Consider the following 57671-nt stretch of genomic DNA (forward strand, 5'->3'; position numbering starts at 1 on the left):
AAATATGCCCCGAAGCGATGACGGGGAGCCGACCGTCCGCTTTCTCGACGACGAACTTCGCTAGAGCGACTCTCTCCTCCAGGGATAGATAGAACATCTCGCTGGACTGGCAGACGGCGAACAACCCGTCGCTGCCATGCGCGATATACCATTCGATCAACATCTCTAATGCATCGTAATCGATGCTTCCCGAAGCCGTAAACGGCGTTACCATCGTCGGCCAAATTCCGTTAGGCACTTCTGGTTTCATGCGTGATTCTCACCCCCTCTATATCTTCCTGAAATCTGTGATTCTATGGTAAGTGATGTAGTTCGCATTGTGATAATTGAACGCCCCGTTCAGCGCCGTACGCGAGAGGAACACCAGATCGTCCCCGTGAATTTCCCAATCCACGTATTGAAAACCAGCTTGCTTGTCGTCCTCCGGCCATCCATTATCTTGGTAGTTGAGAATGTCTCGGCATATCGTCCAATGCTCCAGGTCGGGAGAGGAAACCAATGTCAGTATGTTGCGTTGAAAGATGTTCGACGAATTGACTCTGTTTACAAGCGACCAGTAGAGTCCGCTTACAGGATCGTATTGGATCGAAAATTTCGAAAGATTTCCGTAGAAATCTATTACTTTCCCGAAGGACAATGGACGTTCCGGATGCCGATCGTCAATTTCAAGAATAACCGCGCGGCCGTGTTCCGGCTCCCCGCCCTTCGTATGATAACGCAGAATATTGACTAACTTCCCGTCGGGCGTCACGACCACGTTCCCTTCAAGCACGCTCGGCGCGGCTCCTCCGCGTATCGATCCCGGCCAACTCGGATCGTAGGGCAGGAACGGCGAACAGATCCAACTGGAAGGATCGAGCAAGTCGCCATCGACGCTCGCGGAGACGACCCCCGCATCGTGACCGCCTAACGACCAGGCGCCGTACTCGATCGCCGACCAGAGACGGCCGCGATGCTCGACGACCGGCATCGGCGCTTTATGAGGGCCGCCGGAATCCCGATCCCCACCGGGTAAAATCACGCTGGGTCCGGACCAGGTTTTCCCTTCGTCGTCGGAGCGACCGATGATCAAGTCCCCGTATTCCGTGCGTGTCGCCAACATATAGACGCTCCCGCGATGCTGGAACAACTTGCCCCAGAAGCACGGATATAAGTCGCATAAGAAGCTCCAGGTTCGGCCGCCATCCAGGGATTCGAAAATCTTACTTAGATTCTGCCCCCCCTTCTGCCAGTAAACGTCATGCGAAACTAACATGCGGCCGTTCGGCAACGTCGTGATCGACGGACTCGCGGGCGATCTCCCCGAGTAATCGTATGTGTAGTCCTCCGGATGGATATAGTTCACGACAGTGCCGGGGACGACTCCGGGCCTAGCCAATCTAACGGCGCTTTCCGAAACGACCTCTTCCGTCCCTTTCGCGCCGGCCGTCACCTTCAGTTCATAATCCTCGCCGTTGGTTAAGCCGCGAACGACGACCGACGTCTCCCCTTCGGCCGCCGGATACGCGCCAACCCGTCCCGAACTGCCGCGGCGGAACAGTTCTACGCGAAACTCCAACCCCCGCAGATCGGTTTCTTTCCCCTCGTACGCGAAGTCTACTTCCAGCATGCCGTCCCCCGGGGCCAATCGGACGATATGGATGTCATTGAGCGCGTCGTAACCAACCGCCGCACCAAGCGCGCTTTGGGTTCGGAAACTCCACGTCGGCCACGGCGGTCGGATGTCCTTATTCCGCATCTCCCATTCCCCTTCCGATGACTTCTTGTTCCTAAATAGAGAACGTCGTTCTTGTAATAGTTCAAAAAAAAAGAACCTAGTGAGTCATCTGTGCGTCCGATTCCCTAATGTTCTTAATTAGAGAACGACGTTCTTTATAATTAGTATAGCATGAGCACTTTTCCGTCACAATACTTTCCGAGAAATTCCTTTCCAACAAATTTATCCGATCGTTCTACAACTTGTTTTCAATTTCGGTTACGGCCTGTTTCAATAAAGAGGATAACTCCCGAATTTTCTCTTCGTCGAAGCGCAAGGAAGGTCCCGAGACGCTGATCGCCGCAATCAATTGCTTGCGCTTGTTTAGAATCGGCATTCCGATGCACTTGATCCCATACTCATGTTCCATTCTATCGAGCGAATACCCTCTTTCCCGGGTCTCGGCGAGTTCTTGCAATAAGAGCTCCGCGTTCGTGATTGTATTATCCGTGAATTTCTTCAATCCTCTCGAAATTACGTCCGACACCGTCTCTTCCGGCAACACCGAAAGCATCGCCTTGCCGGTGCCCGTGCAATGAAGCGGCGCCTTGACTCCAAGCATGGATCTGGTCGATAACTGGTTTTTCGGCAAGCAAGCATCCAAATAGATAACTTCTCCTTCGTAAGGAACCGCCAAATAAACGATTTCATTCACTTTATCCGCGATTTCCTGCATGTAAGGGATCATCAGCTTCCGGAAGCTAATGTTGCTGGAGATAATGTTACCGAGTTGCAAAATTTTGAACCCGAGACGGTACTTCCCGTTGTCCTCGTTCTGTTCCAAATAGCCCGCCTTGACGAATGTCGTTACGATATTCGAAACATTGCTTTTATAGAAACCGAGGTGTTGGCTGAGCTCGGTAATTCCCCATTCCGGTTTTTCCAACGAAAAACAATCCATGATCTTCAATGCCCTGAATAAGGACTTGACTTTAACATCTTCCTCCACGAACGACACCTCGCATCATTTTAATAACACTGTTCTCAATGATTGTACTACAGCTCAGCCTATCATTCCACAGCCCTCTACTGGATCTGAATTTTCAAAAAAAAATGTATTGCCCACCCTACATCCCATGAATTACAATCCACATTAGGAGAACAACGTTCTTCTATAAGGAACACCTTAGGAGGATGATGGCTCTCTATTTAACCATTAACTACGAAGGGAGAAGTTAGAATGAACGAAAGTTCTAAGACGGACGACTTGCATGGAAATTCGCAACAATCGTGGGAGAAGGCGACGATCAGCCGCCGGAAACTGTTAGCCGCGCTTGGCGTATCCGGCGTAGCTTTCATCGCATCCGGGCTGCCCGGCGGATTATTGCCGAGGGCCCAAGGCGAGACCGTGTCCGAGAACGTATACGGCAGCGGCAAGGATCAGAAGAAGGTCACGCAGTTGGAACTGCAGAGCATGAACGGCATCCAAGCAGGTACGTTGGCCGAATGGTTAAGTCAGCCTCCCGGGAATAACAATCAGATATACTATGTTACGGATGCCGGTAGGGAGGGGCATTTCTACTACGATGTTACAGACCTTACCTCTCCGGCGGATGGCGGTACGATATACATAACCGGCGAGGGCGTAAGATTTAAGAGGATCTATGAGGGGAGTCTGAACGCCCGTTGGTTCGGCGCCGCGGCCGATGGCGTTACCGACGATACGGACTCGCTTCGAAGAGCGCTCGAGGCTTCGCGCGGGAAATCGTTGTATCTTCCGCATGGCGTCTACTTGGTTACGGACACGCTCACGATTCCGCGGAATACATTCGTTCGAGGCGCTGGTAATTCTTCATGGTTTACCTTCGGCCAACGGAGGAACGAACTGCCCGACAGCATTTTAGACATGGAAAACGGAACGATCCTTAAATTTATCGGCAGCGGCTCCAGCCGCTTCTCCAGCAACCGATCCGAGTTCCAGAACTTCACCTGCGCCGTGAGGTTCGAGCGCGACGGAGACGGCATTCAACTATCCGACCTCAAGATACTGTCCCACTTCCGCATTCGCGACGATTTCGGCGCGATCACGACGCCGGATACAGACCAACACGCGATGATCGATGTAGGGCTTTGGATCGACAACGCCGACCATATTAAGCTGAATAGAGTCTCTGTCGTGGGGTATTGGCAGAAGGCCGGGTTGTATATCGACGCATCGGGCCGTCTCTCCCAGGGCGGAGAGTTCGGAGCCGTCGAATATGCGACGATCGAAGATTGCTTCTTCCAGGGTAAAATCGGCGTGGCCATCCTCGGCGGAGACGAAGGAAATCCTCCCGACGAATTCGGATTCTCCCCCCCTGCCGTCGGCTCGGATGAGATGTCGGAAGGTCAGTTCGGCATCTCCCATGTCCTCGTATCCGATTGCTTCTTCTCCGGAACCGATCACCATTCCAATGGGTTCGCTTCCGGTTGGCAGCAGCGAATCGCGCCGGATAGTACGCCTCTGATGATCGACGGCTTCATCGGCAGCGGCAGCCCCTATCGCGTGAACCATCAGCGATTCGTCAACTGTTCGTTCCAAACTCGGGAGAGCGCTTCCATTGTGTTAAACCGCGTGATTCGCCCTGCGTTCGTGAACTGCCGCGCGGAGAGCGGCCCGATTCGGGCAAGCAAATACACCTTGCTGCCCCGCCTCATCAATTGCGAATTTCCGTACAATCGAACCAACCCGGCTTATCAGGAAATAGAACACTGTCCCGGAGCTGTAATCATCCCTGAGTTCCGAAGACTTGGACATGTCCACCTTCGGACGTTCGAGTTCAAGATCGAGCTTCGAAACAACAACGGCGTGATCGAGCATCGGATGGGCAAAGCCAACGGCATCCAGAGCAGCGCCGCGTCCAAGGACGTAGAAGCCCTGTTTCGTTACGCGATCCAGTCGGGCGGTTGGAATTATCGGACATGGTCGGCCACCCCCGTTCCGGGTAACGGAGCGAGCGACGATTATTCCAAGGGCTGCTTCCTTGGAGAGAAGTCGTTCCTTGCCAAGTATAATTTGTTTACGTGCGCGGCGATCGATAACCATCCCGATTATCAAGAAGCCGAGGTTTCCGTCGTCGAATCGCGAGCGGCCGACCCGGAGTTATGGGTTAGGGCGGCGGTGTTTTCCACGCAAAACGTACCTTACCGCATGAATGGGTATTCCAGCGCATTAAAACTCGAACTGCGCAACGGCTCGGGCCCGGCCACGACGTTATCCCAGAATCTCCCCATGGAGAATAACGGTCCAGCCAGCTTAATTCTGAAAGTAAGAGGGAAATTTTACGAGCAAATCTACGGGGTGTGAGGAGGAATTGGAATGTTGAGCAGCATCGGAATTCCTGGACTTATCCTGATCTTTATCCTGGCGTTGATCTTGTTCGGACCGAGTAAACTGCCGGAATTGGGAAAGGCCTTCGGCACCACTCTTAAGGAATTTAAGAACTCCGCAAGGGAATGGACCGAAGATTCGGAAAAGACGAAGGGATCGTAATGTAAAAGGATCAAGTACATGTCGTCCGACGAATTTCCGCGTCGGACGACATTTCTGCTTTTGTAGCCATTCATACTTCTTACCCTTTCACCGACCCGATCATGACGCCTTTGACGAAATATTTTTGCACGAACGGGTAGAAACATAGAATCGGCAGCGTGGACACGATAATGACCGCGTAACGCATCGACTCCACCAAATAGATTTGCGCCGCGGCGTCCCCTCCCATGCTGGCGGAATCGCTGGCCATGCTGAGGGCGGATTGGTTGACGATTAAATCCCGCAACACCATCTGAAGCGGCATCTGCTCTTCTTTCGTTAAATAAATCATTGCGGTAAACCAGGAATTCCACTGGGATACAGCCGCGAAGAGCACCAATACGGCGATCAAGGCTTTGGAAACCGGCATTACGATACGAAAGAAGAACGAGGTATGCGAGCAGCCGTCGATGCAGGCGGCTTCGTACAATTCGTCGGGAATCGTCGACTTCATGAACGTTCGGCTAATGATAATATTCGTGACGTTGACCGCGCCCATCAGGACGATGATGGCCGGACTGCCGTACAAACCGATTTCCTTCATCAGCAGGTACGTAGGGATGAGACCGCCGTTGAAGAACATCGTGAATAGCAGGAAGGCGATAACGGCGGTTTTCCCGGGGAATGGCTTCCGTGAGAGCGCGTATCCGGCCATCAGACTGATCATTACTGATAGAGAGGTGAACAAGACGGTATAGATCAGCGTGTTGCGGTATCCCGTCCAGATCGGCGAATACTGAATGACCTCCATGTATCCATCTAAATTGAAGCTTTGAGGCCAAAGCAGAATGCGCCCGGTGGCGACCAGCTTCGGATCGCTGATCGAAGCGATGACGACGAAATACAGCGGATAAGCCACAAGGAGCAGCAGCAGAATCAAGATCGCATAGTTGAAGGCGTCATACAGCCGATCCTGATTCGACCGCTTCATCGCATGTCGCATAGGCCTCCCTCCTACCATAACGATTCCTGGCCAAGTCGTCTGCTGACCTGGTTCACCAGGAGAATCATAATAAAGTTGATGCCGGAGTTAAACAAGCCGATGGCGGCGGAGAGGCTGTACTGCGCCTCCCGGATCCCGATTTTGTACACGTACGTGTTGATGACCTCGCTTGTGCTTAGGTTAAACGCGTTCTGCATCAAGAACGTTTTCTCGAAGCCCACATTCATAATCGTTCCGGATTCAAGAATCAGGAGAATGACGATGGTAGGCAGAATTAACGGCAGATCGATGCGTATCACCCGCTGAAACTTGGTCGCTCCGTCGATAATGGCGGCCTCGTGCAGCGCAGGATCTACGCCCGACAACGCGCCGAGATAGATGATGCTGCTCCAACCGAGGGTTTGCCATACGCCGCTCCACACATACAGATGCGGAAAACTTGACGCGCTCATGAGCACGTCGATGTTGCCTTCCATCAGTCCCACGTTGGTAAGCAGGCTTCGGACGATCCCTGTGGAAGGGGAGAAGAAGATGTTAATCATGCCGACGATGATGACGATGGATATGAAATGCGGAGCATACGTGACCGTCTGGACCAACTTCTTCAGCCTCTGATTCGGCGTGCTGTTCAAGGCCAGCGCCAATAGAATCGGTAGAGGAAAGCCCGCAATCAACATGTAGAAGCTGAGAATCAGCGTATTTTTAAGAATGACGTCGAACATCGGCATAGAGAAGAATCGGTCGAAATACTTCCACCCCGCCCATGCGCTGTCGAGGATGCCGAGATGAGGCTTGAAGTCCTTGAATGCTACCAAGATGCCGTACATCGGCAAGTAGCTAAAGACAATGACCAGTACGACGGCGGGCAGAAGGAAGAGATACAGTTCGCGGCTTTGCCAGATTCGAAAGCGTAAAGGCTTCTCCTTCTCCCGCGGTTTGCCGAGGCCTGTTGTGACCACCCGTTCGCCTCCCCCTTCCGGTTACTTCGCCATGACTTCGTACGCCTTCTGTCTTAATGCGATAAACGGCTCCAACCCGAGGTTGTTCATCTGCTCGACGTAAGCATCCCAATTGGCGTCGATATCTTGTTTCCCGGTGATGAAATCCGCGAATACCGCCTTGCGGTAGTTGGTCAAATCCGTACGGTATTGGTTCAGCATTGCGATGTCGTCCGGCCCGAGCGCGCCTTCTACGTACACCATGTCGTTGGGCATAACGACGTCCTTATAAACATTTTCATAGGCCCAAGCTCTGGAATTTACGGTATCGTATGACAACTCTTTCCACACTTCTTCATAAAAGGTTTGACCCTTCAGCGCGACAAACGAGTTATGCAGTCCTAAATCCCCTGCATGCTCCGCCATCTTGTCCGGGGATTCCTCCCAGAAGTGCTGGAATGCCTTCCCCTCGTTATCGATATCCCAGACGATTCCCTTCGTTCCCCGGCTGATCGTAAGTCCTAGCTCCGTATCGGTCGCGATGGCTTCGAGCAGACGAACCGTGGCGACCGGATATTTGTTGTTCTTGGTAATGATCGCGGTATGGGCAGGGCCCGGAACATAGGCTTGACTTCGCATCAGCGGCTTCCGGCCGTTTCCGGTGTCCAGCGGCCCCATGGGCGCGCCGAGATCGGGCTGCCGGTTCGCATAAGAGTGATAGGATCCGACGATGGGAGGAATCGAACTGATCTTCGAAGCATAGGTGTTAAAGTCGTCCGTAAACACCTCGGGCGGAATCAGACCTTCCGCATACAGATCTCTTAAATATTTCAACGGTTCCTTGATCGCCGGATTCGTGGACTGATCCTTCACGACGCCGTTCTCTACGACGACATAATCGGCGCTGGTAATGTAGACCCCGAAGCTGCCGTAGATGTCGAACTGCCCGCCGACATAGCCGTCGAAGTAGAAATAATATGGGATGACGTCAGCCGGTATCGTCCCTTGGCCCGCATTCGCCTTGATGGCCTTCAGCGCGTTTTTAAACTCCTCCGCTGTTTTGGGAATCGGCAGATTCAGCTCCTTCAGCCATGAGTCCATCACGATCCATTGGTCCCGCAAGTTCCGGTCGAACGGAGCGAAGTCGATATAAGGCAAACTGTAGAGCTTCCCGTCCGTTGCCAGAGAAGCGTTGTACACCAACTTGTTCTCTTCCAGAAAACGGTTCCACGTCGGCGCATATTGTTCCAACAGCGGCTTCAGCTCGACGAAGTTGCCTCCCTCCGCAGCATTCGTCATCTGGTTGGCGTTGATCCCGACGTTCATCAGGAGATCGGGGAAGTCGCCGCTCGCGAACATAAGGTCCGCTTTATCCCGATCCTTCAACACTTCGATCTCCAAATTGATGTTTGTCTTCTTGGCTACGTACTCCCATATGGCCGTCGTATCCATCTCGGGGCGTAAGGAGCTATACATGACTGCAGCTTTAATGGTGATCGGTTCCTTGGTTATCGGGTACCCCTCCGGATGGGTCACCCCGCCGTCCGCCAGCCCCGATGTGTCCTCGTTCTGTTCCGCCGGCGGAGCGGACTCGCCGGTCGGCGGTTCGCTGGAGTCGTTCATACAGCCGGCGAGGACGCCGAAGGCCAACACGACGGACATACCTGACGAGACGGCGATACGATTTCTTTGCAGTTTCATACAACGATAACCTCCCTCATGATTTTTATTGAATGGTGCTTAATGGCCGGCGCCGGCGAAACGGAGCACTTTCGTCGTAAAGAGTCTCTTGTAAGGTTACGGGCATTCGTAAATACCGAGAGGGACGGAGGGGATATGGATAAAAGCGCTTCCATCTTATCGACCAAAAAATCATCCGAATGATCGGGGTCAGCGAATCGACTGAACCTGCCCCTCCGGTCGGCGCCGTATGCTCCGACGCAACCACCTGCAGATCGCCCGAAAAGGGTGTCACCATAGTCGGTCATACGCCGCTGCGGATGTGTTGCACAGAAAACTCCCCCTTTTTCTAATTGTTCTTAATTAGAGAACATCGTTCTCTAATTATTCGGATTTGCTCCAATCTTAGCATAGGGTTATTTTGGTGTAAATACCTTTCTCCCGCCAAATAAAAAGAGACGCGCTCGATGCGCATCTCCAAAACAAAGCAGATCGGTTAGGATACGTAGAACCAACTGTTGCATCAACCCAGTTCGATGCGAGCCGCTTCTTTCGTCGATGTCCCGAAATAGACAAGCAACTCCTCCGCCGTAAGCTCAAGATAGGGCGGATGGCTCCATTGCCCCAGACCATCCTCTTTTCCAGGTTGCCCGTACACGCCGGTCGCGAGCCAAGTCGTTCCCGGGGCAAGCGTCGTCGCGATCGTCGGGATGACCGTTCGAGGATGGATCAGATTCGTGTTCGCGTTCGGATGAACGAGATGGGCGCCGCCTCCTCCTAGAAGCCGAATCACGCCGCTCGCTCCCAAATAAGAAGAAGCCACAAGCTTGGACTCTTCGGGAACGGCATGCCAGCGATCCCCTGCTTCGACGTCCCGGTTTTCGATGCCTAACGCAAACCCGCCCTCGGCCGCAACCAAGGATCGGTTCGAGCGAATGCAGTGCACGCGAACATGCCAGGGAGCGCCCGAAACGATCCACGTACGCACTTCGACGTCGCGCCAGGGCTTCCACTTCATGTAGATAACGTTCTCTTGGATGGAATACTCTTCGGCGGTTCTTTTCACGCGATAAAGATTGTCTTCCTCGCTGAGCGCCAGCATCGAATCGAACGCCCCCTGCGCTAGACCCCATTCCGCCCGGGGCACGCTGAAACCGAAGACGTTCGAGTAAGCGAACTTTTCGTATTTCGCGGACGTATGCGTGTGCTCGTTGGTCGCCTTATGACCCGCATTGAACGCTACTACGTGATTTCTTTCGTCCTGCCGATGAACGATCTGCCGCGACTCCGCCTGAACGGCGGACGCGGCAAGCTTCGGCAGCGGCAGCTCCTCGGCTTGCCAGAACGGGTGATCCGCCTGCAAAGCCAACGGCAGGAACGTTTTTAACGCCCAATACGGAGAACCCGGAGCGTTATAATTTTCCGCCATAATAAGATTCGGATAGGCATACCCGATCGTCAAGGTGCCGTCCGCTTGAAAGATCGGCTGCCGAAACCACCATCGCAAATTCCGAAGGATAATCCCTTTCATCACGCCCATAGGGTAGGCTTCTACGTCGGCGTACGCCATGGCGCTCCAGAACGCAGCTTGCGTAAAGCGATAGGCAAGGCTTCGCCCGAACGGCAAGGCGCTCCCGTCGCCGGCGAACCAATGGATGAAGTCCTTCGCGAAGCTGGCCGCTCTCTCCTTATATAAGGCGGATCGCTCCGGATCCTCCTTCTCCATGAAGACGGCATAGATGAGGCAGCAATAATGGATGGCGAAAGGACCGTAATAGTCGCAGTGGGCGTCGCGGCCGTCGGAATACCACCCGTCGGACAAAGAAAACGCGTCGATTCTGTCCAAATTTCGGTGCATTAACGCTTGATCGTACGGGAGACCGACCGCTCGAAAGCCCAAATTGACGACCACTTGAAAAAGGAGCCAATTGCAATCATGAAGCTTTCGATGATTGATTTGTTGAAGCCACTGGTACAGCCGTTGCCGTTCCGGCTCCTGCAGCGGCTCCCAAATCTGGTCGGGAGCTAAAGCTAGCGCCAGCCCGATCGCCGCCATCTCCACCAGCTTCTGATCGTAATCGGCCGCTTCGCCCCAATATTCTCGATGCGCAGGGTCGGTGCCGTTCCGGATGCCTTCGCGAACCGTCTCCCACAGCTCGCTCTTCCCGCCTCCGGCAGCTAACGGCGCGAGCCCCCATAACACCCTGGAGAAGCCCTCCAACTCGGCCGTTGCGCCGGTGCAACCCGAGGCCGTCGCTCCGAGCCGCAGGCGGGCTTTCCCTTCGCTGTAGTAAGGCAGCAACGGCAGACACAGCTGGTTCACCGCGGCTTGCAGATCTTCTCTTGTAGCTAACGGATTACGTTGGATCGGTAATGTCAAGGAATGCATGGAGCGAGATCCCCCTTTACCAAAATAGCTCGCCGTGTCCCAACCATTGAGAGAGACCTTCCACGAAGTAGTAATCGCCGTAGATCAGAGGGACGTCAATATTTCTGCCTTCCGGGTAATGGCTCGTTCCATGTAAAATCAGCCCTTCTTCGTCTTCCTTATCGAAGGTGCCGTAATGCTCATACAAGGAACGAAGGATGCGCTCGCCCGCATGGCGGTAAAGGTCGGACTCCACGACGGCCACCTGCTTCGCAAGCAGCAGGAGTCCGCAAGCCGCGCACGCCCCGGCCGACGAATCGCGGTACTTGGGCACCTCCGCGGGAAGACGGAAATCCCAGTGGGGGACATGATCCTCCGGGAGATTGGCGAGGAAGAAATGCGCCACGCGCTTCGCCGCCTGTAAATAACGCTCATCCCCCGTATGTCGATAGCTGAGCGCCATACCGTACAACGCCCATGCGGTGCCGCGCGACCAAGCCGACTCGGCCGAGTAGCCCTGTCCTCCGTTCGCTCCGACCTTCTCGCCGGTCAAGGGATCGAAGATGACGATATGGTACACCGAGCCGTCGGGTCGGATGAAATGCTCCAACACCGTATCCGCGTGCGCGACGGCGATATGCTTGAAGCGCGGATCCCCGGTCGCCTCGGAAGCCCAATGCAATAACGGCAAATTCATCATACAATCGATGATCGCCCAGCCCGCGTTGTTTTCCCCGGGTTTCCAGGGATTCCAAGCCCGAATAAACTTTCCTTGAATATTGAAGCGCGCCGCAAGAAGGTTGGCCGCCAGCAGCGCGCGGCGCCTGGAATCTTCGTTATCGAGCAGCTTATACCGGGCAACGCTGGTTAAGGTCCACATAAAACCGATATCGTGATCCAGACGATAATACTCGGCAATGACTGGATCCAGCTTCTCCTCGCACGCCTCGGCGATGTTCCGCAGCGCCTCGTCCTTCGTATCGCGGTACACGAGCCAAAGCAGACCGGGCCAGAAGCCCGCGGTCCACCAATGAGCCGGCTCCAACGCGTATTTACCGTTCACGCTGGCGTGAGGAAATGCGGGTCCGATGCGGCCGCTCGTTCGAGACACCTTCTCTACCACGTCGTTCCAAGCGCTCTGCGCCCAATCCGTTCGTACGTTCATCGGGGACACCCTCTCCATGTTAAGTAAGACGATAGGTTTCAAAACGGACCGTAATCGGCACTTCTTCGGCCGGATGCTCCGCCTCCAAATCGATTGCATACACCGGAATGCGCTTGGAGTCTTTGTTCACAAATTCAAATGTATGAATGACCGGCCTCACCGCCCGTCGATCGAACACCGCTTCGACGCCGGACGCAGCCCCTTCGACCCGGACGCGTCCGTCCGCGGAAACCTTCGGTTCATGTAAAGTTATGAATCTACTGATCGCGGATGATGGCGGCGTAAGAAACGAATACCTGTCTTTCAACTCAAGAACATGTCGCGCAAAGGTAAACTGCCGGACCAGCGACCGCAGATTCGCCGTTCCGTACGCTTCCGTCATGTCGAGGGTATAGGTTACTTGCTCTTCGCTTTCTTCGAACCGAAGCACCTTCGCTCGATACGTTGCGCCGGCTTGTTGATCGGCACCCTCGACGATCGGAACGGAATGCCCCGCCGAGCTGTTGCATAAATACGAGTACCGCTCCGCCCCGAAATAGCCCTTCGTATATTCGCCGGAGCCGAGATCGGTCAGCAGCGTTTCCCCGTCGACATGGAGCACGAAGCTCCCGATATCGTTCTGGTTATGCGGTTCGTCGTTATGGCCGCCTTTCGCGGCGAACGCGTACCGTACGCCGTCGAACGTCCGTCTGACGACCGCCCACTGCGCGTCCGGCAGCAAGTACGCACCGTCCGGCCACTCCTCGCCCGTCCACTCGGCGCGGCTCCAGAGGAAGTCCCGAATGAAGGGGCCCCATCTCCCGATCGGATCCTTCACGATGCTCCACTTATTCTCTACGTTCGGAACGTGGATCTCGGGGTAACGACGTTTCAATGCATGAATCAAGCCCATGGAAAACAGGGACGTCGGCTCGCAATCGGAGAACGGCACCGTGTAAGGCCCGCTCAGGTAACACTTCTGATGAAACAACGCGATTTGCTTGATTTTCTCGCCTTCCAGCAAATCGATCCGTCCCGCGGTTCTTTGCTTGAGCAGCGAGGCGAAGTACGAGTAAAAGCCGAAACCGTAACTCCAGTATCCTACGCCCTCCGTGGAGGCGCCGTCGTTTCCGAAGCCGTGCAGGTAGCTCTCCATCGTCCCCAACAACCGATGAACGATCGGCGCGAGCTCCTCGGCGCTTGGGATTAGATACAAGGCGGCGGCGCCGACGGAGCCGCCGCATACGCTCGCCCAGTTGTTCCCCAAAGTTTCCCACTCATAGGTGGAGCCGAGGGTACAGTAGGTTTCTAGAATCCTCTCTCTCACTTCCGCTTCCGCTCGGGACGCGACCGCAGGACTTATTCTCTCTTTAAGAAGAAAGACGATTTCCGCAAGGGCGAACCCGGTCTCCGCGGCGAACAAATCGATGCTGTATCGATTTCGCCGCAGGTGCGACGGGTTCAGTGAATTCCCGCCCAAGTGAGCCGGCAGGCACCAAGTATACTCGTCGCATATGGCCCATATCGCGTCCTCCAGCGCATGAACATAGAGGTCGGAATCCTTGTCGAGCAGAGCCAAAAACGCAAGGACCGATAAACGCTTTCGCCTCGCGAAAAACAAACGTTCGAATTCGATTCTCGACCCCTGGGTATCGAATGACTTGAAGGAAGAGAACGCAAGCGTAACGATCGGCTCGGAGAGCAGACGTTCCCCTTCTTCCCGGATCTCCTCCACCATCTCCCGATAGAAGGGGGACGTCCGGATTTCCTCCCATTTGCCCGCGTCTCTCGCCTCGTCGAACAACATCGTGCGCCGATCCGAACGATCGCCGATCTGCAAGGCCCGTTTGATAGCAACGTAATCCATAGTCATCCCCTCTTAAGCGCCCCGGTTCCGGTAATCGATCGGGGTGACGCCGGTGTACCCTTTGAATAATTTAATGAAGTAGCTTTGATTGTCGTAGCCGAGCAGCTCGCAGATTTTCGCTACGGGCTGGGCGGTCTGGTCGAGCAATTCCTTCGCGCGCTCCATCTTCGTCCGAATGACGTATTCGATGAACGTCTCGCCCGTCTCTTTCTTAAACAACCTGCTGAAATAGCTAGGGTTTAAGTGCAGATGCTCCGCGATGTCGTCCAGACCGATCCTACGATCCAGATGTAGGGACACGTACTGGTACGCGTCTAGCACTTCCTTCCGCTGCGTCCGCACGCGGGAATTCTCGGCCGCCGTCATCGCCGCGAGGAGATGTTCGGTCAGCCAATTCCCCAACTCGCGAAGGGACCCGATCTCCGCGATGTCCTTATGCAAGCTCTCGGCGGACTTCGACGAACGGAAAGAATGTAAAGACTGATGTTTGAGGCGAATGTCGAGCAGCAGCTTTAACATCCAATCCTTTACGGTTTCAGGCGCGTATTTGGCTTTCCTAAGGAACTCTATCCATTCCCCGACCTTCGCCTTCACCTCTGCCGGATCCCGCTTCGCGATGCTTTCGCGGAATCGCTCGCTCGCTTCGTCGTAATAGGCGAATAAATCGCCCTCGGTCGGCTCGAACCGCGCGAACGACGCAATCTCTCCGCGCTCCATATAGAATCTCTGGCCGGTTTCCGTCAACAGGTTGGTTAACCCAAACTTGGTTTGCTCCGGCGCGCGGCACATCTCCCCGATCACGAACGACATCGACAGCTTAAGCGAACGGCCGAGCGACTGCCGAATCCGTTCGATCAGCTTCCGAGCTTCGTCGAAGCCGTTCACCGTCAAAGTCGGACGGAAGGAATGCAAAATCATCCATTCTTTCTCGCTATATGGGAACAGTACGGCTTCCGCGCCGGATTCGGCAATGATCTCTTCGATCACGTTCGTGACGGCGAACCGCAAAATATCGTCCGACATGAACCGTTGCTGGGCCTGAAGGGAATCGTCGATCGTTCCGATCGTCGGCAGCACCGCTCTTCCCTCGACCGGCAAGCCGAACGAAGCGAGCTCCTCGTTCCACGCCTTCGCTTGCAGCAGCGGCTGTTGGATCGCGTTCCGAATCCACTTCTCCTTCATCGCTTCGCGCGAGCGGTCCACCAGATGACGCAGCTTGTGCCGCTCGAGGTCGAGCTTGCGCTCCTCGTCGAGGCTGGCGGAAAACCGGACGAGGACTTGCTCTAAATCGTTAGGGTCCAGCGTATCCTTCACGAGGTAATCCTGTACCTGCATCTTCATCGCGCGCTGGGCATAATGGAATTCGCTGTGGCAGGACAAAATCGCGACTCGAAGGCCCGGCTTCCGTTCCTTCAGCCGTTGCACGAGTTCCAAGCCGTCCATCTTCGGCATCCCGATATCGGTAATGAGGATATCGGGCATCTCCCGATCGGCGGCCGCCAGCGCTTCGAGACCGTTTTCATATGCGCCTTCTAACGTAAGTCCGAGCCGCTCCCAATCGATTGCTTCGGATAACAGCTCCAGCACCGGATAATCGTCGTCGACCAACATGACTTTATACATACCCTCGTGCCCCTCCTAGAACGGAACGAACATCGTCACCGTCGTCCCGCTTCCCTCTTCGCTGTCGATATGCATCTCGAACGCGTCTCCGAATCTGATGCGCATTCGCTCGTTCACGTTGGTCAATCCGATGCCGGAAAACCCGGAACGATGATCCCCTTCGCCTGTCGGAAGCTCTTCGCGCTTCAGCCGGTTCCGCAGATGCGTTACCGCCGCCGGACGCATTCCCGTGCCGTCGTCCCGAACGGCGATCCGCAACGTCTTCCCCTCTACTTCGGCCGACACGAGAATCGTTCCGGACCGCTGCTGGAAGCCGTGAATGAGCGCGTTCTCGATGACGGGCTGCAGGAAGAAGCGCGGCACCTGCGCCAGCATCGCCTCCGACGAAATCGCAACCGACAGCGTCACGCTTTCCTTCTGGCGCATATTCATCAGGTTCACGTAATCGATCGCCGTGCTGACCTCTTCGTGCAGGGTAATCGTCTCTTCGTCGCGGTCGATCGTCATGCGCAGCAGCCTCGACAGCGAGGAGAGCATCTCCGCGCTTTCCTTATCGCCCTTGCGCAGCACCTTCATCCGGATCGAATTGAGCACATTGAACAAGAAGTGCGGGTTGATTTGCGCCTGCAGCATCCTCAGCTCCGCCTTCCGCTTGCGCGATTGCTCTTCGGTAATTTCCGCGATCATCTGCTTGATCCGGTCCAACATCTGATCGAACTGTCGGCCGAGACGCCCGATTTCGTCGCGCCCCTTCATCCGCGAGCGCACCTCGAGATTGCCCCGTTCTACCGTCAGCGCGAGCTTCCCTAGACTGACGAGGGGCTTCGTAAATGCGCGAATCAGCAATACCAACACGATTAGAAACACGGTGAAGGCGATCACTTGAAACGCGAATACGGTTTGGAAAATGTGATTGATTTGATGCACCGCATCCTTATATGGGGTCAGAAGCACGAGCTTCCAATCCTTAATCCCCGCGGCATGCTGAGCGACCAGGTATCGCTCTCCATCCAGCTCGACGATGGACGATTCTTCGGGTTCATCGGACAAATACGTCAGCCGTTCGCCGATCCGGCCGGCATCGAGATGCGACATGACCCGGTTCTCCCCGTCGACGAGCATCACCTCATGCCCCGTGCCGAGTCGCTCGAAGATCGATTCGATCTGATTGTCCGGCACCGTAACGACGACATAAGCGTACACCCTTTGGTTCGGGCGCCTCAGCGTTCTAGCGACCGAGATTTGTTGTCTTCCCGCGGCTTTCTCATATAAATAAGGCGAAGGTTCCGCTTCCACCCAATACGCCGCCATGCCGGTTAATCCCTCAAGGTCCGGGAACCAAGGCTCCTCGAATAAAAGCCGCGGGTCGTATTCGTGGAGCAAATAATTGATGAAAAATCTGCCGTTCGGCAGCAAGATCGTCACATACGTTCTTTCGCCGATGATGGAGATGTTGTCGATCTTGCTCGTGATCTCGTAGCGATCCGCGAATTCCCGGTACTCCGCGTTTTCCCCCGTATATTCCTTGCCGGCCGCCTGCTCCTTCAAGATCACGTTCATATCCGGATCCGCAATGATGTAGTTCGAGATATTCAGCATGTTGTCGAACAATCCGGTCAGGTACCCTTCGATCAGCTTCAGCTGCTCTTGCGCATTCTTCTCCGCTTGTTCCTGAACGGCATCCCGCGTCAACACGTTCGAGACGGACAACGTGATGAGCGTGGGGACCAGAAGGCAGGCGATCGAAGTCAAGATCAGCTTATACCGGAACGAACCGATAAACGGCCGAAGCCAATGCTTTCCCTTCTCCAATCGCCCCGCCTCCTCTTGTTCTTACGACGAAAAGAGGCGCGATACCGCCGCCTCTTTCCCCCATCATATCGCTTCCTATTTGTTATTGTCGATAATTTCTTGCACGGCGGTTTTCATATTGGCAAGCGTCGTATCCAGGTCTTGCGATCCGAGAATCAACAGCTCGTATTGCTCGTTGAGCGCCTTATATACTTCCGCTTGGTATGTGACCGGAGGAATGATTTTGCCCGACTTGGAATTCGCCAACACGTTGATGAGCGACGCCTTGTCGACGTTCTCCGGCTTCTGCGTTCCGCTGAGGATCGAATCGACGATCTTCTCGAGGTCTGCGTCCGACACCTTGCTCCAAGAAGGAATGTTGCGCCCGTACTTCGCAAGACCTTCCGTCGTATACCAACGGATGAATTGATACGCTTCTTTCTTATGCTGCGACTTCTCCGCTACGGCCATGAAGTCCGTCGTCACCGGCGTATATCCGATCGCATCGGTGTCGCTGTTTCTCGGATAAGGCGCGATCGCGACGTTGAAGTTGAGCGGGTTTTGCTCCGTGCCGCCGAGCTCGCTGTTCATCCAGCTGCCGATCAGCACCATGCTGGCCGATTGGTTGAAGAACTGCGTCCGGTAATGCAGCTTCTGCGACAGCATATCCGCATACGGCGTGGACGATCCGTCTTCCCGCTCCATCTTCAGGCGCAGCTCCAGCGTCCGCTTGAACATCGGATCGTCCAAGTTCGACGAGCCGTCCGCCTTGAGGAAATCGGTATCTTCCGCTTTGTTCGCGAGCGAGAGGCGCAAGAACTCCATCCAACCGCCGTTCTGCGGACCGTGGAAGTACGTGCCGTACCGCTTCGTCGCGCCTTCGCCCGTCGTGAGCGTCTTCGCGTACTCCGCGAACTGGTCCCACGTCCAATCCGTCGGCACTTCAAGCCCCGCCGCATCCAGATGATCTTTATTAAGCATCACATACCATGGGTTGAACTTGCCCGGCAATGCATAGTATTGCCCTTGCATCAGCGTGTCGACCTTGTACTCTTCCGACACCTTGAAGCCTTCTTCCTCGATGAAGGCGTTGATCGGCGCAACCATGCCGAGGCCTACGCGCTGCGCATAGGAAGCCGGGTCGCTGAACATGAGGACGTCCAGCTGCTCGCCGGAAGCGGCCGCCAAGTCGAGCTTCTGCGTCGCTTCGTTCGTATCGCCCTTCTCGCTGAGGGTGACGAGTTCCACCTTGATGTTCGGATACGCTTCTTCGAAAGCGGCGAGCGTCGCTTCCCAGTTGTACTGCGCTTCCGTACCGTGCGTGTGGAATTTGATCGTCACGGGTTCGGCTGCAGGCGTTTCCGTCGCGGGCTGTTCGCCGGCAGGCGCCGAGCTCCCGCCCGTTTCCGGCGCCGGCGTCGTGCCGCCGCCGCTGGAGCAGCCTACTAATAAGCTAAGAATAAGACCGGTCGCGAACATGCTTTTTCCAAAGTTCCTTTTCATGTATGACCCTCCGTGTAACCGTTTTATTTTCCTTTTCGTGATGATTGTATCAAGGGAAGGCGATGGAACCATGCTCTTAAATTGACTATTCTTACAACTATTTTTACTTTTTTATTATCCTTTCACTCCGCCCATCGCGATTCCTTCGATTACTCTCTTTTGTCCGATCACGAACATCATCAGCAGCGGCAAGATCGCGGAGACGGCCGCCGCCATGATCAGGGAATAAAACTCGCCGTTGATCGACGTAAACTTCTGCATCGCCAATTGAATCGTGAACAGCGAATCCGTTCGAAGGAAAATCAACGGATATTTATAGTCGTTCCACGTCCAGATGAAGCGAAGAATCGCATACGTGGCGATCGCCGGTTTCACCAGCGGGAATGCGATCTGCGCAAAGATGCGAAGGTGTCCGGCGCCGTCGATCTTGGCCGATTCGATGAATTCGTTGTGCACGCCCATGAAAAACTGTCTTAGCATGAACGTGCCCAGCACGCTGAAGCTTCCTAATAATATTAATCCCCAATGGCTGTCGAACAACCCGATCATCCGGTATAGGATAAACTGCGGCACGAGAATGCCTTCCTGCGGCACCATGAACGTGGCTAGGACGATGAAGAACAACCATTTCCCCGCCGGGAATTGCACCTTCGAAAAGCCGTACGCCGCCATCGCGGATACGGTGCAAGAGACGACGGTCGTCACCACGGTTACAAAGATGCTGTTGAGGTAATACTTCCAGAACGGGTGGTCTCCGAACCACACTTCCTTATAGTTCGAGAAGCCGATCCACTCCTGCGGAATCCATCGGATCGGGTAGGTGAACACCTCCCCTTCCAGCTTGAAGGAGGCGGATAACATCCAAGCGAACGGAAGCACGAACACTATGCCGACGAACGCCAAGGCGACGGTGACAAGCAGCTTTTTTACATCTAACGTTAGGCTCATCAGTAGTTCACCCACTTTTTCTGTCCGACCCATTGTACGAACGTGATGACGAGCACGCATAGGAACAGGAAGATGGCTTGCGAAGAGGCGTACCCGATCTTCAAATTGACGAACGCGGTTTCGTACAAGTAATAAACGATGACATTCGTAGACCCCGCCGGTCCGCCCGCCGTCAGTACCGCAATGATGTCGAACACCTTGAATGTGTAGATGATTCCGGTTATGAGCAGGAAGAAGGTCGTGGGCGACAGCATCGGCAGCGTAATCCGGAAGAAGCGTACGAAGCCGTTCGCGCCGTCGATATCGGCCGCCTCGTACAAATCACGAGGAATCGATTGCAGCCCGGCCATATAGACGATCATGTTATAGCCGATCGAGATCCACACCGAAATCATCATCACGGAGACGAGCGCGAATTGCGGGTCGGCGATCCATTTGGGCGGATTGTCGATGCCGACGGACATCAGAAACTGGTTCACCGGCCCCATCGACGGATGGAACAGCACGCGCCATACCGTCGCTACCGCAACGACGCTCGAGATGTAAGGCAAGAAGTAAATGACTTTAAAGAAACCTTTCATATATACGAACTTATTGATCAGGACCGCCAGGATCAGCGAGATGGCCAAGTATACCGGAACGGTGAGAAGGAAAATGGCATTATTCCGCAATCCTTTAAGAAACTTGGTATCGTGAAACAGCTTATCGAAATTTTCCATTCCGATCCACTTGATGCCTTCGATGCCCGTGATCATGCTCCACTCCGTGAAGCTAAGGTAAAGCGCCGCCAGGATCGGCAGCAGCACCATAACGGTGACCCCGAGAAGCATCGGGCTTACGAATAGGAAACCGGCGAGCGACTCCATCCGCTGCATGCGGCCGCCGCGCCGCTTCTTCTTCCGCGATACGCTTGCCTGCACCTCCGAAACGGAATGCATATTACCACCTCGTCTATGTTCTATGTCTGTGTCTACATTGTAAAAAAAAATACCGCTACGACCGTAACGGTATTTTGATCAATATGCAATTATTTTGACTTCTTAGGTCATCCATCCCCCGCCGTCGATGCGGTATTCGCTCCGCTTCACCCCCGTGCCTTCGTCATAAGCGCCCCCCCTTCCGATTCAGCAAAATGAAAGCGCATGCAATCAACTTTATGGTAAGGATATCCACCTCCTACTTCATCCAATTTTTTTACTTGTCATGCTGTTATTTTGACTACTTACCTCTTTATAGCTTGCATTCCCGGGCCAGAACCCGACTTTCATGTTACAGTATAGAAAAGAGTACTATCGATGAGCGCATATGGAAAAGGAGCAAACTCGGTCATGTCTACGGCTCAAGAGCGGCGGCAGCGGATTCTAGCCTTCACGGCGCGGCAAGCGTACGATCGTTCGCTGCTGGATAGCGGTTTGTGGTTTCACGACGATATTCGAAACAACTTCTATTTCGCCTCCTATCTATTTGCGGCTTCCGTCGACGAAACGACGGAGATCGGCTTCGACAAGCGGGAAGCGATGCTTAGAGCCGAAACGGTGTTGATGAACACGCTATCGCTGCAGGACAAAGATTCGAACAGTGCGACGTACGGGCACTGGCCGCTCGGTTTGCACCCCAACCCGAAGGAAGCGAAACCCAATGCGCTCCCGGCGGAGCTGATGGGGATTCTTGCGGTTTGGTTTTACCGGAAATACTCCGCTTGGATGTCGGAAGACTTGAAGGCGGCTTTCGAGGATGCGAGTCTACACCTGTACCGCAGCGGATATTACCGGCTTCCGTTACGCCGGTATCATCATCACGAAGCCAAATATACGGCTGCCAAGCTTGTATATGGGACTCATTTTCAGGACGAGGCTCTGCTGCAGGAAGGGAAGGAAAGTCTGCACCTCACGCTGAAGCGCTTGTCCGAGCGAGGGATGCCCGAATACGGCGCTTTGCCGTGGTTTTGGCACTGGGTTCAAGGGTTCACATGCGCGCTGGAGTGCGCGACGGATGAAACTTTGATTGAACCGCTGCGACGGATCCTCGATGGATTATGGGACATAAGAGCTTCGTATTATGTGCCGGGCGCATGGGTCGGAGCGCATTCCCGCGGGTTGGCGCACGACCTTCCGAAGGACGGTAACGTCGGCTTCGATTATGTTCAGTTCGGCGACTTTCCTCTCCCAGCATCGTTACCCCGCGTCGAATATGCGGGATTGCTGTATTATGAGGCTCCGCAGGAAGCATTCCGGAAGGCCGTCCAAAGGGCGGAGCCGAAAGAAATACGGCACGCCGTGTATCCGATCGGGTCGGGGGCGGAGCCGCTCCACAATTACGCGTATATTGCGGAGCGTTATGCCGTCGGCGGCATGTGGGAACGCGTCAAGGAGTTTGATAACGAGCAGCATCGATGGGAAGCGACGCTGCCTCTAACCGGCAGCCGGTCTGTCAATCGTTTGTATTTCTTTCAACCGGGCGAGGGATATAAATCGGGCGATCCGCGTCACCAAAACGACAGCGGAGGCATGCTGTTTCACCGAAGCGCCGTCATCGCTTATTATGCCGACGAAGCCGCAATCGAAGAACGCAATGTCCTTCATGGCGTGCTTCCGAAAGGACAATGGATTCAAAGGCCTACTGCATTGTATGGGTATACGCAAGGAGTGTATTTTGCGGTGTTCCTGTCTTCGGGGTACAAACTAACGGAAGCGTCCGACCGTTTCGAGGTAACGCTTGGGGGGTTGCCTGCCGGCGTTGTCGTCGAGGCTCTCGACGACAGGGAAGCGAATCGAATGGGGATCTCCGATTTGGAAACGTTCGGCTCGGTCTTGGAGCAAAGAGCGCCGCTTTGGAATTCCTTGTCGGACGGACTCTGCGGTGTCGAATACCGTTCGCTCTCCGGCGACCTCCTGTCGTTGAAGACGGACGGACGAACATGGAGCCTGCCTGCGATTAACGGAAGGCCTGTAGATTTTCATGCATACCATCCGGAAGCAAAATCATGAGGAAGGGGGCGCCGAGGCGCCCCTTTCCGCTCCAAGCGATTCCGATGCAGGCATGCGTATCGAAAATCACGTCTTCGCCTTGCGGAAGCCAGCCGGATTTTACCGAATCAAGACGACGGCGGAACCCTAGTGATGATGTCGATATTGGATTGAATCTCCGTTCGCAAGAATGCTTTCGCTTCTTCGGATCCTGTCAGTTGAAGCAAAATCGGCTCCTCTTCATTGCTTGCGATAACCGAAAACGTTAGAAACGGACAGCATTTCCGCTCCATGCCGATCCAATCTTGGATAAGCCGCAGCGTTTCCGAGTCGCCGGGGAATCGATATTGGAATCCGTTCGCAAGCTCCGTCAAACCAAGCCTTCTCTTTTCGATTTCCGTCCAGATGTGTTTGTACTCCGCCCGCTGTTCATTCGTAAATGCGGAATGGCAGCAAGCAACCGGAATTTCTTTGCTCATGTCCGTTTGCCCCTTTCATTTTGCGCAGGAGTTACGGCTACTCCAAAAACAGCGAGCCGCCCCCTCTCATTTCATTTACATCGCCTTCCATGTCAAGTTATACTCGCAGTATAAAACTTAAAGTTAACTTTAAGTCAAGGAGCGTTTTTATGCCTGGAATGAGCATTGGTCAATTGGCGTCAAGGGCAGGTTTGAATGCATCGACATTGCGTTTCTACGAGTCCGTCGGTCTATTGCCTCCTCCGGAGCGGATCAACGGTCAACGGCGGTTTGACGAGGGGGCGCTGGACCGCATCCATTTCATTAAAGTCGCGCAGCAAACCGGATTCAGCATTCAAGAAATCGCTGTTTTGTTAGAAGGTTTCGAAGCCGGCAGCTCGCTTTCGGATCGTTGGGAGCGAATGGCGAGGCAAAAACGTTCCGAACTAGAGGAGCGAAAGAAGCAGATCAATTCCATGATCCGAATTCTGGATAACGGGATCGCCTGCAAATGCCTGACGTGGTCGGAATGCTTGGAGAAAATCGAAAATACAGGTTCGCGTTAGGGGATAGTTATGCTGACGGCCATATTGATTTTTGTGCTTGCCGGTTTTGCCGAAATCGGCGGAGGGTATTTGGTTTGGCTTTGGCTGCGGGAAGCGAAGCCCCTTTGGTTTGGGATTTTGGGGAGCGTCATTCTGATTCTGTACGGCATCCTTCCCACGCTTCAAAGCTTCCCGTCTTTCGGACGAGTCTACGCCGCATACGGCGGCGTGTTCGTGGTTCTCGCTGTGCTGTGGGGCTGGATCGTCGACAAGAAAACACCCGATTTGTACGACTGGCTGGGAGCCGTCGTTTGCATTGCGGGCGTGTCCATTATGCTGTGGGCGCCGAGAAGCGAGTAACCTCGCAGCTGTTTGAAACTAACTTTCCCAGTACTCATGGGTGTGGGGGAATCCTCGTGCAAGAGTCCGCTGTCGAGTTTATCGAAACCCGGTATTTTACCCCCGACGATTTCACAAGAGAATTCGAAATTTGGCCGATCGGCGTCGGCCGCAACATCGCCAAGCCGAATTATTCGACCAAACCGCGCGCATTGGAGCATTGCAGCATCCATTTCGTCATCGAAGGTAAGGTGGAGGTAAATTACGGGGCGAACCGCATCGTGTTGTCCCATGGGGACGCTTTCTGCATGTTTCCGGGGGCGGTTTACCAGTACCGGTATGTGCCGAGCGAAAAGCCGTTGTCCATGTACTGGATATCGTTTACCGGGTCGCTCTCCGAGGCGATGCTGACCCGAATCGGCTTTCGGGAGTCGGCCTCCTATTTGAAGCAGGTTCTGACCACAGAACTTCTTCTTACGATCAAAAACCTATTCCATCCCGCCTCCGACGGGCCTAAGGGCCAACTTCGGCTCCAATCGTCCTTATACGGCATTTTCAGCCACATGATGCCCGACGATGAACGGTCGACGAACAAACAAGTTCCGCAGCTGATCGCAGGCAGCCTCAAGTTTATGGACGCCCACTATTCCGAGGGAATCAACGTCAAGGACGTGGCCGCGAACGCAACGTTGCACCGGACCTACTTTTCGAAAATATTTACCGAGCACGTCGGGATGTCCCCGAAAAAATACCTCGAAAATTTGAAAATGGAAAAATCGCTTGAATTGCTGCAAAACACATCGTATACGATCAGCGTCATTTCCCACTCCTTGGGTTATACGGATCCTTACACGTTCACGCATGCGTTCACACGCCATTTCGGCGTTTCCCCGGGCAAATGGCGCAAGACCATGCCGTCGACACCTGACAAAATGACAAAAGGACGCGACGGATGAACATTGTTTCCTCGAAGGCGGCAAGTATAATGAGAGCAAGTTCCCCGGGCGAACGGAAACTCATTCTATAGACGAGGCGAGGACACGCCGCTTGAACGAACAATTGCGAACCGATGTGTTGGTGTTGGGCGGAGGTACCGCCGGCGTAATGGCCGCCATTGCGGCCGCGGAAGAAGGAGTCGACGTCGTCTTGGTCGAGCGGGACAGCGCGCTGGGCGGCGTCGGCGTTCGGGCGGGCATCCAGAACTATTACTATGGTTTGACGGGCGGCATCCAGAATCGTCTGGACAAGTCGACGCGTTCTTTCCAGAAACTATGGGAAAGCAAGGCGTCTGGGCTGCTTCCTGACGCGAAATCCGCGGCCATAAGCCGGCTGATCGAACGGCTCGGCATCCGAGTCGTCTATGAAGCGACGGTTGCCGAGATGATCATGGAGGACCGCACGGTCAAGGGTGCGGTCGTGGAGAGCGAACGGGACGCGATTCGCATCGAAGCGCGCGTGACCGTCGATGCGACCGGCGACGGCGACGCCGCCTATTTGGCGGGGGCGCCCTACACGTTGGGGCGGGAGTGGGACGGGTGCCAGCACGCGTATTCGTTGATTCCCCGCTTCGTGGACGAGAACAACGTAGTGCGGAACATCAACTACGATGTCGGCTGGCTGGACGTAACGGACCCCGTCGACGTATCGAGAGCATACCGGGTCGGGCGCCGCGTCGTCTGGAGGGCGGGCGCAACGCCGGAGAACGCGCACTATTTCGTCGCCGGCCCCCAACTGGGCGTGCGGGAAGGCCGCAGAATCATCGGCGAGTTTGTGCTTCATCAGGACGATTTGCTGCTGGATAGACGCTTTGACGACGCGGTGATGCGTTGTTTCGCCCACCACGAAAATCACGCTTACGACTACGCCAACGAAAGCGATCTTGCGCAAATCTGGATCGGAGTGCTCGGCAAATGGAAGTTTTTGTTCGGCGGGGACGTTCCGTACCGCTGCCTGCTCCCGCTCGGGATCGAAGGACTGCTGGTCGGATGCCGCGCGTTGTCTCAGGACCATGATTGCGGAAATTTGTTTCGCATGCAGCGGGATATGCAGAAGCTGGGCGAGGTAAGCGGCGTCGCCGCGGCGATGTGCGTCCGGTCGAACGCGCTTCCCCGGCAGCTCGACGTGAAGGCGTTGCAACGCGCGCTGGTGACAAGGGGAGTGCTGCGCGAGTCGGATCTAACGAGGGAGAGCTCGCCTTGGCTTACCTTTACCGGAGAGACGCCGGAGGATCGGCAGCGGGTCATCCGAAACGGCGTCTCGCCGGAGGATGTCCATGACATCATTTCATATCTGGGCACCGAAGAGGAATCCACTGCGCTGTGGTGGTTATGGCATTTCGGCGAAGCCTCCGTAGTCCCGCTGCTGGAAGCGATGCGGGACGCGAAAGGCGGCCGGCTTCGCGGGATCGCGTTTGCGCTAGGTTTATTGAAGCGCGAGGAAAGCATTCCGTGTTTGGCTTCGTCGTTTCGGAACCGGGAATCCGACAAACCGAACGACCTCGACCGAACGATGGAACGTTGGCAATCGGCTCTGGTATTGCTGCGCCGCATGGGAAGCGATTGCGTGATCGACGATGTGTTGGAACGAATACGGAGCGAACGCAAAAGCACGACGCTCCTCTTGTACCTGCACTACCTGATTGCCATATCCGACCGACTCGCGGACGCACGGAAGGCGGACGTGCGTTCCGCCGCGCAAGCCGTTCTTGCCGGTGCCGATTTGGGCGACGACTACGCGCTGCACGGATCGGGTCTATCGATTCCGGCCGCCGCCGATACCCGATCGATTAAATGGAGCCTCGACGCGACAGCCGCCTATTTGTTGGCAATGGCCGACGGCGACGGCTGCCGTCTGTTGGAGCGATACGCCCGGGATGAGCGCGGGTACGTCCGCACGGCGGCCAGCACCCTGCTGGAACGGTTGAAGGGCGCAAAAGGGAGAGGGTAACCGTGGGTAAACGACCTTTGGACGTTCGTACGAATGCTTTGGCGGACGATTACGACGCCGTGGTGTTCGGCGGCGGCATCAGCGGTACGGCGGCGGCGTATGTCTTAGCCAGAGAAGGTTTGCGCGTCCTCCTGTGCGAAACGACGGGAACGCTGGGGAGGGAAATCGTGCGCGGCCGCAACCAATTCGCCGGATTGCCCCGATATTCGGAAGTTTCCTCCGCAGTTCGGGAATTTTTCCGGTGCCTTATGCTTCACAGAGGCTGGTTTGACGGCGAGATGGATCCGGCTGCGGCGGCGGTCGCATTCGACAGCATGATGGAACAGGTCGGCGCTGACGTCCTGTTTCAGGTGTGGCCATCGGAGGTTTGCGCGGAAGGCGGGCGCATCGCAGGGGCCGTCCTCGCGACGAAAACCGGATATCGGGCGATCCGGACGACGAAGGTCGTCGATGCGACCAGCCACGGCAAACTCGCCCAAAGCTGGTTCGAAGGGAGCGCGAATCCGGACGCGAGGACGGTGCTGCACGTCCTCTTCAACGGAGCGGACGGAGATTGCGAAACGGAACAAAGCTGGACCACGGTCGGACTCGGCGAGATCAGGGCATCCTGCAGGCCGACCTACTGGCCCGGGGAGCGACGATTGTCCCTATGCGCGGACAAATTCGTAACCCGATCGGAGTGGATGCTTCATTTGCCGTCCATCGTCCCGGAGCTCAAGCGTTCGTTTCCTTCGCTGAGCGGCAGTGCGTTCACATACGTCGCCGACGATGTAGGGCAAACCCCCCGTCTGCGTTTCCGGACCGGTTCCATCGACACCCGAGCGGCGGGACATGTGGAAGATTCGGAAGGCCTTCCTTACGAAATTCGACGCAATATGCTTGGCGATCCCCTGAGGCTGCAGGGATTTGCGATGGCGGGCAGCTGGCTGGAAGGCATGCCGTTCGATCCCGCCCAGGAGGAAAGATCGCTGATGAACGCATTCCGGCTGGGAGAGCTTGCAGGACGATCCTTGCTGGCCGATTGACCGTTGACCGTGTCCTCGCGAACCATACGCCATGGAAAGAAGGCCGTCCCTCAGTCGTCTAGGACGACTGAGGGGCGGCCCCTCTCCTGCGCTTCGTTTCCGGATTCGAGGGAAAATCAGCTCCCCTCGGCCGCCGGAATCGGCGCGACTTGGAAATTGTCGATCGCGCTTTCGCTGTTAAAGCTTCGGACCCCTGCCTTCCCGTGCGTGAAAGCCGTCTCGCTGTGGTCGGTGTAGTCGATCAGCGGCGTGTCCATATCCCCGACGTACACCTGGATTCGATTTCCTTGCGCGACTACCTTCAGATGCTGCCATGTCCCGACCGTTCCCGACAGCGGCTTTCCGGCCAAGTGTTGGAAGCCGTAATTGAATTTGCCCAATTGCACGCCGTCTGCGGTCAAGTAGGCCATATATCCCTGCAAGAAATCGTCTCGGTTCTGTCCGTATTCCGTTCCGTCGGCCGGGTTGTTGACGCGGAAGAGAATCCCCGCGTTACCTCCTCCTCGCGTATTTCGCCCCAACCGAATATCCGTCTCCACGATATAATCCGACCATCTGTCGTCGCCGATCACCGCTTTCGGATACCCATTCGGCTGGGATAGAAACTCGCCTTGTTTCGGGACGTCCGGGTCGTTATGGAAACGGAAGCTGTAAAAGTCGAATTCGCCTTTAACGATCTCCGCTTTGACGGTGTGCCGGCCTGCGGGAAGGACGACGCCCTCTTTCGTCATCGTCATCCACTCATGGAAATTGCCCGTGTTCGGAATGTCGATGATGCCCGTTAGATCGATCGTATCGTCGAGCCAGAACCGAACCTGGCTGCCGTTCATGGCCGTAGCGAATCTCAAATCGAGTTTGTAGGTGGTCTCCGTGACGCTTACGTCGTACTTCAACCATTCGCCGGTTTGGTTCCACCCCGTCGTGAAGCCTTCCGGGAGCAGCCGAATATCGACATCGTCGGTCCGGTACAGACCGCGGATATTACCCGGCGTATTGTCGTGATATCCGACCCCCTCCCCGCCGTTCATATAATCTACGGCGAGAACGGTTCCGGGAAGTCGGATCGGATCATCCGATGTCCGGAAGGAGAGACCGGCAAAATCGTATTCGCCTTGCACGATTTCGACTGTAAGGGTATGATCGCCTTCCGGCAGCGCGATGTCTCCCAGCTTGACGTTCGTCCACTCATTCCAACCTCCCGTATTGGGAACGTCGACCACGCCGGTCAGATCGACCGCGTCGTTCAACCATAACCGGATTTTCCCGCCGGCGAGCGCCGTTGCGATTCTAGCGCTGACGTCGTAGATCGCCGGCTCGGCGACGGTAACGTTATACTTCAACCACTCGCCGGTCTGGTTCCAGCCGACGTTCCAGCCTCCCTGAGGATGAACGCGAATGTCGACGCCGTCGTCGCGGTACTGGCCGCCGATATTCGCCGGAGTATTGTCATGATAACCGATCCCCTCGCCGCCCGTTCGATAATGGACCGCCTCTACAATGCCAGGGATCGATGCCGGTACGTCGTACGAGACGAATTTGAGCCTTGCAAAATCGTACTCCCCCTTCACCGTTTCGAAGGTGATCGTATGACGGCCTTCCGGTAAATAGAAGCTTGGGGACAGCGTCGTCTTCCAAGTGTTCCAAGCCCCGGTCGTCGGGATGTCGATCGCGCCGGTCAAATCCGTCGTATCGTTCAACCAGAGACGCGCCTCATTGTCCGCGAACGTGGTCGCCGCCGTCACCTCGACGCTGTACGTTCCTGCCCGCTTCACTTCCACATTGTATTTGAGCCATTCTCCGGCACGATTCCAGCCCACGTTCAAACCGTTAACATTGGTGTTCGTTCGAATGTCGACGGAGTCGCCTCGATAAGCCCCCCCTATATTTTCAGGAGTCGTATCATGGTAAGCGACGCCTTCGCCGCCCGTGTTGTAGAAAGGCGCCTCGACGATTCCCGGCACCGGCTTATATGCGTCGAACGCGGGTTCTTCACCGGTATTGACCCGCCAGCCCTGTTCGAATTTCCTCCACTCCGGATCGCCGCCGTCGTTGAAATCGTCGAAGATCGGCGTCGTCGGAACCGTTCGATTGAAGGTCATGGAAGAAAATTCGAACGGCGCGTCTCCGACCGGTACGACCTTGAGCGTCTGCAATCCTTGCGGAAGCTCGACGTTCCGAATCAGCGCATTGCTCCACTTCTCGGCGCCGCCGGTGGAAGGGAGCCGTACTTCGCTCGTCAGTGCGGTCGACTCGTCAAACTCGAGCTTTACGCGCGCATCGACTTCCGCCGCATATCGGATCATCACATCGTAAGTACCCGTTTCGGATACATTGACGCGATATTGCAGATTTCCTTTCCGGAACGACGTAAGGTAATGGCTCCCGTCCGCGGCTTCGGCCGTTCGAATTCGGTTCGAAACGCGATCCGAATCCCCGTTCCCTCCCGTATGATAATGGACCGCTTGGATTTTGCCGGGAATCGGCATGGATGCGGTATGAGCGCTGTTCCCGCCGACTTTGTCGCTGAACGCCGCGAAGCCGAAATCCGCATGCGCATCCGTCGTCGTGTAACCGATGCTGCCTTGGCCCAGCCCTTCGATCGTGCGGGTCTGTTTGAGCATATTGTCTACGTAGACTCGATATTCGGCACCCTCCTTCTCGATCCGGATCTGATGCCACTTCGTATAATCGTAACCTTCCGGAAGCGGGGTAACGACCCGTTCCGCATCTTCGCCGTCGATCCGAAAGAACGTCTCCAGACGGTTGCGATTACGATTCAATACGGCAGTCCCGTAATGATCCTCATTCTTATAGGAAAATACGGCGCCCATCAATGGGCTTTCGCTTTCTCCCTGAGAAACCTGCTTCATGTTGAACTCCGCGGTGAACTGGTCGCCGGTCGCCTTCTTCGAAAGCAGCATGCGAGCTTGCTCCGGCTCTCCTATCGCCTCTTGAACCAAGGTTCCGTTCCGGATTCCCCAAGTCCCCCCGCCGACGGCGTTCCATTCGTCGCCTATTGCGCCTCTTTGAAACCTGTCGCTGAAATCCGGCATGGCCGGATCGGGCTGTTCGGTCGTCGTGGGGCCGAGAACGAGCATTTTGTCTCCGTTCCATACGATCCGGTCCAGGTTCAGATGCCGCCCGGGATTGGCATGGCTGTGGTATACGATATAATCGGAATCCAGATCGGGACCGCGAACGATGGAGTTGTGTCCTAGCCCGACATGCTCTCCCTCTGAATCGAGAAGAATCGGGTTCTGGGAGGCTGCCGGCTCGAAGCCCGAGACCGGATTCGAGCTCGTCGCATAATCCACTCGATAGGCATCGTTCCAAATATGATTTCCGGTGTACGTCATGAAATATTTCCCATCCCGCTTGATGACCGTCGGACCTTCGGTCCATCCCCCCATCGCGGCGCCGGTATTCACAGGCTCCCCGAACGTATAAGGATCGCTCATCGGCCGAACGTTGATATTTCCGCTTCCCGTACTATAGAAATACCATTGCCCGTCGTCGTCGATGAAGACGTGCCCGTCGATCCCGTCGACCGTATTCCCCGTCTGCGCCGTGAACGGACCGATCGGACTGGAGCTCTTCAACACCCGGTGTCCGCGCTGAGTAGTGCCGGGATCGTCTTTGAGCAGCGCCGTATACATGTAAAAATCCCCGTTCCAGTACACCACTTCAGGAGCGTAAGCCCCCTTCGTCACCGGCTCCTCCGCGCAGAGTCCGCGGTATTCCCAATGCACCAAGTTCTCCGAAGACCACACCTTCACGCCGGGCTTATCGTCTACCGTGCTGGTATATAAGTAATAAACGCCGTTAAACTTCAGAATGTACGGGTCCCCTTCGCCGTAAAAGCCCCCATGATCCCAATGCCACGAGTCGGTCACCGGTTGGGGATTGCTATACGCTAAACTTGATGCGGGGAAAGACACGGTCAGGGCGGCGGCGACGAGTCCCGTCAGCCATCTTTTCATATAAGATCAGCTCCTCGATTCAACAAGTGATATCGGTTCAACGCGATATTTCGATCTCAAGCGCATAAACGGAAGCCGCCTTCAGTCGACAGGTCACCGTCCCGTTGGAAAACGGAACCGGATGCGTTGCGCCGACGACGGCATCCGGACAGTCTACGCTGTTGAAAGTTTCATAGCGGTCCGCCGTGGGGGGAAATCAGCTTCTTGAAGGAGAGGAACGTCATATTTCCTCGGGCTCGATGAGCAATCCATGTTCGTCTTCTTCGGCTTTGAGCGCGACGATGCCGACGCGCGTCCGGAACGGAGCGGTACGGTCGTTCCCGAACAAGGTCGAGCGGAGTCTGCCTTCGCGATCGACGAACATCGTACCGTGTCCTCCGTGAGGCACCGCGAGCCGCCTCGGGGAGTAAGGTCCGTACACATGATCGGATACGGCGTACATTAAATCGTACGTGCCGTCTACCCGTTCGTCGCCGTTCCATTCCGCCGCCCCGAGAATGTACTTGTTTCGATATTTGACGAGGAACGCCCCCTCGTACCCGACGCGCCTCCCGTCTTCGCACAGCAGCTTGCGCGGTTCTTCCGCGAAGCCCGTCATATTTTCCTTCATGCGAGCGATCTTCCCGTCCTGCCATACGAAATACACCTGACCGTCTTCATCCAGGAACAGGCTGGAGTCGATATCCGTATTCGTCATCCGCCCCATGTCGATATAGGGTCCCTCCGGCTTTCCCGATACGCTTTTAATCAGCCCGGTGCCTCCGCCCTTCAGCGAATACGTAATCCAGAAGGTACCATACAAATAAATCGTCTCCGGCGCCCAGAGACATGGGTTTTCATAAATATGGTTCTCCCAGGTCCCGTTTTCCGCGAGATCCCATACTTTCCCTACGTGGCTCCATACCTTAAGATCCTTGGAGCTCCACAAGTGAAGCTGGTTGTTCCCGTTCCAGAAGTCTTGACGGGGTCGATCGGAGGTGCCCGTCAAATAATAAGTACCGTCCGGACCTAAGCAAATATGAGGATCTCGAATCGGAAAATCCGCGGCGGGCGCAAGACTTCCGACGGCACCCTTTTCGAGCACGACGTTCTCGCTCGGTCTTATGAATCCCGGGCCCGCTAGGGACATCGGTACGACGGCGGGGTAATGCTCGACCGGCGAATAGCTGCCGCAGCCGGAGAAGGAAGCATACAGCTGTTCGTCCGGTCCGGTAAATAAGGACGCTTGACCGCCGTGGGGCAGCGCCAAATATCTACGGCTGTATGGACCGTAGACGGATCGGCTGACCGCCGCGAACGTATCCACCGCGTCGCTTCCCAGCCGCTCGAACGGTTCAGCGCATAACAGGAAGTAATAGCCGTCCCTCTTGCAGACGAACGCTCCATATGCCCCTGCCTGATGATTCCGGGTATACGCGGGCCGGTCTACCCGTCCGGCCGTGCGCCAAGGCTGCACTTCCGCCCTCCGGGGTTGTTCCAACAGTCCTGTCATCTCCTCGTTCATTCGGGCGATCCTGCCGTTGCCGTACACCCAATAGACCGCACCGTCATCATCCTCGAAGAGGGAGGCATCTCGTCCGTCGGCGGTCATTCTCCCCATATCTTGATATGGGCCGCGGACGCCTCCGGACAAGCTCCGGAGCAAGCCGGTGCCGCCTTGTTGTAGTCCGTAGGCGATCCAGTACGTTCCTCTCGAAAAATGTATTCTCGGAGCGCTGATGCCGCAAGGGCCGTCGTTCTCCCGTTGCCAGGTCCCACCTCCCTCCAAGCTCCATACCGTGACGGGTCCCGTCCAAGTTTGCAAGTCCGAGGACGTCCACATCCGAATGCTCCGGCCGTCCGTCGTTCCGGTCAACGCATACGTTCGATCCGGACCTGCACAAATACTTGCATCCTTCAATGGCGTATGTAATATAGGCCGTACGACGGTTGCCGATTCGGAGAAGGCTGTGCAGGCGGCCCATTCCGTCTCGGGATGAGGCGGTTGATCGAGGAATCGATGCGTCATGTAGATTTCTCTCCATACGAATGAACCGCCGATTTTTCCAGCCTAGGCGCATGTCCTTCCATCACTTGCTTGATGACTTCGAGCGGCAGCTTCGGCTCCCGATCGAAGGTAAGCAAGCCGTTCATTTCCTGTTCCACGTCGGTCAACTGCGTATAACAATACCCTTGAATCGCCTTCGACTGCATGATCGGCTGCACGACGTCGACGATGCGGTTCAGGAAATCTTCTTCGTCGGCGGCCGACGAGTACCCCCACCCCGCCGCTTCTCCTTTGCGAAACGAGATGCCTCCGAATTCCGACATATGGATCGGCTCGCCCTCGTACGGGAAACCCGGTACGTAAATCCAACGGTTCTGCGCGATGCTCCGGATCGCTTCGTCGGCGGTAGCATACCGCTCGCGCAGCACTTCTCGCCGCGATTCGTAATCGTGAATCGTCGCGATATCCGATTTGACATGCTCCCACCCGTCATTGGACAGGACCAAGCGTGTGTCGTCCAACGACTTCGTCAGATGGTACATCGTCAGGGCATGCTCCTGCTGCTTCTTGTCGATCAGCACGTTGGGCACGCCCCAGCTCTCGTTAATCGGCACCCAGACGACGATAGAGGGGTGGTTATAATCTCTCTCGATCGCTTCTTGCCATTCCTTCGTAATGCGGCGCACGTACGTTGCCGAGTATTGGTACGCGTTCGCCATTTCGCCCCAGACGAGAAGCCCCAGCGTATCGCACCAGTATAAGTAACGCGGATCTTCGATCTTCTGATGCTTTCGCGCTCCGTTAAACCCCATCGCCTTCGTAAGCTCGACGTCCCTGCGAAGCATCTCGTCCGAAGGCGCCGTCAGGACGCCGCCGGGGAAATAGCCTTGGTCCAGCACGAGCTTCATGTAATAAGGACGGTTATTGAGGCAAATCACGCCGTCCTCGACGGAAATTTTCCGCATGCCGAAGTAACTCTTCACCGTATCGACGCTTGCGCCTTGGTCGAGCAACTCGAACTCGATGTCGTATAAATTCGGAGTTTCCGGCGACCACCAACGGCCCAAGCCGTGATCGTTGAAGTCGTGCAAGCGGATCGTTCGGCTCTCTTCCGCGGAACTCATCTGCCAGCGATCTCTCGCAACGGGCTCCCCTTGGAAAGAAATCGAAGCGACCAGCTCTAGTCCGGGCCGCCACCCCTCGACGAAGCCTTCGAACCGGATTTCGTTGCGGTCGATGTCCGGCGTCAGCTTCACGCTGCGCAAATACGAGCTCGACACGGCTTCCAACCATACGGTTTGCCAGATGCCGGTCGTTCGAGTATAGAAGATGCCCTCGGATTTCTCCTTCCAATATTGTTTCCCTCGCGGCAGCGTCACGTCCAGGCTGTAATCTTTCGCCCGGACGACGATTTCGTTCGACCCGCGCTTCGCCGCGACCGTGATATCGGCCGTGAAAGGCGTGTGCCCCCCTTCATGGCAAGCGACGAGCTGCCCGTTCACCCATACCTTCGATTCGTAATCGACCGCGCCGAAATGAAGCAGGAGCCGGCGGCCGTCGTATTCGGTCGTCAAATCGAATTCCCTGCGATACCATACCAAGTCGTGGAAAGCAGTGTCTCCGATCCCGCTAAGCTCGCTTTGATAACAGAAGGGGACTCGAATCCGCTTCGAGAAAGGACGGTTCGTATGCCATCCCGCCCCCTCGCCGGCTCCTTCGTCGTCGAACTCGAATTGCCAAATCCCGTTAAGGTTCAGCCATTCGGTCCGCTCGAATTGCGGCCGCGGATATTCGCCCCGCGAGTAAAGTTCTGTATGCGTCATCTCTCCACCGCTCCAATCCGTATTTTACTTTCTCTCTAAAGACGTAACCGTAAGATCGCCCAACGCGGTGTGCTCCGCGAAGCTGGAGCGGATGCCGACTTTGCCGCGCAAGAACGCGCGGTCGTCGAAGTAGGAGAAGACGGGTTCCTTCCCCTGATCGAGGTAAGCTTCGATGCTGCCGCCGACCGCTTCGACTCGGAGTCGGTACGTCTTGTTCAGCTCCAATGCGACGTCCGCCGATACGAGCAGCTCCGAATCGTAATTCAACTTGTACAACTCGATCTCCCGGTCGTTCACGGCGACATAGTACCCCATTATGGCATCGGTCACTTGGTCGGGAAAATGCGACTCGTTCGTGACGCGGAGCAGCACGCCAGCTTGGCCGAACTCCTCCTCTTCGATCGTAATGTCCGTCTCTACGGCATAATCGTCCCACAGCTCGCTCCCGCCGTACATCTTGGCGTCCTCCGTTCCCACGCTGCGGTAAGCGCCGTCCGCGAGCTCCCACGAACCGTGGACGGCATCCGAATCGGACCGTTCCAATACGTTGCGCTCCTCGAACGCTCCGGAGACGGACGGCGAGAATTCGATCGTTCGCCACTCTGCGGTCCCTTCCGTTAATTTGACGGTGAGCGTATGGTAGCCTTCCGCGAGCTCGACCTTCCCCACCCGCGTACGAACCCATTCCGATGCGTCGCCCTCGGGAGACGGGAAGGACGGCAGGCCGTACGAGCCGACCCGTTCGTCGTCGATCAGAAGCTCGATCTCCGCGGACGCCTCAGCCTTCTTCATCAGGACATCCACACCGTAGGTCCCGCTCTTGGATACGTTGACGGCATACCGGAGCCAATCCCCTTCGCCGGTTAGGGCGGCCGAATAGCTCCCGTCCTCCGACTTGCGGATCGCGATCCCGTCACCCTTCCGCCAATCGGACGCCGCGGCCGCATCGGAGCGTCGGTACCCGCGCCCCTCGCCCTTCAAGTAATGGACGGCCTCGATCGAGCCGGGAATCGGCTTCGCCGTTTCGAAGTCGCTCGTCCCGCCGGCATCGTCGGCGAACGCCGTATAAGAGAACGTCGGCTTCGCCTTCTCGTATCGATAACCGATGCTTCCCGCGCCGATCTCCGATGCATCCGACTCCAGCTTCAGCATCGAATCGAGATATACCCTCACAAGCTCGTCCGTTCGCTCCACTCGAATCGAATGGAGCTTCGTGAGATCGGTACCGTCCGGAATCGGCTGCTCATGAAGCACCGTCGACGCTCCGCCTTCCGTCCGAACGAGAGAGATCGTTCCCTTCTCCGGTTGAATGACGGCTTCGCTGTAATGATCTTTATCCGTGTAGGCGAACACCGCGCCGATCCGGCTTTCCGGAGATGCCGCGCGGTCGAGTCGGAAGTTGTATTCGGCCGTGAACACGGAACTTGTACGCGCCTGGCTCACGATCCACCCGCCGTCGTCGCCGACTCGGACCTCCGTCCAACGCCGATCGTCGATCCCGGCATCCAGCCGATCTTCGAAATCCGCCCGCTTCGGCGCCGGTTGGCGGAAGTTCGTGGGACCGAGCGCCGACATCTTCGCGCCGTTGAACGCCAGTCGGTCGATGTTCATCTGCCGTACGGGCGGGCCTTCGGCCGAACGTCCGACCAAGTTGTGATACACGATGTAGTAAGAATCTAAATCCGGTCCCATCACGGTGGAGCTGTGACCGATGCCGTTGAAATCCGGCTGCGTGCTGATGAGGATCGGGTTGTTATCCGGCACGCGGTACGGCCCCGACGGCGATTCCTCGGATACGGCGTAGTTGACGCGATACCCTTTGCTAAACACATGATTTCCGGTTAGCGTCATATAATAACGTCCGTCCCGCTTGATAATCATCGAACCTTCGGTCCAATGCCCGAGGAAGGCGCCGAGGATCGGCTTCCCGTAATCGAACGTCGAGGGCGATGTCATCGGAACCCCGACGATCCCTTCCCGGCCGGCATGCGTGAATAGCATCGTGCCGTCGTCGTCGACGAATACGGAACCGTCGATGCTCATCCCTACATTTTCCGTAATTCTCTCGAACGGCCCGATCGGCGATTCGCTTCGGAAGACGTAATGTCCTTTCCCGGCGGGAGAGGTATATAAATAGAAAAACCCGTTCCAATAGATGACCTCCGGCGCGTATGCGCCGGTAGAGACGGGGTCCTCCGTTACCAAACCCGCGTACGTCCATTTCACGAGATCGTCGGAAACCCATGCTTTGATGCCGACTCGAAAATCCTTCGTACTGACATACAAGTAGTAACGTCCGTCATGACGCATGACGAACGGATCTCCGTTCCCGTAATCCGGCCACTCCTCCTCGAGAGCCGGGAACGGATTCGCATAGGATCGCTCTTCGAACTTCTTCATATCGAACGCCTCCGGTGTACTGGAATCATCGCAGCCCGTCGCGGCGACGGCCGCGAACGCGAGACACCCCGCCAATACGGCTCTCGCGGATCTCAACGCCCCCGTCATAGGGGTTACCCCTTAATGCCGCTAATGGCGAGCGACTCGACGAAGTATCGTTGGCAGAAGAAGAACACGAGGATGACCGGCAGCATGGCGATCACGGCGGCGGCCATAATCATCGGGTAGTTCGATCCCGAGATATACATGGATTGCATGGAAGCGATCAACACCTGGATCGTCTGCTTTTCCGGCGTATGCAAATAAATGAGCGGTCCGAGGAAGTCGTTCCAGATGCCCATGAAGCCTAACGCCGCTTGCGCCGCAAGGGCCGGCTTCATGATCGGAAGCGCGATCGTCCAGAATATCCGGAAAAATCCGCTGCCGTCGATTTTCGCCGCTTCGATCAAGTCGTTCGGCAGCGCACCCGCTAAATATTGCTTCAAGAAAAAAATAACGACGATGTTGCCGAATAAGCCGGGCACGATGAGCGGCAGCAGCGTGTCGACCCATTGAAGCGCCGAAAATCCGATGTATTGCGGAATCATGACGACCGAATACGGAATCATCATCGTTCCGAGGAGGCCCATAAATAATACGCCCTTATAGGGGAACTCGAATTTGCCGAACGCGTAAGACGACATGGCCGAGACGAACAGCCCCACCGTCAACACGACGACCACGATCGTCATGCTGTTCAGAAAGCCGAACAACAACGGCGACTCTTCCCATACGGCTCTGAAGTTGTCGAAGGTAGCCGGGCTCGGAATCCACTTCGGCGGCAAGTCGAATATATGTTTCTGATGCTTCAACGAGGTCGACAGGGTCCAGACGAAGGGAGCGATCATGAAGATGGAGCCCAGAAGTAGAAGGAACATCGCCCATGCATCCGCCGTTTTTTTATATTGCATTCCTTGTACCCCCTATTCTTGATACACCCATCGGTCGGAGAGCTTGAATTGAACCAAGGTGATCAGAAAGATGATGAGACCGAGCACCCAAGCTCCGGCGCTGGCGTAGCCCATATTGAAGTAAGCGAAGGCGTTCTGGAAAATGTAGTAGACGATCGTCGCCCCGCTGTATTCCGGGCCTCCGTCGACGGCCAATACATAAATTTGGCTGAACGATTGGAACGTACCGATCACGCCCATCACGACGACGAAGAAATGAATCGGCGTCAGCAGCGGAATCGTAATGGTCTTCAGCTTCTGCCAACCGCCCGCCCCGTCGATCTCCGCAGCTTCGTAATAAGTGGACGAGATCGATTGGAGTCCCGCGAGGTACAGCACCATCGTCCCTCCGACGCCTCCCCAGAGACCGATAAGAATGAGGGAAGGCTTCACCCAATCGGCTTCGCCCAGCCAATTCGGACCTTCGACGCCGAACAGCTGCCAGAGGAAGTTGTTGAGCAACCCGTAATCCTTGTTCAGAATCCACTGCCAGAGCAAGGACACCGCGATGATCGGCGAGATGACCGGCAAATAATACATCGTCCGCATCACGGAAATTCCCTTGAGCTTGCGATTCATGAGAATGGCAAGAAAGAGCGAAACGACCATACCGATCGGGATGCCGAGCAACAAGTAGAACGTATTGAAAATCGACTTATAAAATTTCTCGTCCTTCAGCAGGTCGACGTAGTTGGCGAAGCCGACCCGTTCCGGGGGAGAAAGCATATCCCAATGATGGAAACTCATATAGATCGAGTACAGGATCGGCACGAGTCCGAAGATCAGAAACCCTAATACCGGAGGCAGCACGAACAAGTAAATCCACCAAAGCTCTTTTTTTCGATATCCGGGTAGCTTATTTTTCATAGGGAGCCCACCTTGCTTCCGTAGTTCGACTTGGGAAAAGGAAGAGAACCGGCGGTACGCGGGGCCGCCGGCAATCTCGATAGCAATCGCGATCTTATTTGTTCCCTTTATCGTAGAGCTCTTGAAGCTTCGGCTGCATCATCGCCGTCCAATCCTTCGCGGACATCTCGCCGTTCCACACCTTGCTGGCTTCCTGCCAGAACGTATCGAGCCACTGATTATCCTTGGAACGGGCGGGAAGATCCGTTCTTCCGTAATCTTGGATAATGTCGAGGAACACTTGGCGATTGGCGGGTGCCTTCTCGTAGGCGATAAACTCGCCGTTCGCCATATCGATCAAGTTCGGTACGGCCTGCCCGAGCTGATAATTTTGCCGTTGGCCTTCTTCGTCGAGCGACAGGAACGCCGCCAGGTTGAAGGCTTCCTCGACGTGTTTCGACTTCGCCGACACGGCGAAGCCCATGGACCCGAGCCACGTCGCCGTCTTTCCCGTGTTCGGACTTGCGGGCCAAGCGGCGATATCCCATCCGAAAGGAAGATCCCAGAACGCCGGTTGATCCCAAGGCCCCATAGCGAACATGCCCATCTGACCGTTCACGAAGCGTGTATACGCATTCATCGCTTGCTCGGCTTCTTGATTCGGACTTACGTTATGCACAAGGTTTAAGTCCGCCGCAAACTGCATCGCTTCGTAAAACTCCGGCTTATCGATCGTGACGGTGCCCGTCGTGGAATCGAGGAAGTCGCCCCCGTTGCCCCAAACCGCGGATTCCAGGTTGTATGCTCCGACTCCGAATACGTCCGTTTTGCCGTCGCCGTCGTTGTCCGCGGTAATTGTCTTCGCCGCTTCCAACATGTCGTCCCACGTCCACTCGCCCGCTTTGGCCGAGGGGTACGCGATGCCGGCTTTGTCGAAGAGGTCCTTGTTATAGACGAACGCCCATGGACCCACGTCCTTCGGAAGTCCGTAAATATCGCCCGTTCCGACCGCCGAACCGTCGTAGCGATAACGATCTAACGCCTGCTTCCACACATTGTCCGGATTGAACAGATCGGTCTGGTCGAGCTGCGCTTGCAGATTCATGAGAATGCCGGACTCCGCGAATCGATAAAATTCCGAACCGCCGACGTAAAATACGTCCGGCGCTTTCCCGGAGCTGACGAGCGTCGTGAGCTTCTGCCCGTACTCGCCGGGGGGGACGGAAGTATACTTCACTTTGACATGCGTGTATTTCTTCTCGAAAGATGCGATCAGCTGCTCGAAAATTTTCTTTTCGTTCGGATTGCCGTGTCCCATAAATTCGATCGTGACCGGTTCTTTCTTCGGTTGTTCCGCCGTCTCCCCGCCGCCGCTCGGTTCGTTCGAGTTCGACGGAGTCGGTTCGGCGCTTTCGCCCGCGTTGCCGCTTCCGCCCGAGCAAGCGGACGACACCAACATGAAGCTCATTAGGACTAGCGATACCCATTTCAAATTGTTTTTCATCTGTTTCCCTTCCTTCTCATTGAATTAATGACCCGTCTTCCACTCTGTAAGCGCTTTACGAAACCCATTATATTAAATATTGATATATGTTTATATACCTTATTTAGTATAAATTTACCGTTCCCGCATTGGATTGCACCAACTTCACGGGAACGACGACTCTTTGCGGCTCGAGCTTCCCCCGAATTTGCTCCAGCAGCAACTCCATCGTGATTCGGCACATCTCTTCTTCGTTCTGACGAATATACGAGACGTCCGGAATGCCCGGCGGGTCGAACGTAATCAGCTCCATCCCTTCCGGGATCCGCTTCCCGACGGTCGTCGCGGCCCCGTACACATAACGGCAAAGTTCCGTATTCACGGTAATCGCGGCCGTCAATTCCGGGTGCCCTTGCAGAAACTCCCTTACCGTTTCGTACGCGCGTCCGCTGGAGATGACGTCGAGCGGGAGCAGACACCATAAGCTCTTGTCGATGGAAATCCGCCGATGGAGGTAAGCCCTTTCAAAACCTTGGGCGCGTTCATCGGTAACCGTGTTGGTGATTTCCGGCGAGATAAAGGCGATCGAGGTATGTCCTTTATCCATCAAATATTCGACGGCCTCGCAAGTTCCGGCGATATTGTCGGAGCTTACGCTGTAGGTCTTAATTTCTTTAAGAAAACGATCGATAAGCACCAACGGGAATCGTTCCAACGATAACCTAAGAATCGAGTCGTTGTAATTTTCGTTCTCCACAGGAAAAATAATGATGCCTTCTACCCCATGCTTAAGAAAAGAATCGATGATCTTCGTTTCCTCTTCCTGCGATTCCCGGGTAATGCGCAGCATCAGATCGAAGCCTGCCGCGGAGGCGTATTTCTCGATGGCGTCCACGAAGCTTTGATCTACCTTCGTCTTCATCGTCGGTACGATCAAGCCGATCGTTCCGCCCGATCCCGGCTTCATTCCGGAGTCGGCGACGCGATCCAGCGCGGATGCGTATTCGGGACGGGTAAGCACGAATGTCCCTTTGCCTTGGACGCGGACGAGCAGTCCTTCCTCGACCAATCCGTTCAAGGCGTTCTTACTCGTAATTTGACTGACGTGATATTTGTCGGCCAGCTCCTTCTCGGAGGGGATCCGGTCGCCCTCCCTCAACACGCCGCTCCCGATCAGTTGTTTGATTTCCAGTTGGATTTTCTTGTAGAGAGGCATGGACTTCATACGCTAGATCACAACCTTCGGGACTTAATATATGTTAGTATATTATTATAAGATAAATAGTATATTACATTGGGTTTGAAGTCTAGGCATATTTTGTTAGCGACAACAAAAAAAGACCGCCCAAGTCCGGAGACCCTAGGCAGTCCATACCATCTGTCATCTATACTTTCCGATAATCTACGGGCACCATGAGGCGACGCGGTTGAAAGATCCCCTGCAGTTGTTCGGTCAGCAACTCTACCGTCATCCGGCTCATCTCGTCTTCCCTTTGCGACAGAACCGATACTCCGTCCAATTCATATGCATCGAACGCGACGAGTTCGACGTCCGCCGGCACCCGCTTCCGCAAGCTGCGCAATGCCGTATAGGCGTAACGCGCCAACTCGGAGTTTACCGCGAATACGGCCGTCGCCTCCGGCTTTCCTTCCAGAAAGCGCAGGATTTCGTCGTACGCCCGCTGTTTGGCGATGCTCTCCAGCGATAACATGCACCACAACTGTTTGTCGATCGGCAAGCCGCTGTCGACAAGCGCCTGTTCGAATCCCTTCGCCCTTTCGTCGGTTACGGAGTTCGTGATTTCCGGAGACAAGTATACGATGGAACGATGCCCTCTCCCGATCAAATCCGTTACCGCTGCGCAAGTTCCTTCCAGGTTCGCCGAGCTCACGCTGTAGGTTTTGATTTCTCTCAGGAAGCGGTCGATGAGGACCAGCGGCACCCGGTCGAGCGACAATCGAAGGATCGCATCGTTATAACTTTCATTTTCTACCGGGAAAATGATAAAGCCGTCTACGCCTCGTTCCCGGAACCGTTCGACCGCTTTCGCTTCTTCTTCCTGAGACTCCCGTGTAATACGCACCAGCAGCTCATAACCCGCTTCCGAGCAGTGCCGTTCGATGCCGTCGAGAAGACGCTGATCCACTTTGGTCTTCATCGTCGGCAAGATCAGCGCAATGGTACTCCGCACGTCATCCGACGCCGTCGCCGGCTCCCCCTCCGGCATTCGAACGAATGTCCCCTTGCCTTGGAAGCGAACCAGCAACCCTTCCTCCACCAGTCCGACTAAGGCGTTCTTGGAAGTAATTTGGCTGACTCCGTATTGAGCGGCCAATTCCTTCTCCGACGGGACGCGATCTCCCGGACGCAATGCGCCGTCGCGAATTTTCCGCTTAATCTCTTGTTGGATGCGTTGATATAACGGTTCTATGCGACGCTCACCTGCCTATCTCTTCCAAGCGGATATGACGATAAATAACTTTAATTTAGTATATCGATTTAACCTAACATTAGCTAGAACAAGCTTCATCGATAATAGTTAAAACCATACCTTTCGTTGCAAGAATACTTAGGTCAGGTCACAAGGACAGTGTTAAGTACTTTGTTAGCTGCTTTACGACAAAACCCGCATCCGGACCTACACCCCTTAATGTGGCGGACGAAAAGGATCGCTGCCCTTCCAGCCCCACGAAGTACAGTCCCGGTACGCTGCTTATCCCCCCGCGCTGCAGCGGTTTTCCGCTTTCATCGAGTGCTCCGATCGCTTCAAGGTAAGGTACATAAGGCCTGTACCCTGTTGCATAGATAATTGTATCCACCTTTTCTCTTTGCGAATTTGGCCAAACTACACCATCCTCATAGAAGCTTGTAAACATGGGTTGTTGATCCGGTTTCCCGGCGGAAATTTTTGCTTCATACTGTCCTGTATCATTGACAGCGCTTGAACCCGGCGCGATTATTCCGAATCGCCAGAATGGAAAGGTATCGAAGCCGGTAAGCCGAACCCAAGCATGCAAATCCAGACCCAAAAACCTTTGTTTCACAAATTGAACAGGCTGCAAAACCGCTAAGGACGTTATACTTACCTCCGCCAATTCCACTCCGATTTGTACAGCCGAGTTTCCTCGTCCAACCACTACGATTCGTCGGTTGCGGAAAGGCTCCGGATTTCGATACTCGGACGAATGAATCATGTTCCCTTGAAATAGCTCCTCCCCGGGGATCGAAGGCTTGTAGGGATTGTGGAACGATCCGGTTGCGTTGATGATCGTACGGGAGAGGAACCGATCGCCGGCCGCGGTGCGGATGGAAAACCCGGTTCCTTCCTTCTCAACGGATTCGACACGCTGGTTGGTTCGAACCGGCAGTTGGAATTTATCCCGGTATTTCTGTAAGTAACGAATGACCTCGTCTCTCGTGGGATAGCCGTTCGGTTCCCCTGGAAACTTCATCTCCGGGAGCGCCGAAAAGCGGGCCGGCGAGAAGAGCTTTAAACTATCGTAGTAACGCGGCCATGACCCTGCGGCTTGTTCTCCTGCTTCCAAAATCAAAAATCGGAGCCCTTTCTTCTTTAGATGATACCCGGAGGCAAGCCCGGCTTGCCCACCGCCAATGACGATGCAATCATAAACTGTATGCATACGCAACCCACCTCATTTCATTTGCATTTTGCAACTATTATTTAAAATAAATCACCCGTCTTGGGTGGAACAGCATAACCTTGTTTTCGACATGGCTCCCATCAGGAGTCGCAGCGAACGAAGGACGGTTTCTCTTTCAAATTCGTTCATATGGGAAAAAACTTCGTCTAGATAGGCATTGATTTGTTTATCGATCGTCGCAGCCACGAACTTCCCTTCCGTCGTCAACGAAAGAACGTACACCCTTCGATCGTCGGGATCAGCGGTTTTTTGCACTAAATTCATCTTCATTAATGATTGAACTTGTCGGCTAAAAGTCGTAATGTCGGTACCTAGCGCCTCCGCAACCTGCTGTACAGACGGGTTATGCTGATGATCGATTTCGTAAAGAATTTGGCTTTGGACTAGGGAAATGTCGACCCCCCCGGCGGAACAACAGTTTTTATTTAGAAACCCAAACCTGCGGGTCAGAATTTGGAATAGTTCGCGAACGTTTTCCATGAGAATCACCTCTAGATCCTTTATATCGCATTTATTTGCATTTTGCAAGTAAATATTATCTTAACATTTTCCGAGATGACAATATAATTAATTAATTATATAATGATATTCGAATAACAAAGGAGGTTCCAACCGGTGATAAAGCCAATACGGATTTACTTCCTCTGTATGCAAAATCGTTGCCGGAGCCAAATCGCCGAAGCTTATGCGAAGCATTTCGGCGGTCCGAACATCATCGTCCAGAGTGCCGGCTTGGAGGGCGAGGATATCCACCCGTTAACGATCGAGGTCATGCGGGAGGAAGGAATCGATCTAGGCAACCAATCCGCGAAGACGATCGATATGAAGACGTTTATGGCGGCAAACGTCGTGGTTAAGCTTTGCGAGCAACTGAAAGAGCGCTGCCCGGTCGTCCCGTTCGGGATTCAAAATTACCAGTGGGACATTCCCGACCCGCTCCCTAGCGGCGACATCGCGGAAGTTCGGAAAGCTCGAGACGCCATTAAGCGGAAGGTTCTGGAGCTCCTCTCGAACCTGAACGTCCTGCAGGCCGACCATGGCACGGCCGCATTCCCCGCAAGTACGGAGGAATTCGCCGAGTTGTTTAAGCTCCTGGGCGATAAGAACCGATTAACCATCGTTTCCCTTTTGAAAGAGCGAGAGTTATGCGTTTGCGAACTGGTAGAGCTTCTTCAAACCAGTCAACCGAACATTAGTCAACATCTAAGAAAATTGAAGGATGCGGGATTGCTACATGAATCCAGGAAAGGGCAATGGGTATATTATTCCCTGAATACCAAGGATAAGCCCCATTTGGAACCCATCCTGGCAATTCTTCCATCGGCAAAAGAGAAATTCCATCAACTGACCGACACGAATTCCTGCAGCTAAATCGGAGGCCCCGTCATGATGATCATCGCATCGCTTATATTCATCGTCACCTTAACGTTCGTCATTTGGCAGCCGAAAGGACTCAACATCGGATGGTCCGCTTCCGCAGGGGCGATCCTTGCCCTTCTGTTTCAAGTCGTAAGTCTCGGCGACGTAGCCGCCGTCACCGGCATCGTCTGGAATGCGACGTTAGCGTTCGTTGCCGTCATCCTCATTTCCCTCATCCTTGACGACATCGGTTTTTTTGAATGGTCCGCCCTTCACATGGCCCGGTTAGCCAAAGGAAACGGAAAACGAATGTTTGTGTACGTCATTCTTCTTGGCGCCGCTGTCGCAGCCCTTTTCGCGAACGATGGAGCGGCCCTGATCTTGACTCCGATCGTCCTAGCGATGGTCCGGGCTTTGCGCTTTCCCGACAAGATGATCTTGCCTTTCATTATGGCTAGCGGATTTATTGCGGACACTACCTCCCTGCCGCTTATCGTGAGTAACTTGGTGAACATCGTTTCCGCTGACTTCTTCGGGATTACCTTTCTCGAATATGCAAGCCGGATGATTGTTCCCAGCCTGTTCTCCCTTGGCGCCAGCTTACTCGTTTTATTTCTGTTCTTCCGCAAGGACATCCCGGAGAATTACGATGTAAGCCAACTCAAGAAGCCCTCCGAGGCGATCAAAGACCGGGGGCTGTTCTTATGGTCTTGGATGATCCTTGGCATTCTGCTGCTCGCCTATCTCGTCAGCGGGTTTGTTCAGATTCCCGTTTCCATCGTCGCCGGCGCAGTGGCACTCCTGTTTATCATCATTGCCCAGCGGAGCAAGGCGATTGAGACGATGCGCATCATCAAAGATGCGCCTTGGGCCGTCGTTGTGTTCTCCATTGGGATGTATGTAGTGGTTTACGGCCTGCGGAACGTGGGACTTACAGATATGTTGGGTCATGTCATCGGACAGTTTTCCGAGCAGGGGTTGTTTATTTCGACCATAGGAATGGGGTTCTTGGCCGCGATCCTCTCCTCTATCATGAACAACATGCCTACGGTCATGATCAATGCCTTAGCTATCGATGCGACCGATACAGCCGGCGTCATCCGGGAGTCCCTCGTGTATGCCAACGTCATCGGTTCGGACCTCGGTCCGAAGATTACGCCGATCGGTTCGCTGGCTACGCTCTTATGGCTGCATGTCCTCTCCCGCAAAGGCGTGAATATTACGTGGGGGTATTACTTCAAGGTGGGGATCCTATTGACGGTTCCTACGCTTTTTATCACGCTTGCAGGGCTTTCCTTATGGCTAGCCCTTATCTCTTAAACGCGAACTTTCAGGAGGAATCACGATGGACAAACAATTGGTCTACTTCCTTTGCACGGGCAACTCCTGCCGCAGCCAAATCGCCGATGGCTTTCTTAAAGCATTGGGCGGCGACAAGTACGAAGTCAAGAGCGCCGGCCTTGAGGCGCATGGCTTGAACCCTCGCGCCGTTCAAGTGATGAAAGAAGCCGGCATCGACATTTCGCACCACACTTCCGACGTCATCGACCCGGAAACGTTAAGCAAGGCGGACTATATTATTACGCTTTGCGGACACGCCAACGATAACTGCCCTGTCGTGCGTAACGATAAAGCCGAGCGTTGGCATTGGGGGTTTGACGATCCGGCCAAAGCGACAGGCACCGAAGAAGAAATTATGGCGAAATTCCGGGAAGTTCGGGATGCCATTCAGGCTCGCATGGAACAGTTCGTGAAGGAAGGAAAATAAGAGGAAGCCACCTCCTTACCTTCGGAGGTGGCTTCCATTGTTAGCAGCAAGGGCAGCAAACCGGCTGTGTCTTCTTTTGCCGGTGAAGCGGATGAAGCACGCGCAGGAGCATATTTATTTGCTTATCGGAAGCCTTCTTCCGTTGTTCGCGATTCACGTAGAATCGTTCCAACTGTTTCATCTTTCCAGTGACCATCATCTCTGCGACATAAGCTTGTTCCATGCCTCTACCTCCTTCTTAGCAGCAGCTTGCCGTTTTTTTCGGTTGTTCCGGGCAGCAGCTCGGTTCGCAGCAATCGTTCGGTTGAACGTCCTTCTCGCAGCAATCATCGGTACAGCAAGCATCCTTGGTTTTCAAATCGCTCATCTTTTTCGTCCTCCTCATGTTTTCTCATCCGTTAAGACGATGGACTTTCGGAAAGGATGCAGAAATAAAAGCAACTCCGTAACATTTTATCGGCAACTTTGGCACCCGCAATGTCCCGACCTTCTCTCATAGTCAATGACATTGCCTAGTCGGTCCCGTACCAGATAACAGCATTCGAGCAGCTTTTCCTTTACTTTCTCGCGTCCCCGCTGCACCCGAGATTTTGCGCCGGAAATGGAAATCCCCAGTCTTTGGGCAAGTTCCTTTTGGGTCATCTGTTCGAACTCCGTCAGGAGAATAGCCTCTCTGTACTTTTCGTCGAGATCCTGCACAATACATCTGATCCAGCGGCTCACTACATGATTCAGGTTGCCGTCTTGTTGCATTTCTTCTACAACGTCCCCCATCCCATGGTCCGATGTCTCGAGCTCCAGCTTCTTGGCATTCCGCCGGTAATAGTCCGTTATTGCATTCCGCGTAATTCGAAACACCCAACTCTGCAGCTTCCTCTCGTCCGCTAAGCGATGGATGGAATGATGTATTTTCTGAAAAACTTCCTGCAATAGGTCTTCCGCATCATAAGCATTTCGAACGCGGCTTCGAATGAACTTCAGTAATATCTCATGATATTCGGTCCATATGTCTTGCGTCGTCATCCGTCGAACCTCCAAAGAACGGCTTCATCGTCTGAATACATGATATTATAAATAGTTGCATTTGACAACTATTGTTTTATATAAACAAATCGGAAACCTCCCGACAGTCTACGAAAAAAGCTCCCCCCCGCGCAGCCGATGCTGCGAAAGGAGAAGCCCTTTACGGAAAAGAGAGTGTTCGACATATTTTAGAAGCTTTCGATTTCCGACAACCCGACGTTGCTTCCCGCTCCGCCAGTCACCTCAAATTTGACCCACTTGACGGTTTTACGATCAAATATGATTTCTTTAACGGTTCCATCCTCCGGGATCCCGGTGACCGGTATGCTGCTGCCGTCGCTGAAGCGAAGCACGCCGGACAGCGCGTTGTCCGCCAAATTGATCCGGTCGTACAACCGTATGCGGTCGATCGTTACAAGTTCGTTCCAATTCAATTGAATCCAGGGGGTCGCTTCGCCGCTCGACGCCCACTCCCCGTTATCGTGGTATCCGACCACGCCGTCGGCCGCTCTCGCCGAACCGTAGTGATCGTTGTATTGCGAGGATGCCGTGATCGTCGCCTCCCTGGCGCGGTTGGCGGCCTCGACCATTCGAAGCTCCGACAATCCGACGTGGGTCCCGCTTCCCTCGGTTACCTGAAACTTCATCCAGGAAACCGCCTTGCTCGGAAACGTTACTGCCTTGCCCGCCCCATCGTTCGGGATGTCCGACACGTCGATAACCGATCCGTCGCTGAACGTGAACGTCCCGCCGCTTGCGTGATCCTGCAGGTTGACCCGGTCGTAAATAACGACTTCGTTGATGAGCTTCAGACCCGGCCAATCCAGGCGGATCCACGGGAGTCCCTCCCCGTTCGACGCCCATTCACCGCGGCCGTGAACGCCGATCACGCCGTCCGCCGCCTTGGCCGCGCCATAGTCCTCGTTAAATTCCGACGAGGCGGTTACGAGTTCGCCCGTATTCCCTCCTTCCCGGAACGCTTCGATTTCGGAGAGCCCCACATTGGCGCCGGAACCGCCGGTGACTTGCACCTTCAACCAGCGTACCGTCTTCGGATCGAAGCTGACCTCTTTGAACGCCCCATCCGCAGGAATGCCCACGACCGGAATCTGGGTACCGTCGCTGAAATAGACGGACGCAGTCACGGAATTGTCGTACAAGTTTTGCCGGTCGTACAACTTGATCGAACGGATGGTTACGTCCGACTCCCAATCCAGTCGAATCCATGGATTCAGTTCGCCGTTCGACGCCCATTCGCCGGCTCCATGCACGCCGGTCACCCCATCGATCGTCTTTGCGGCTCCATATTCCGGGCTAAATTCGGAAGATGCGGTCGCAACGGCAAGCGGAGCGATGTTGCTTCCCGATATTTCAAGCGGGAACGTGGCGACGGATGCGGCATTGCCAGGCGCGGATTCGTTGCCGAGTACGTCATATGCCGTGACCGCATAAGTATACGTCCGTCCTCCTTGGAGACCGGTGTCCAAGTAACTCGTGAAATTCGCTTTCAGATCAGCGATCGGTTCGCCGTTCCGATAAATTTTGTAACCTTGCAGATGTACATTATCTGAGGAAGGGACCCAGGACAACGATATTCTCGAATGACTTTGCGCGAACGCCTGCAGCGCTTCGGGAACCGAAGGCGCCTCTGTATCCGTAATGACGCCTTCCGACGCCTCAGCGGCATCCGAGTAACCGCCTTTCGCTCCGCTCTTGACCGCGCGCACCCTGTAATAATAGTCGTGCTCCATCTCGGAGACGACCTGTTCATCGAAGTATCCGTTCGTCGTCACCGAGGCGACATAATGGCCCGGACCGGGGACGAAGTCGGCGCTCGTGCCCCGGAACACCTCGTAATGCGACAATCGTTCATCGGCGACATCGTTCCAGGTCACATGCGTCCCGACTGCATTCGACACCGCGGATGCGCCTTGCACCTGTTCCGGCGGCTGTCCGTGAAGAATGCGGATCGTCACCCAGTCGTGACCTTGGATCTCGAACGTGACGAACCGCCCTTCCGCAAGGTCAAGCGGCCCGATATCGTTCTCCACCATATCGGTTCGAATCGCATGGGAAGGGGCGAATGCGTTCAGATCGACGGTCACGGTCGTGTCTTCGCCTAACGTTTCGTTGAAACGTAGAATGACCCCCTCCCCGTTCGCCTCCGCCAGCTTCGCGGTCGTAAGGACGACGTTGTCCCGATCGATCGGGATAAATTGCCCCTCGGACGTACGGAGGGATCCTTCCGGCTGCGCTTCCTTGATCATGACGCCGCGCAGCGCAAGGTTGGCCTGCATGCCGAATCGATCCGCGCGCCCCGACTCCCAATCCCCTCCCTCGTGAGAAGCGATCGAATAGCGGAAGGTCACCGGCCCCGGCTGCGTCTTCTGGAAATTGACGTGCCACTTGTTGTTGAAGACGAAGCTATAGATCCACGGTTTCTCCGTATTGTAATCCCAAGGTCCGAGCGCAGACCTTCTCTCGCCGTACTGCACGATCGGGTTGGAAATCGGCGAGAAGGTGATGCCGTACCCCTCCTGATCGGATGCGTCGATCCAGCGATTGACCGTGTAATACGCCGTGCTGGAAGACAAAAACTGCTCGTTCTCCGGATGGGTAATATCCGTCCGCACATAAGGCCTCATGTCCCCGCTCGGCATTTCATGGCGAAGCATAAAGTTCGGCATGCGAAGCGGGAACGTAAAGAACCCTTCTTCGTCCTGCGTCGCGTACGACGGCGCGTCCTCCTTCACGACGTCGTTCACGATATCGATACGAGGCAAATCCTCGTACAGGATCACCTGACGTCGCATATCCCTCACGCCGACGGAAGCGCCGTCCGCGGTCATCGTACCGAGCACGGGACCGATTTCGCCGGTCAACTCCGCCTTCGGCACCGTATGCTCGGTGTATACATCGTGGCTCATCTTCTTCGTCGTGAAATAGACGAACTCATTCAATTGATACGGGGATGCGGGATCCACCATTTCCCGATTGCCGTTCTGCTTATCGAGAATGCTGGAAATCGCCCCCGTTTCGTCGAACGTGATTTTGTAAAATCGGTTCTCCAACGTATCGGCGGTCGCAACGATGCTGCTTGCGAACGACGGCTCGCTCGCGCTCTCTTCGATCGCGAACGTCTTGTACCCGAGTCCCGGCACGCCGGAAGCGACGAAGACAATCGAACCGTCGTCCGTCTTCTGGTACTTCACCGGCTGTCCCGTTTCTTGATCAATGAGCTGGAATCGGTCCGGGAAGCCGTCGCCGGGCATGGCGACCACATCCGATCGTTCCCAGCTAAGCGCGTTATAGACGGCAATGGATTTTCGCGTAGCAGCGATCTGGGTGCTAATCAACTCTAGAGACCGATCCAATACGCGATTCGCCAACGTATCGCTCGCGATCGCGGTATTCCGCTTCCACCTCCATTGATCGTCCGGCTGCGGAATTTCATTCCCCCATGTATGTTCGTCGTACAAAATCATGTTTCGATAGGCGTCGGCCAGCTCCCGATACGGGTACTTCGCGCCATCCACGAGGGCGTTCGCCAGCGTTGCGTAGAGCTCGGCGGCCGGCAGCTTGTCATGGTTTTGTTTATTCAACGCGGTCTCGTAAGCGGTAGAGGAGACGCCGTAGTTCCACCAATCCTCCATCGTACCTTTGAAAACGGGAATCTCGTCGCTGTATCGCTCCGACACATAGGAGAAGAAATCGTCGACCGTCGAACTTATAATTTGCGGGAAAACGTAATTTCGGCCTTGCGCATCCGTCTTCGCATTCAGGAACGCGATATTGTCTTTCACGGCCGCCGTAATCCCTTGATTATCGTAAGGCGTCGTGAAGTCCGCAATGATCGCATCGTACGGGTAATCGCCCCTATGGTAGCTCATCAGGCGTTCTGTAATTTTCCTATCGGGAACGTTCGGATCCGAATTTCGGAAATCGAATGCGTCGGTGGCATAATGACCGTAGTTGTACGTTAAGATCCGGTTGTCCGGGTTCTGACCCTCATAGTAAAACAACTCGGGATAGGGCTCGAGCGGGTAAGGATTTTGCCGCAGCATCGCATAGCGAACGCCCGACGCGACGAAGGCGTCGATCGCCGCCCATGACATGCCCGGACTATCGGTCATATACAACACCTTGTTGGAGGAGACGCCCAGCTTGTCTTGCAGATGCCTCTCCGAATAGTACTGCATGCGGGCAAGCTCTTCCGTACCGAGCCCCCCGTACACGGAATGCACATAGTTGGACGGATAGGTCAGCGTTCCTTCTCGCAATCTTGCTTTCGCCGTCTCGATCCAGTCGGCATCCTTCGCGCTCCATGCCGAATCGTGAAGCATATAAGACGCTTCGATCGGGTATGTAAACCGATCGTTCGGCTCTCGCCCCTCCGTTTCTTCAATATACCCTAGCGCATCGTCGAGGTACCCCGGCCAGACATCCTCCAAGAGCTCTTCCTGACCGTGGGTATACCCGATGTCTAGATGCATATCGTGCGCGACGTACACTTTCCAATGTCGAACTTTCCTCTGTTCGACCGTAAGCGAGGCGATCGGCGCTCCTTGACCTTGCCTATTAAAATACAGCTCGAACGTGACCTCGTCGCCGTCGCGCTCCAGCTCAACGACATAGACGCTTACTTCGTTCCTTCCTTCGGTAAGCGCCGGGATCTCTTGCATGTAAGGCGCCTTGCCTTCCACCGTAATTTTCACCCAAGCATCGGCTTTCGCGCCATTCCCCTTCTCGATGAAGAGCTTCGTCTCCGACTTCAGGACGCCGCCGTCGTCGACGATCCATGGGGTTTGGACGACGTCGACGATGGAGACTTTCGATGCGAACGCTTTCGGCGGAGACAAGGGAAGCATCGAGAAGACTACTAGAAGCGGTAGTACGAAACGGATTTTTTCGACCATACATAAATAACCTCCTTCGATTCTGCAACCTACCCTACCGTTGCAATCTATCATTCATGGTAAGTAGCCGAACGTTGGAGGTAAATCTCAATATTTTGCGATATACATCAGATTTCTACGATAGGGATCGTAACGCGGACCCGAGTCCAGCATCCGGGCTCGCTTGCGACCGTGATGCCGTACTCGTTCCCGTACTGAATGCGAATCCGCTCCTGAACGTTGCGAAGACCGTACCCTCTCGACTGCTTGACCAGTACTTCGTCGACGACGTCGGGCGGGATCCCCGGCCCGTTATCCTCGACAACGAAGACAAGCGTATTCCGATTCTCGCCCACTTGTCCGCTGATTCGCAGCGCCCCCCTGCCGGATCGCTTCTGATCGATGCCGTGTTCGATCGCATTTTCCACGAGCGGCTGCAGGACGAGCTTAATCATGCGCCGCTCGGCGATCCCCTCGTCGACCTCGTATACGACATCGAAATTGTAATCGTGCATAATCAATTGCATCTCGAGATAGGACTTCGTGTTCAGCAATTCTTCTCTGACGAGGATATGGTCCTTGCCCTGATTCAGCGTCGTACGATAGAACGTGGACAGAATCCCGGCCACCCGGCTGATCTCCTCCGCCCCGACGTCGATGGCCTTCCAATTGATGACGGATAAAGAATTATAGAGAAAATGGGGATTAATTTGAGCTTGGAGCGCCCTCAGCTCGGCCTCTCGTTGGGTAATCTTGCTTTTGTAACCTTCCTCGATCAACAGGTTGATGCTCGCCAGCATCTTGCCGAAGCGGGACTCCAGCTCTCCGATCTCGTCGCCCGCATGAACCTTCAAATTAATCGTCAGCGTGCCTTCCTCGACCAACTGCATCTTATGGTTAAGGCGCTGAATTCTCCGTACGAATACGCGGGAGAAAATCCAGATGATCAGCAATAACACGGCGACGCTGATCCCTTCGATAATCATAGTCGCCCGAATGATCCTCCATGGACTGATCGTCAACGCCTCGGCGGGCACGATCATGGACAAGGACCACTTCGACTCCCTCAGCTCGCGATGCAGCCAGAGGTATCCCGGAAGCTCCCCGCCACCTCCTTGAAGCCGCTGATCGACCAGCTCGGCCGCGTCGAACGTCGCGCCCGAGTCCGGCTGCGTCGCGTATACGACCTTCCCTTGGGGATCGGTAATGACCGCAACGGCTTCCTTGAGATCGGAGAGATCCAAGGAGTTGGACAGAAAGCTCGGAACCAGTTCGACATAGACTAGGTTCTTTTTCTCGTAATTCACGTCCCCGAAGATGCGCCTGACGCCGAACACCTTGCCGCCCTCGACATACCAGTGCGTGTCGAGCGTCTGCATGGCGTCTTTATACCACGCCTCATGCTCCACGGTAGCGATCGGCATGATCGAATTCATGCGCTGGGTCAAGTTATTTTCGGTGTAAATAATGATCCGCTGGATGTCGCTGTTGAGGAATGTCGCGGTATTGATCAGCGGGTCGACGGTTTCCTGCAGATCGACGTACATCGCATAGTAGCTGGTGTATTCCACGTTGAAAATATGGGAGAAATTCGGGTTATAACTGATCAATTCGATCGCCGAATTAAAGCGTTGCAGTTTGTAGCTCAGGTTATCGTCGATTTTCCTTAGATTATCTTGCAATACGATATGAGCCTGCTCCAGCTGAACCTTCTTGGACTGTTGATAGGAATAGACGCCCAGAATCGTGAGCGGAATTAAGACCACGGCCAGATAAGAAACGAACAGTTTATGCCTCAGCTTCATCGAATGAATCCAGTTCGCAAGCAAACGCCTTTCCGCCTTTCCTGTCGCATTCCGACCTTAACCAATTCCCCTCGCAGCGTCGAATTCCTTCATTTTCTTTATTCCTTCACCGCGCCGAGAACGATGCCGCTCACGAAGTATTTCTGCAGGAACGGATAGATGAGCAGTATCGGCACCATAGACACCATGACCTTGGCGGAATTGAGCAGTTGGCTCGACATATTCGTCAACCGTTTGATTTCTTCGGGGTCCGTCGTATTCATGATCGAGTTGACGCTGATGATGAGCTGCTGAATGTAGGTTTGCAGCGGCCAGTTCTCCTTCGAATTCATCAGAATCATGCCGTCGAAGAAGGCGTTCCAATGCCCGACGATCGAAAACAACGTCACAGTGGCGAGCGCCGGCAACGAGGTCGGGACGAAGATGGCGAAGAGCGTCTTCCAGGGTCCCGCTCCGTCCATATTCGCCGCTTCCTCCAGCTCTTTCGGAATGCCCCGGAAGAAATTCATGAGCAGGATGACGTTAAACACGGGAACGGCGGTCGGCAGCACGAGCGCCCAGAGCGTATTGAGCAAGCCCATCGAGTAGATCGTCATATACCAAGGAATCAAACCGCCGTTGAACAGCATACAGAAAATGACAAACCACATATACACGTTCCGGCCGGGGAACAGCTTGGCGGACTTGGACAGCGGATACGCCATAAGGATCGTAATGATAAAGTTGATCGCTCCCCCGAGCAGCACGCGCTGCACCGACACGCCGAAGGAAACGAAGAAGCTGCGGTCTCTGAGTATGGACTCGTACGCGTTCAAGTTGAATTCGACCGGCCAGAAGAACACTTGCCCGGACATAGCCGGAATTTTCCCGCTGAACGAGATCGCCAGCGTATTGAGCATCGGAGCGATGGACAGAAGCGCAATGAGGCTCAATATCAAATAGATCGTCAGATCGACGAAACGGTTCGTTCCACGAATCATAGACATCGTCACTCCCGTCAAAAGATGCGGTAATTAGCGAAGCGGGCGGCAAGGAGGTAAGAGACCGCGATCAAGAGAAAGCTGACGACGGATTTCAGCAAGCCGACGGCCGTAGCCAAGCCGTACTGGATTTCCAGCAGCCCCGCGCGATACACGTACGTATCGATAATATCTCCCGTCTCGTAGACGATTGGGTTATACAAATTCAAGATTTGCTCGAACCCTGCGTTCAACACGTTCCCCAGCCCGAGCGTCGCGAGCAGGATGACCGTCGGCAGCAACCCGGGAATCGTAATATAGAGCAGGCGTTGGAATCGGC

Annotated in this window: 44 protein-coding genes (2 of these 44 only partly in view); 11 read left to right on the forward strand and 33 right to left on the reverse strand. The window is 54.9% G+C overall.

All coding sequences use genetic code 11. The annotated features are described in order from the left end of the window. The 3 genes from RIN49_RS08600 to RIN49_RS08610 form a co-directional block, all read right to left on the reverse strand. Positions 1 to 250 carry the 5' portion of a dihydrodipicolinate synthase family protein gene (locus RIN49_RS08600; protein ID WP_309119757.1) on the reverse strand. The gene continues 683 nt to the left of window position 1, outside the view, so only the first 250 of its 933 coding nucleotides appear in the window; its start codon is at positions 248 to 250; its stop codon lies off the left edge, out of view. Positions 251 to 268: 18 nt separating this feature from the next. Continuing rightward, the gene (locus RIN49_RS08605; RefSeq protein WP_309119758.1) at positions 269 to 1738 is read right to left on the reverse strand and encodes a sialidase family protein; all 1470 of its coding nucleotides are present in this window, start codon (positions 1736 to 1738) and stop codon (positions 269 to 271) included. Positions 1739 to 1952: 214 nt separating this feature from the next. Beyond that, on the reverse strand, positions 1953 to 2705 hold the full coding sequence (locus RIN49_RS08610; protein ID WP_309119759.1) for an IclR family transcriptional regulator: 753 nt from the start codon (positions 2703 to 2705) through the stop codon (positions 1953 to 1955). Between the two features lie 231 nt (positions 2706 to 2936). Here RIN49_RS08610 and RIN49_RS08615 point away from each other — a divergent pair, with 231 nt between their 5' ends. Together RIN49_RS08615 and tatA are read left to right on the forward strand one after the other, a co-directional pair. Continuing rightward, complete coding sequence (locus tag RIN49_RS08615; RefSeq protein ID WP_309119760.1) at positions 2937 to 5042, forward strand: glycosyl hydrolase family 28-related protein; 2106 nt, start codon at positions 2937 to 2939, stop codon at positions 5040 to 5042. Positions 5043 to 5054: 12 nt separating this feature from the next. Beyond that, a complete protein-coding gene (tatA, locus tag RIN49_RS08620) occupies positions 5055 to 5228 on the forward strand; it encodes a twin-arginine translocase TatA/TatE family subunit (protein WP_309119761.1) in 174 nt (57 codons plus the stop codon). A 79-nt stretch (positions 5229 to 5307) separates the two neighbouring features. Here tatA and RIN49_RS08625 read toward each other — a convergent pair whose 3' ends face one another. The 11 genes from RIN49_RS08625 to RIN49_RS08675 form a co-directional block, all read right to left on the reverse strand. Beyond that, positions 5308 to 6210 carry a carbohydrate ABC transporter permease gene (locus RIN49_RS08625; protein WP_309119762.1) on the reverse strand — a complete coding sequence of 301 codons (903 nt, stop codon included), beginning with the start codon at positions 6208 to 6210 and terminating at the stop codon, positions 5308 to 5310. 11 nt (positions 6211 to 6221) lie between these two features. Then, on the reverse strand, positions 6222 to 7169 hold the full coding sequence (locus RIN49_RS08630; protein ID WP_309119763.1) for an ABC transporter permease: 948 nt from the start codon (positions 7167 to 7169) through the stop codon (positions 6222 to 6224). A gap of 21 nt (positions 7170 to 7190) precedes the next feature. Then, a complete protein-coding gene (locus RIN49_RS08635) occupies positions 7191 to 8849 on the reverse strand; it encodes a type 2 periplasmic-binding domain-containing protein (protein WP_309119764.1) in 1659 nt (552 codons plus the stop codon). A 502-nt stretch (positions 8850 to 9351) separates the two neighbouring features. Beyond that, positions 9352 to 11217 carry a DUF2264 domain-containing protein gene (locus RIN49_RS08640; RefSeq protein WP_309119765.1) on the reverse strand — a complete coding sequence of 622 codons (1866 nt, stop codon included), beginning with the start codon at positions 11215 to 11217 and terminating at the stop codon, positions 9352 to 9354. 16 nt (positions 11218 to 11233) lie between these two features. Continuing rightward, positions 11234 to 12361, reverse strand: coding sequence for a glycoside hydrolase family 88 protein (locus tag RIN49_RS08645; protein ID WP_309119766.1), 1128 nt, complete (start codon positions 12359 to 12361; stop codon positions 11234 to 11236). 19 nt (positions 12362 to 12380) lie between these two features. After that, positions 12381 to 14207, reverse strand: coding sequence for a heparinase II/III domain-containing protein (locus tag RIN49_RS08650; RefSeq protein ID WP_309119767.1), 1827 nt, complete (start codon positions 14205 to 14207; stop codon positions 12381 to 12383). Between the two features lie 12 nt (positions 14208 to 14219). Next, the gene (locus RIN49_RS08655) at positions 14220 to 15830 is read right to left on the reverse strand and encodes a response regulator transcription factor (protein WP_309119768.1); all 1611 of its coding nucleotides are present in this window, start codon (positions 15828 to 15830) and stop codon (positions 14220 to 14222) included. Positions 15831 to 15845: 15 nt separating this feature from the next. Continuing rightward, positions 15846 to 17642 carry a cache domain-containing sensor histidine kinase gene (locus RIN49_RS08660; protein WP_309119769.1) on the reverse strand — a complete coding sequence of 599 codons (1797 nt, stop codon included), beginning with the start codon at positions 17640 to 17642 and terminating at the stop codon, positions 15846 to 15848. Between the two features lie 75 nt (positions 17643 to 17717). Further along, positions 17718 to 19124, reverse strand: a complete 1407-nt coding sequence (locus RIN49_RS08665; RefSeq protein WP_309119770.1) for an ABC transporter substrate-binding protein — start codon at positions 19122 to 19124, stop codon at positions 17718 to 17720. 114 nt (positions 19125 to 19238) lie between these two features. Continuing rightward, positions 19239 to 20072: a carbohydrate ABC transporter permease gene (locus RIN49_RS08670; protein WP_309119771.1), complete on the reverse strand. Its 834-nt coding sequence runs from the start codon at positions 20070 to 20072 to the stop codon at positions 19239 to 19241. Continuing rightward, positions 20072 to 21010 carry a carbohydrate ABC transporter permease gene (locus tag RIN49_RS08675; protein ID WP_309119772.1) on the reverse strand — a complete coding sequence of 313 codons (939 nt, stop codon included), beginning with the start codon at positions 21008 to 21010 and terminating at the stop codon, positions 20072 to 20074. Before RIN49_RS08675 ends, RIN49_RS08670 begins: the two co-directional genes overlap by 1 nt. Before the next feature lie 390 nt (positions 21011 to 21400). Between RIN49_RS08675 and RIN49_RS08680 the strand changes: the two genes are divergently transcribed. Then, positions 21401 to 23059, forward strand: a complete 1659-nt coding sequence (locus RIN49_RS08680) for a hypothetical protein (protein ID WP_309119773.1) — start codon at positions 21401 to 21403, stop codon at positions 23057 to 23059. A gap of 107 nt (positions 23060 to 23166) precedes the next feature. Here the strand turns inward: RIN49_RS08680 and RIN49_RS08685 are convergent, their stop codons facing one another. Then, positions 23167 to 23517 carry a hypothetical protein gene (locus RIN49_RS08685; RefSeq protein ID WP_309119774.1) on the reverse strand — a complete coding sequence of 117 codons (351 nt, stop codon included), beginning with the start codon at positions 23515 to 23517 and terminating at the stop codon, positions 23167 to 23169. Between the two features lie 149 nt (positions 23518 to 23666). On the opposite strand from RIN49_RS08685, the gene RIN49_RS08690 reads away from it, so the two are divergent. The 5 genes from RIN49_RS08690 to RIN49_RS08710 all read left to right on the forward strand — a co-directional run bounded on the left by RIN49_RS08690 (position 23667) and on the right by RIN49_RS08710 (position 28351). Further along, positions 23667 to 24062, forward strand: a complete 396-nt coding sequence (locus RIN49_RS08690) for a MerR family transcriptional regulator (RefSeq protein WP_309119775.1) — start codon at positions 23667 to 23669, stop codon at positions 24060 to 24062. A gap of 9 nt (positions 24063 to 24071) precedes the next feature. Then, positions 24072 to 24401, forward strand: a complete 330-nt coding sequence (locus tag RIN49_RS08695) for a YnfA family protein (protein ID WP_309119776.1) — start codon at positions 24072 to 24074, stop codon at positions 24399 to 24401. Beyond that, on the forward strand, positions 24380 to 25336 hold the full coding sequence (locus RIN49_RS08700) for an AraC family transcriptional regulator (protein ID WP_309119777.1): 957 nt from the start codon (positions 24380 to 24382) through the stop codon (positions 25334 to 25336). The genes RIN49_RS08695 and RIN49_RS08700 overlap by 22 nt, the downstream gene beginning before the upstream one ends. 91 nt (positions 25337 to 25427) lie before the next feature. After that, entirely contained in the window at positions 25428 to 27326 is a 1899-nt protein-coding gene (locus RIN49_RS08705) for an FAD-dependent oxidoreductase (protein ID WP_309119778.1), read from the forward strand. A 2-nt stretch (positions 27327 to 27328) separates the two neighbouring features. Further along, the gene (locus tag RIN49_RS08710) at positions 27329 to 28351 is read left to right on the forward strand and encodes an FAD-dependent oxidoreductase (protein WP_309119779.1); all 1023 of its coding nucleotides are present in this window, start codon (positions 27329 to 27331) and stop codon (positions 28349 to 28351) included. A 116-nt stretch (positions 28352 to 28467) separates the two neighbouring features. Here RIN49_RS08710 and RIN49_RS08715 read toward each other — a convergent pair whose 3' ends face one another. The 11 genes from RIN49_RS08715 to RIN49_RS08765 all read right to left on the reverse strand — a co-directional run bounded on the left by RIN49_RS08715 (position 28468) and on the right by RIN49_RS08765 (position 46002). After that, positions 28468 to 32331, reverse strand: a complete 3864-nt coding sequence (locus tag RIN49_RS08715; RefSeq protein ID WP_309119780.1) for a carbohydrate-binding protein — start codon at positions 32329 to 32331, stop codon at positions 28468 to 28470. A gap of 220 nt (positions 32332 to 32551) precedes the next feature. Further along, positions 32552 to 34339: a family 43 glycosylhydrolase gene (locus tag RIN49_RS08720; RefSeq protein WP_309119781.1), complete on the reverse strand. Its 1788-nt coding sequence runs from the start codon at positions 34337 to 34339 to the stop codon at positions 32552 to 32554. Next, a complete protein-coding gene (locus RIN49_RS08725; RefSeq protein ID WP_309119782.1) occupies positions 34336 to 36141 on the reverse strand; it encodes a glycoside hydrolase family 2 protein in 1806 nt (601 codons plus the stop codon). Before RIN49_RS08725 ends, RIN49_RS08720 begins: the two co-directional genes overlap by 4 nt. 24 nt (positions 36142 to 36165) lie before the next feature. Continuing rightward, positions 36166 to 38649, reverse strand: coding sequence for a family 43 glycosylhydrolase (locus RIN49_RS08730; protein ID WP_309119783.1), 2484 nt, complete (start codon positions 38647 to 38649; stop codon positions 36166 to 36168). A gap of 5 nt (positions 38650 to 38654) precedes the next feature. After that, on the reverse strand, positions 38655 to 39491 hold the full coding sequence (locus RIN49_RS08735; protein WP_309119784.1) for a carbohydrate ABC transporter permease: 837 nt from the start codon (positions 39489 to 39491) through the stop codon (positions 38655 to 38657). Positions 39492 to 39503: 12 nt separating this feature from the next. Beyond that, on the reverse strand, positions 39504 to 40397 hold the full coding sequence (locus tag RIN49_RS08740; RefSeq protein WP_309119785.1) for a carbohydrate ABC transporter permease: 894 nt from the start codon (positions 40395 to 40397) through the stop codon (positions 39504 to 39506). 94 nt (positions 40398 to 40491) lie between these two features. Next, positions 40492 to 41880 (reverse strand): ABC transporter substrate-binding protein, encoded by a 1389-nt coding sequence (locus tag RIN49_RS08745; RefSeq protein WP_309119786.1) that lies wholly within the window; start codon positions 41878 to 41880, stop codon positions 40492 to 40494. 103 nt (positions 41881 to 41983) lie between these two features. Beyond that, entirely contained in the window at positions 41984 to 43084 is a 1101-nt protein-coding gene (locus tag RIN49_RS08750; RefSeq protein WP_309119787.1) for a GntR family transcriptional regulator, read from the reverse strand. A 160-nt stretch (positions 43085 to 43244) separates the two neighbouring features. Beyond that, positions 43245 to 44291 carry a GntR family transcriptional regulator gene (locus RIN49_RS08755; protein WP_309119820.1) on the reverse strand — a complete coding sequence of 349 codons (1047 nt, stop codon included), beginning with the start codon at positions 44289 to 44291 and terminating at the stop codon, positions 43245 to 43247. A 148-nt stretch (positions 44292 to 44439) separates the two neighbouring features. Continuing rightward, entirely contained in the window at positions 44440 to 45501 is a 1062-nt protein-coding gene (locus tag RIN49_RS08760) for a flavin-containing monooxygenase (protein WP_309119788.1), read from the reverse strand. A gap of 51 nt (positions 45502 to 45552) precedes the next feature. Beyond that, the gene (locus RIN49_RS08765; protein WP_309119789.1) at positions 45553 to 46002 is read right to left on the reverse strand and encodes a MarR family winged helix-turn-helix transcriptional regulator; all 450 of its coding nucleotides are present in this window, start codon (positions 46000 to 46002) and stop codon (positions 45553 to 45555) included. A gap of 135 nt (positions 46003 to 46137) precedes the next feature. Between RIN49_RS08765 and RIN49_RS28775 the strand changes: the two genes are divergently transcribed. The 3 genes from RIN49_RS28775 to arsC are packed head-to-tail and all read left to right on the forward strand — an operon-like array spanning position 46138 to position 48649. Beyond that, positions 46138 to 46893, forward strand: coding sequence for a metalloregulator ArsR/SmtB family transcription factor (locus tag RIN49_RS28775; protein WP_375295223.1), 756 nt, complete (start codon positions 46138 to 46140; stop codon positions 46891 to 46893). A gap of 15 nt (positions 46894 to 46908) precedes the next feature. Next, complete coding sequence (locus RIN49_RS08780) at positions 46909 to 48201, forward strand: arsenic transporter (RefSeq protein ID WP_309119790.1); 1293 nt, start codon at positions 46909 to 46911, stop codon at positions 48199 to 48201. A 25-nt stretch (positions 48202 to 48226) separates the two neighbouring features. Beyond that, positions 48227 to 48649, forward strand: coding sequence for an arsenate reductase (thioredoxin) (gene arsC / locus RIN49_RS08785; protein ID WP_309119791.1), 423 nt, complete (start codon positions 48227 to 48229; stop codon positions 48647 to 48649). A 40-nt stretch (positions 48650 to 48689) separates the two neighbouring features. Here the strand turns inward: arsC and RIN49_RS08790 are convergent, their stop codons facing one another. From RIN49_RS08790 to RIN49_RS08820, 7 genes are all read right to left on the reverse strand, one after another. Then, entirely contained in the window at positions 48690 to 48872 is a 183-nt protein-coding gene (locus RIN49_RS08790; RefSeq protein WP_309119792.1) for a hypothetical protein, read from the reverse strand. Between the two features lie 15 nt (positions 48873 to 48887). Continuing rightward, positions 48888 to 49016, reverse strand: coding sequence for a hypothetical protein (locus tag RIN49_RS08795; protein ID WP_309119793.1), 129 nt, complete (start codon positions 49014 to 49016; stop codon positions 48888 to 48890). 86 nt (positions 49017 to 49102) lie between these two features. Then, the gene (gene sigZ, locus RIN49_RS08800; RefSeq protein WP_309119794.1) at positions 49103 to 49672 is read right to left on the reverse strand and encodes an RNA polymerase sigma factor SigZ; all 570 of its coding nucleotides are present in this window, start codon (positions 49670 to 49672) and stop codon (positions 49103 to 49105) included. A gap of 188 nt (positions 49673 to 49860) precedes the next feature. Then, positions 49861 to 54588 carry a DUF7402 domain-containing protein gene (locus RIN49_RS08805; RefSeq protein WP_309119795.1) on the reverse strand — a complete coding sequence of 1576 codons (4728 nt, stop codon included), beginning with the start codon at positions 54586 to 54588 and terminating at the stop codon, positions 49861 to 49863. A gap of 107 nt (positions 54589 to 54695) precedes the next feature. Then, positions 54696 to 56396 (reverse strand): sensor histidine kinase, encoded by a 1701-nt coding sequence (locus RIN49_RS08810; protein ID WP_309119796.1) that lies wholly within the window; start codon positions 56394 to 56396, stop codon positions 54696 to 54698. Between the two features lie 74 nt (positions 56397 to 56470). Beyond that, the gene (locus RIN49_RS08815; RefSeq protein ID WP_309119797.1) at positions 56471 to 57352 is read right to left on the reverse strand and encodes a carbohydrate ABC transporter permease; all 882 of its coding nucleotides are present in this window, start codon (positions 57350 to 57352) and stop codon (positions 56471 to 56473) included. Positions 57353 to 57369: 17 nt separating this feature from the next. Continuing rightward, positions 57370 to 57671: the 3' portion of an ABC transporter permease gene (locus tag RIN49_RS08820; RefSeq protein ID WP_309119798.1), read on the reverse strand. 589 nt of this gene lie beyond the right edge of the window; the window shows 302 of its 891 coding nt (coding positions 590-891); its start codon lies beyond the right edge, outside the window; it ends in the stop codon at positions 57370 to 57372.

This window comes from Paenibacillus sp., assembly GCF_031177825.1.
Taxonomy (GTDB): Bacteria; Bacillota; Bacilli; order Paenibacillales; family YIM-B00363; genus Paenibacillus_AE.

Bases quoted from the DNA above. Each gene is read 5' to 3' on its own strand.
- RIN49_RS08605 (WP_309119758.1), bottom strand. From the start codon at position 1,738: ATGCGGAATAAGGACATCCGACCGCCGTGGCCGACGTGGAGTTTCCGA.
- RIN49_RS08615 (WP_309119760.1), top strand. From the start codon at position 2,937: ATGAACGAAAGTTCTAAGACGGACGACTTGCATGGAAATTCGCAACAA.
- tatA (WP_309119761.1), top strand. From the start codon at position 5,055: ATGTTGAGCAGCATCGGAATTCCTGGACTTATCCTGATCTTTATCCTG.
- RIN49_RS08625 (WP_309119762.1), bottom strand. From the start codon at position 6,210: ATGCGACATGCGATGAAGCGGTCGAATCAGGATCGGCTGTATGACGCC.
- RIN49_RS08635 (WP_309119764.1), bottom strand. From the start codon at position 8,849: ATGAAACTGCAAAGAAATCGTATCGCCGTCTCGTCAGGTATGTCCGTC.
- RIN49_RS08640 (WP_309119765.1), bottom strand. From the start codon at position 11,217: ATGCATTCCTTGACATTACCGATCCAACGTAATCCGTTAGCTACAAGA.
- RIN49_RS08645 (WP_309119766.1), bottom strand. From the start codon at position 12,361: ATGAACGTACGAACGGATTGGGCGCAGAGCGCTTGGAACGACGTGGTA.
- RIN49_RS08650 (WP_309119767.1), bottom strand. From the start codon at position 14,207: ATGGATTACGTTGCTATCAAACGGGCCTTGCAGATCGGCGATCGTTCG.
- RIN49_RS08655 (WP_309119768.1), bottom strand. From the start codon at position 15,830: ATGTATAAAGTCATGTTGGTCGACGACGATTATCCGGTGCTGGAGCTG.
- RIN49_RS08665 (WP_309119770.1), bottom strand. From the start codon at position 19,124: ATGAAAAGGAACTTTGGAAAAAGCATGTTCGCGACCGGTCTTATTCTT.
- RIN49_RS08670 (WP_309119771.1), bottom strand. From the start codon at position 20,072: ATGAGCCTAACGTTAGATGTAAAAAAGCTGCTTGTCACCGTCGCCTTG.
- RIN49_RS08675 (WP_309119772.1), bottom strand. From the start codon at position 21,010: ATGCATTCCGTTTCGGAGGTGCAGGCAAGCGTATCGCGGAAGAAGAAG.
- RIN49_RS08680 (WP_309119773.1), top strand. From the start codon at position 21,401: ATGTCTACGGCTCAAGAGCGGCGGCAGCGGATTCTAGCCTTCACGGCG.
- RIN49_RS08685 (WP_309119774.1), bottom strand. From the start codon at position 23,517: ATGAGCAAAGAAATTCCGGTTGCTTGCTGCCATTCCGCATTTACGAAT.
- RIN49_RS08690 (WP_309119775.1), top strand. From the start codon at position 23,667: ATGCCTGGAATGAGCATTGGTCAATTGGCGTCAAGGGCAGGTTTGAAT.
- RIN49_RS08695 (WP_309119776.1), top strand. From the start codon at position 24,072: ATGCTGACGGCCATATTGATTTTTGTGCTTGCCGGTTTTGCCGAAATC.
- RIN49_RS08715 (WP_309119780.1), bottom strand. From the start codon at position 32,331: ATGAAAAGATGGCTGACGGGACTCGTCGCCGCCGCCCTGACCGTGTCT.
- RIN49_RS08720 (WP_309119781.1), bottom strand. From the start codon at position 34,339: ATGACGCATCGATTCCTCGATCAACCGCCTCATCCCGAGACGGAATGG.
- RIN49_RS08725 (WP_309119782.1), bottom strand. From the start codon at position 36,141: ATGACGCATACAGAACTTTACTCGCGGGGCGAATATCCGCGGCCGCAA.
- RIN49_RS08730 (WP_309119783.1), bottom strand. From the start codon at position 38,649: ATGACGGGGGCGTTGAGATCCGCGAGAGCCGTATTGGCGGGGTGTCTC.
- RIN49_RS08735 (WP_309119784.1), bottom strand. From the start codon at position 39,491: ATGCAATATAAAAAAACGGCGGATGCATGGGCGATGTTCCTTCTACTT.
- RIN49_RS08740 (WP_309119785.1), bottom strand. From the start codon at position 40,397: ATGAAAAATAAGCTACCCGGATATCGAAAAAAAGAGCTTTGGTGGATT.
- RIN49_RS08745 (WP_309119786.1), bottom strand. From the start codon at position 41,880: ATGAAAAACAATTTGAAATGGGTATCGCTAGTCCTAATGAGCTTCATG.
- RIN49_RS08750 (WP_309119787.1), bottom strand. From the start codon at position 43,084: ATGAAGTCCATGCCTCTCTACAAGAAAATCCAACTGGAAATCAAACAA.
- RIN49_RS08760 (WP_309119788.1), bottom strand. From the start codon at position 45,501: ATGCATACAGTTTATGATTGCATCGTCATTGGCGGTGGGCAAGCCGGG.
- RIN49_RS08765 (WP_309119789.1), bottom strand. From the start codon at position 46,002: ATGGAAAACGTTCGCGAACTATTCCAAATTCTGACCCGCAGGTTTGGG.
- RIN49_RS08780 (WP_309119790.1), top strand. From the start codon at position 46,909: ATGATGATCATCGCATCGCTTATATTCATCGTCACCTTAACGTTCGTC.
- arsC (WP_309119791.1), top strand. From the start codon at position 48,227: ATGGACAAACAATTGGTCTACTTCCTTTGCACGGGCAACTCCTGCCGC.
- RIN49_RS08790 (WP_309119792.1), bottom strand. From the start codon at position 48,872: ATGGAACAAGCTTATGTCGCAGAGATGATGGTCACTGGAAAGATGAAA.
- RIN49_RS08795 (WP_309119793.1), bottom strand. From the start codon at position 49,016: ATGAGCGATTTGAAAACCAAGGATGCTTGCTGTACCGATGATTGCTGC.
- sigZ (WP_309119794.1), bottom strand. From the start codon at position 49,672: ATGACGACGCAAGACATATGGACCGAATATCATGAGATATTACTGAAG.
- RIN49_RS08805 (WP_309119795.1), bottom strand. From the start codon at position 54,588: ATGGTCGAAAAAATCCGTTTCGTACTACCGCTTCTAGTAGTCTTCTCG.
- RIN49_RS08815 (WP_309119797.1), bottom strand. From the start codon at position 57,352: ATGATTCGTGGAACGAACCGTTTCGTCGATCTGACGATCTATTTGATA.